This is a genomic window from Acidovorax delafieldii (assembly GCF_007993815.1).
Classification (GTDB): domain Bacteria; phylum Pseudomonadota; class Gammaproteobacteria; order Burkholderiales; family Burkholderiaceae_C; genus Acidovorax; species Acidovorax delafieldii.
Genome location: NZ_VJWE01000011.1, coordinates 789401 through 845368, shown reverse-complemented (window position 1 = coordinate 845368; position 55968 = coordinate 789401). Strand labels below are relative to the sequence as shown.

The following is a 55968-nucleotide window of genomic DNA, read 5'->3' as shown; positions in this document are numbered from 1 at the left end:
CGTTTGCCCTGCCGCAGAGCACCTTGGCCAGCGCCACGCTGCTGCACGTGCTGCGCAACGACCTGTCGCTCAACGGCCCCAAGTACGGCTGTGGCCTGGGGCAGTGTGGTGCATGTACGGTGCTGGTGGATGGTATTGCCGCGCGGGCCTGCGTGATCCCGGCGCAGGGCGTGGCAGGCCGCGAGGTGACCACGCTGGAAGGGCTGCCCGGGCGCTGCAGCCGCACCGAAGGACTTCACCCGGTGCAGCAGGCCTTTGTGGATGAGCAGGCCGCGCAGTGCGGCTACTGCCTCAACGGCATGGTGATGATGGCCGTGGCCTTGCTGGAGCGCAATCCTGACCCCGATGAAGCCGCCGTGCGCCGCGAGCTGTCGGGCAACCTGTGCCGCTGCGGCACGCATGTCGAAATCATCCGCGCCGTGCTGCGCGCGGCGGTGCTGATGCGCGAGGCCCAGGCATGAGCGCCACACCTGACAACGCCGCGCCACTGCGCGCCCACAGCCCGCTCACCCGCGCCGACTTCCATGCCGCCCAGGGCGTGCTGCTGGTGGTGCGCAACCCACCGCCCGCGCCACCGCCCGTCAAGGGCCAGCCCGCCCTGGTGGCGGGCAACCCGGCCGAGGGCGTGGAGATACTGATCGCCGTGTGGGACGACGGCAGCGTGACCGGACTCAACGGCCATGTGGACCTGGGCACCGGCATCCGCACCGCACTCGCGCAGATCGTGGCCGAAGAACTCGACGTGCCGCTGGCCCAGGTGAACATGGTGCTGGGCGACACCACACGCGCGCCCAACCAGGGCGCCACCATCGCGAGTGCATCCATCCAGATCCACGCCAAGCCCCTGCGCACGGCTGCCGCGCAGGCGCGCCACTGGCTGGTGGCGCAGGCCGCAGAGCGGCTGGGCGTGCCGGTGGAAGCCCTGCAGGTGCGCGCGGGTGTGGTGCAGGTCACTGCAGACCCGGCGCGCCAGCTGGCCTACGGCGCGCTGCTGGCGGGCGCGCACACCACGCTGGAGCTGGTGGATGCCACGACCACCAAGGCCGCCGCCGACTACACCGTGGTCGGCCAGTCCGTGCCGCGCGTGGACATCCCCGCCAAGGTCAGTGGCGAGCTGGTGTTTGTGCACGACATGCGCGTGCCCGGCATGCTGCACGGCCGCGTGGTGCGCCCGCCGTATGCGGGGGCGGACCATGGCGACTTCATCGGCAACACGCTCGAATCGGTGGACCAGCAGTCCATCGCGCATATTCCCGGCATCCGCGCCGTGGTGGTGATCCGTGACTTTGTAGGCATCGTCGCCGAGCGCGAGGAACAGGCCGAGCAGGCGCTGCGCGATCTGAAAGTGCGCTGGAAGGACTGGCCCGGCTTCCCGCGCCAGGACAGCGCCGAGGCGCTGGAACAAGCCATCCGCGCCAACCCCGCCACCCAGCGCCGCCTGGTGGACGAGGGCGATGTGGATGGCGCCCTGGCCGCGCTGTCTGCCGACGGCCAGCCCATGCCGCGCACCTATGTGTGGCCCTACCAGATGCATGGCTCCATCGGCCCATCGTGCGCGGTGGCCGAATGGCGCAGCGATGACAGCACGGGCCGCCCACGCATGGCGGTGTGGGCAGGCACGCAGAACCCCCATGTGCTGCGTGCCGACCTGGCCCGCCTGATGGGCCTGGCCGATGTGGACATCGACCTCATCCGCATGGAGGCAGCCGGTTGCTATGGCCGCAACGGTGCAGACGACGTGGCCGCCGATGCCGCACTGCTCTCACGCGCCGTGGGCGCCCCGGTGCGCGTGCAGCTCACGCGCGAGCAGGAACATTTGTGGGAGCCCAAGGGCACGGCGCAGCTCATGCAGGTGCGCGGCGGTCTCAAGGCCGATGGCACCGTGGCGGCGTACGACTTCGAAACTTCCTACCCCTCCAACGGTGCGCCCACGCTGGCCCTGCTGCTCACCCGCACCATCGAGCCCGTGGCCCAGGCCTACGAGATGGGCGACCGCACGGCGCGCCCGCCCTACCAGTACGACAACCTGCGCGTGGCCGTCAACGACATGCCGCCCATCGTGCGCGCATCGTGGCTGCGCGGCGTGTCGGCCCTGCCCAATTCCTTCGCGCACGAATCCTATGTGGACGAACTGGCGACGGCGGCGGGTGTGGACCCGGTCGCTTTCCGCCTGCAGTTGCTGAACGACCCGCGCGCCGCCGAGCTGGTGCAGGCCACGGCCGAAAAGGCGGGCTGGATTCGCCGCACCGGCCCGCAGCAGCGCCCCTTGGAGGGTGACAACAAAGGTGAGTGGGTCCAAGGCCAGGGCTTTGCCTACGCCCGCTATATCCACAGCAAATGGCCCGGCTTTGGCGCCGCCTGGGCTGCCTGGGTGGCCGATGTGGAGGTCAACAAAAGGACCGGCGAGGTGCACGTGCGCCGCGTGGTCGTGGGGCACGACGCGGGCCTGATGGTCAACCCCGCCGGTGTGGAGCAGCAGGTGCACGGCAACGTGCTGCAGACCACCAGCCGCGCGCTCAAGGAGCAGGTGACGTTCGAGCCCGTCAAGCAGGCCGTGGACAACAGCGAATGGGGCAGTTACCCCATCCTGAGCTTCCGCGAGGTGCCGGTCATCGAGGTCATGCACATGCCCCGGCAGGACGAGGCGCCGCTGGGCTCCGGCGAGTCGTCGTCCGTGCCGGGCACTGCGGCGATTGCCAACGCGATCTTTGATGCGACGGGTGTGCGCTTTCGCGCGCCGCCGTTCACGCCCGAGGTGGTGCGCGCAGGGCTCAACCGCTTGCCCGGCGGCACAGGTCAAGCGGCTGCGGGCAGCACCCCATCTCCCGAGCAAGCCGAGGTGCTGCCCACGCTGGAACTTCCTGCACCCGCCGTACCTGCCAGCGCCACGTGGCCCCGCACACGCAGCCCCTGGGCACGCGCCTTGGCTCTGGTCGCCGGTGGCATCGCCATGGGCGCCGCACTGCTGGGCTGGCGCCCCTCCATCGCGCCCGTGGTGCAGACGGCGGGTGCCTCGGTCTACAACGCCGCCACCATCGAGCGGGGCCGCCTGCTGGCCGCTGCGGGCGACTGCGTGGTGTGCCACACAGCACCGGGCGGCACGCCCAACACGGGCGGCCGCGCCATGGACACGCCATTCGGCAAGGTCTACACCACCAACCTCACGCCCGACGCCGAGACCGGCATCGGCCAGTGGTCCTTCAGCGCCTTCCAGCGCGCCATGCGCGAAGGCATCTCGCGTGACGGCAAGCACCTGTACCCCGCGTTCCCCTACACATCGTTCGCCAAGATGAGCGACGACGACCTGACCGCGCTGTACGCCTACCTCATGGCCCAGCCCGCCGTGCGGGCCGAGGTGCCGAAGACCGAGTTGACCTTCCCGTTCAGCGTGCGCCCGCTCATGGCGGGCTGGAACACGCTGTTCCACGACGCCACCCCGTTCAAGCCAGACCCGACCCGCCCGCCCGAATGGAATCGGGGCGCCTACCTGGTGCAGGGCGTGGGCCACTGCGGCGCCTGCCATACGCCGCGCAATGCGCTTGGGGCCGAGTTGGGCGGGGCTGCGTTCCTCTCGGGCGCCATGGTGGATGGCTGGGAGGCACCTGCGCTCACCGGCCTGTCGAAGGCGCCCGTGCCCTGGACGGCCGATGCGTTGTATGGCTACCTGCGCCACGGCCACAGCCCGCAGCACGGCAGCGCCTCCGGCCCCATGGCGCCCGTGGTGCGCGAGCTGGCCCACTTGCCGGACGAAGACATCCGCGCCATGGCGGGCTACCTGGCCTCGTTCACCGCTACGGACGCGGCTACCCAGCCATCCACCCAGCCTGTGCCTGACCCGCAGCAGCGCGCCCAAACCGCCGTGGCCCAGGCCGCCGCGCTGGCCCCGCAGCCCGGCCAGGCCCAGCGCCTGTTCGACGGCGCCTGCGCCGCCTGCCACCACGACGGCGACGGCCCGCGCCTGCTGGGCGTGAACGTGCCCCTGGCGCTCAACAGCAACCTGCACAGCGACCGGCCCGACAACCTGCTGCAGGTCATCGTGCACGGCATCCACGAGCCCGCCGCGCGGGACATCGGCTTCATGCCCGGCTTCGGCTACGCGCTCAGCGACGCACAGATCACCGAGCTGGCGGGCTATATGCGCCAGCGCTACGCCCCCGGACGCCCGGCGTGGCGTGACGTGCCCGAGGCGCTGGCCCGTGTGCGGGCGGGGCCTGCGCATCCTTAGAGCAGGTTTTTTTGAGCTTTCTGGGGCTCTGGCGCCTGTGGGGTAAGTGCAGGCAGTTATCAAAATTGGAGCAATCGCAGGCTCCGTGTTCGGCCCGACAATCGGGCTGCACCACCGCCCAGACACCATGACACCTGCCGCTCCCCTGCAATCGCACAGCGCCATACTTACCCCGCACCGGCGCGTGCAGCGCATAGGCGGCGCCGCAACGCTGGCCCTGTGTTGCCTGGCCCTCACGGCCTGCGGGCCGGATGTGCAGGGGTCGCCCAAGCCGCCCCCGGCGTTTGGCCCGGTGCAGAGCAGCTGGTTCGGCTGCCCATCCCTGCAAGGGGTGTACGCCTGGCCGCCGGTCGAGCCCGCTGGCGTGCGGGGCAGCCTGCCGTTTTTTACCGGCTCGGCCGAGATGCAGGTCTGGGTGCAGCAGCAGCGCGGCGAAACCACGCTGCGCACGCGCACCGCCAACCGCGCACGCAACGTGCGTACCTCGCTCACCCGGCAGTGGAGTCTGGTCACCTACAGCGGTACGCATGCTCGCTGTAGCTCCGGCATGCTCGACTTGGCTCCGCAGACCGTGTCGCCGGACAAGGAGCCTGGGGCCCCGGGCGTGCTGCAGGGGTTCAGGCTGGCGCTGCTCAAGGATGGCGGGCTGGCCGTGGGCAAGCGCACCCTCAGCACGGGCAACAAGGGCTCGTACTTCTCGTGGGGCGGGCAGTCCTACGGCAGCTACGATGCGCCCGATGTGGAGACCTGGACCTGGCTCAAGCTGGCCCGCACCGCTGCGGGGGACACCGAGCCGCCGGTCATCGACGCCTACGTGCCTGGGGCCACCTCTCCATAAGCCCCTTGGTTGCAGAGCGGCGCGCGAAAAAAGCCCGCGAACTTCCCCGTTTATCGCGCCACCGCCTGCGCCGCCTCCTCGGCACAGTGGCATCGGGGCTTGGTCCATGGTGGGGCAGGCCCGGTCGCCCGCCTCTTTTTGTCGTGGCTGGCGCCCATGTCATCGGCCAGCCCCTGCGGCGGCCGCCCACTGTTGCCGTTCAAGGAGAAGACCATGCCCGCTAGCGAAATTGAAATCCACGCGATCGTGCTGCGACTGCTGCGCGAAGGCTATACGGCCCTGACCGCCGCCCAACGCCGGGTGGTGGACACGCTGATGGCGGTGTGCTGACGCCTGCCTGCGGCTGTTCGAGGGCCCCACGGGGCTTTTTGCGATCCGTTTGAAGCCTTTTGGGCCGGATGCGCTAGTGCTGATTGCCTGAATAGCTATCAAAAATGTAGTAACTGCAGCTCGGCCTGCATCGCCTGCGCAATCAGGCGCATGTCGCGGTCGCTGACGGCCAACAGCCCAAAGCGGAACTTGCTGCCCCAGCGCTGGCGGTCGTCCACAAACTCCAGCGCGTCCAGCAGCGGCGCAATCGCCGCCTCACGCGCAGGCACATAGGCCACATCCCGCCGCGACGGCACAAACCCGCCGCCCATGTCAAACGCATACGGCGCGCCCGGCAACACGATGCCGATGGAGACAAACGCCTGCAGCCGGTCCTTGCCCCCCATGGTCACCGTCGGCGCGTAGTACGCCACGCGGTCGCCGGGGTGTATGCGCTGCAGCGGCGCCACCTTGCCATGGCACACCTGCATGTAGCCCGCGCCCGGCGTGGCGCAGCCCCGGCGAGCGTGCTGGGCGCAGGCCACGGCGATCCAGTTGCGGCGCGTGGCGGCCGCAGAGGTCGCTGCCGGCACAGGCATGTCGCTGCGCGCAGGCGCGGCATCCGGCCAAAGAGGGTGTTGCAGCACGGCGTCGGTCATGAGAAAGCTCCTGGTCAAAGAAGCCACCGATGGTGCGGGCGTGCTGCTGACACCGCAGTGTCAGTACCTTTGCAGCATCCCTGTCGGCGCCGCACGACCCCTCAGACCAACTGCCCCCACTGCCACAGTGCAAACCCGCCCAGCAGCAGGGCCGACGCCCGGTTGATGCGCTGGCGCCAGGCGATCGTAAAGCGCTGCCGCTGGTAGGCAATCGCGCCGGTCAGCAGCAGCCACCAGGCGGCAGAGCCCACCAGCACGCCCGCCACCATCCACAGCGGCGATGGCAGGCTGGGCCGGCCGCCGCCCAGCGAGCCAAACACCGCAATGAACGACACGATGGTGGCCGGGTTAGCCAGCGTCAGCGCAAACGTGCCGGCCGCCAGGCCCAGCAGCCCCCGCGCATCGCGGGCTGGTGCGGCGGTGTGGGCCACCGGCGCGTGCCAGGTGCGCCAGGCCAGCACCAGCAGCAGCGCGCCGCCGCCCAGCGCCAGCGGCGTCTTGGCCTGGGTCAGCCCATCGATGAGCCAGTGCACGCTGAAGGCACCCACGGCGCCATACACCGCATCGGCCGCAGCCGCGCCCAGGCCCGTGGCCAGCCCGGCTGCCAGGCCCCGCTCCAGGGTGCGTTGCATGGTCAGCAGGCCAATGGGGCCCACAGGGGCCGCGATGAGCACGCCGATGACGGCGGCTTGCAGAAACACGGTGATTGAGGTCAAGTCCATGCACCGATGCTAGGGCGGAGGCGGGCGGTGGAGAATGCAGAAAATTCGGCGAATCCAGAAATTGGTTTCGGTTTTTTCTGTGCCAATCGATAAAGGCTTTTATGGAAGTCGATGACAAAGCCTGGCGCCTGATCAGCGCGCTGCAGGCCGATGGCCGCGCCTCGCTCAAGGAACTGGCCGAGGCCGTGGGTCTGTCGGTGCCCGCCACGCTGGAGCGCCTGCGCCGCCTGCAGGAGGCGGGCGTGGTGCGCGGCGTGCATGCTGACATCGATCCCGCCAAGGTCGGCTACGGCGTGCGCGCCGTGGTGGGCATCAACGTGCCGCAGCCCGGCAAGAAGGCGCTGATCGACAAGCTGCGCCAGTCGCCCCAGGTGCTCGAATGCCACCATGTGAGCGGCAACGACTCGTATGTGATGCAGGTCGTGGCGCGCGACCTGCCCGATCTGGAGCGCTTTCTGGGCGACATCAACGGCTATGGTGAAACGCGCACGTCCATCGTGTTCTCCACGCCCATCCCGCTGCGTGGCCTGGCCCGCCCGGAGGCGGGCTGACTCACACGCTCAGAACGTGATCTTCACCGACGCTGCACTGCGCTGGGCGTCGCCATGGAACACCGCTTCATTGTTGTTTCCATCCGGGTCCCACACAAAGGCGGCGTAGTAGCCGGGGTGGTAAGAGCCTTTTCCAAGTCTTTTTGAAGTCGCACAAGTACCTTGCCGGGATGGGATGCAAGGCGCGGGGCGCGGCCGATAGCCCGTGCTATCGGCAAGCGCCGCAACGCCGCAGACCGCCCGGCAAGGCACTTGCCCGAAGGGTTGGAGTGAAATCGGGCGATTGGACGCCCCAGCTGCTTGCATGGGCACGAGCCCATGCGGCGCATCCGGAGCATCCACTCATCCCGATTGCACTCCAATGCGATCTCCAAAAAGACTTTGAACAGGCTCTTCGCTCGCCCGGCGCGCCGTTGTCGGTGCCGCCGTGGGCCAGCGCAGCTTGGTAGAACGCATCCACCATCGCCCGGTCCTGCGCCTGAAAGGCCAGGTGGTGGCGGCCGGTGAGATGGCCCTGCGCTGCAGGGCTGTCGGCCGACGACACAAACAGCTCGTCCGCCCAGAAGTAGCCCTCGTCCGCCCCGCCCATGGGCACCTGCAGGGCCTGCAGCACCGCCGTGTAGAAGGCCTGGCTGGCCGCCAGGTCGCGCACGACCAGTTGCACATGGTCAAACAGCCTGCCCCGGTGGATTTCTTGCGCTTCCATGCTGTGCTCCTTTCGTAGACCGTCGGTGCGTTGTGGCTTCAATCCAGCGCGTGCAGACCCACGCGGTTGCCATCCAGGTCGTGGATGTGCGCAAAGAAGCCCATGCCCGGCGGCAGCGCCTGGCGCGGCAGGGCCACGCGGCCGCCCTGGGCCACCGCGCGGTCCAGCGCGGCGTCCAGCGAGGGCGATGCGTCCAGGTACACCAGCGTGCCGCTGCCCGACACCTGGGGCGCCGTGGGGCCCATCATCAGCGCGCCGCCTGCACCATCGGCTTCGGGGTCGTAGGCAAACACGGCGCCTTCGCTCGGGCCCATGTTCTCGCGGCGCATGGGCTGGCCCAGCACGGCCTCGTAAAAGGCCTGGGCGCGGTCCAGCTGGGTGGTGGGGATCTCAAACCAGGCGATGGCGTTTTTCATGGGGGCTCCTTGTGTGTGAAAGAAAGAATGAAAGTAAGAAGCCCCGATGGTGAGCGGGGGCTGCTGACAGCGGAGTGTCAGCAGCCTGTCACCCCGCATCACATTGCCGGAGCGGGCGCAGACGCCGCCACCTGCGCCCGAAACGCACGCGGCGACAGCCCCGCATCGCGCGTGAAGGCGCGGGTGAAGTACGCCGGGTCGGCATAGCCCAGCGTGTAGGCAATGGTGGCCACGCCCAGATGCGTGTAGGCCAGGTTGCGCCGCGCCTCGCGCATCAGGCGCGCCTCAATCAGCCGCTGGGCCGACACGCCCGTGGCAGCACGCGCCACGCGGCTCAGGTGCGTGGGCGACACGGCCAGCGCCCGCGCGTAGTCGGCCACCTGCCAGTGCTCCAGAAAATGCGCCTCGATCAGCGCCTCCAGCCGCTGCACCAGGCTGGACTCTGGCGCGTGGGTGTCGTCCGGGCTGTGGTCTTCCATCGCGCGCGCCACCCAGCCCAGCAGCGTGGCGCTCAGGCCCCGCAGCACCAGCGCACGCGCCTTGGCACGGCCCGAGAACTCCTGCCAGACCTGGCCCATGGCCTGGTGCAGCTGTGGCGGCGCAGGCGCCACGGCGGGTCGCGCCAGGTCGCGGCGCACATCGCCCACGCGCACAAAAATCTCGTCCATCAATTCATCCGCCAGCGTGGCCACCCAGCCCTGCGTGTGCTGCGTGAAGCGGAATGCGTGCACATGCCCCTGCGGCACGTTGATGAGCGCGCCTGCAAACAGCGCAATCCGCTCGCCATCCAGGTGCGCCACGCCCCCGCCCGAGGTGATCAGCAGCACCTGGTGCAGCCGCGTGTGCCGGTGCGGTGCCAGCTCCCAGTCGTGCAGCGCCGATCGCTCGGCAATCGTCTCGCAGTGCAGCACATCGGGCAGGTGCTGCGACTCGCCGAACAGGCTGTACGAGTGGATGGTTCCGATGTTCGAAAAGTGCATGTTCTGGCTCCATCCGTCCATTCAACGCGGCGACTGTGCCACGTATCTTTGGGTGGTCGTTTTGACCCATGTCATCAACCCAACAGAGCGGCTCACACAACTCAGCGAAGCGGCCCTGGCCAGGCGTCCCGCCGCAGACAGTACAAGCAGTACGGCAAGGCGGGACAACAACGCCAGGGGAGTTTTGTGAGCCGCTCGCCACAAAGGAGACACCATGAAAACCCAGGTTTGCATCATCGGCGGAGGCCCCTCGGGCCTCATGCTCTCGCAGCTCTTGCACCTCAAGGGCATCGACACCATCGTGCTGGAGCGCCAAAGCCGCGAATACGTGCTGGGCCGCATCCGCGCCGGCGTGCTGGAGCATGGCTTTGCCGCACTCATGCGCGAGGCCCAGTGCGGCGAGCGCATGGACAAGGAAGGCGAGATCCACGACGGCTTCATCATTGCCCACGACGGCCAAATGGACCGGGTCGATTTGCACAAGTACAGCGGCGGCAGCTCCGTAGTGGTCTACGGCCAGACCGAACTGACACGCGACCTGTACGAAGCGCGCGACCGCATGAAGGGCGTCGTCATTCACAACGCCGAAGACGTGCAGCCGCACGACCTGAAAAGCGCCAACCCGTATGTGACCTACCGCAGTGGCGACGAGGTGGTGCGCATCGACTGCGACTTCGTCATCGGCGCCGACGGCTTCCACGGCGTGAGCCGCAAGTCCATCCCGCGCGACGTGCTCAAGGAGTATGAAAAGGTCTACCCCTTCGGCTGGCTGGGCGTGCTCTCGCGCACCAAGCCCGTCTCGCCCGAGCTGATCTACGCCAAGCACGAACGCGGCTTTGCGCTGTGCTCGCTGCGCTCGCAGGTGCTGAGCCGCTACTACATCCAGGTGCCGCTGACGGACACCGTGGAAGACTGGTCCGACGAAGCCTTCTGGGCTGAACTCAAGCGCCGCCTGCCTGTCGAAGTGGCCGACAAGCTGATTACGGGCGCATCTATCGAAAAGTCCATCGCCCCCCTGCGCTCATTTGTGGCCGAGCCCATGCGCTACGGCAACCTGTTCCTGGCGGGCGACGCCGCCCACATCGTGCCGCCCACCGGCGCACGGGGCCTGAACAGCGCGGCATCCGACATCTACTACCTGTACCACGCCATGGTCGCGCACTACAAGGATGGCGACAGCACCGGCCTCGACAAGTACTCCGAAAAGGCCCTGGCCCGCGTGTGGAAGGCCCAGCGCTTCTCTTGGTGGATGACGACCATGCTGCACACCTTCCCGGATTCGATTGCCTACGACCAGAAGCTTCAGGACACGGACCTGGCGTACCTGTTCTCGTCCGAGAAGGCGCTGGGGTCGTTGGCGGAGAACTATGTGGGGTTGCCGTTCTAGTCACCCAGCAATAGCACTGACACCCAATCAAAGGCCTGCATGGGGTTCTCTCATGCAGGCTTCTTCTTTTGTGTGTGCCCGGTAGGCGTTGCGTGCAACCGGCGCTCCGTCTGCTCACGCGGCGCGCCCTACGGCCTGCGCACTGCGGCCCCCTTGCGCGACCCAATGACAAAGCCGCTTTCCATGCAACCGCCCTGCACAGCAATCTCCATCTGCTACGCAAAATTTAGGCGGAACTGATGCTTACGCCCGCATACCAGGCCCGATAGCATCACACCAAGTTTTCAGATCATGTGCCCCGTGCTGTCGATGTGTGATTCGACGATGGCTTGAACACGATGAAGCTGCTGACGCAGCGTTTTGAGGCAGTGCACTTGACGTTAGTGGGTGCCCATCAACAACCAGGAAAGCCATCAACAATGGATTGGGTCCCCATAGTCTTTATCACCTTCAAGGTGCTCGTGTTTGGCACCTGCATGTTCTACGCCATCAAGTGGCACCACGACCAAGGGAAGAAGGCGAAAGAAGAGGCCAACCGATCGCAGGCGCCGGCTGAACGCAAGCCGGGCGTGGCGGAGTAGCTTCCCTCAGGAAACATCGCGGTGGGTGTCATCACTGGGGTTCAGCATGCGGACTACAAAATCGCGGAACACCCGCATCACAGGCTGCTCGGTGCGTCCGGCCAGCGTAACCACACCGAGCACGGCGCCCTGATCCAGGTGGGGGACTACCGACAGTTGCACCAGGTCACCCCTCGACATCTCCTGGCGCGCCGCTGCCAGAATGCCCAGGTAAATCGCGTCCGATTGCTGCACGGTTTGCAGCAGGCTGGAAATCTCTTCACACTGCAACGTGGTCATCTCGGCGGGGTCGGCTCTGGGGCCATAGCGGGCTACAAGGATCCGCGCTATCTCCTCTGACAAGGGGATCGAGGCCACGGGGTAAGACAGCAGGGCTTCGAAGGGCACGCCGTTGGGGTACTGCGCCAGCAAGGGATGTCCGGCACGGCAAACCATGCCAGCAGGCATGTCAAAGGTCGGCCCAATGCTCAGGTCCGCAGCAGGCACGATGCGGCGTATATCCACGACGAGGGCATCAAGCGAGCGATCGCGCAGCTGCCGCAATTGCACCTCTGTCGGGCCGCGCGTCACCGACACTTTCACTCCGGGGTGATGCGTCGCCATGTACACGAGCCACGGCGTCATCAGCAAGGCACCCGGGCCGGACCCCAATCCGAGCCGCAGGCTCCCCAGTCCGCCTTGTTGAAGCAGGGCGGCGCCCCGTTTCAATTCGGCGGCCTCTTTGACGATGCCCCGCGCCCGCTCCAGCACTGACTGGCCCAGCGGGGTCAGTTCATTGCGTTTTCCGATGCGATCCAGCAGCGGCCCGCCCAGTTCTTCTTCGAGGGACTGGATGCTGCGGCTGAGAGCGGATTGGGTGATGTGCAGTTTCTCGGCCGCACGGCTGAAAGAGCCCATATCGGACAGCGCCAGAAAGTGTTCCAGATGCCTGAGGTTCACCTATTCATTTTACGAATGCAAATTGAGAAAAGAAGTCATTGGACGCAACAAAAATCGTTTTTTACGATGCAGCTGGCACTTGAATCCACAACACCAATTTCATGGAGATTCGGATGAACTTCAAAACCTTTGTGGGCGCACTGATCATGGCCGCCAGCGCCATGGGCACAGCCTGGGCGCAGAGCTGGCCCAGCAAACCCATCAGTCTCATCGTGCCTTACCCGGCCGGCGGACCCTCTGACTTTTTTGCCCGCAAGTTGCAGCCCGAGGCATCCGCCCGGCTGGGGCAGACCATGGTCATCGAAAACGTCGGTGGCGCTGGCGGCTCCATTGGCCTGGCCCGGGTGGTCAACGCGCCCGCCGACGGCTACATGCTGGCCCTGGGCAGTCCGATGGAACTGGTCCTGGCGCCCATGGCCATTCAGGGCGTGAAATACAAGGCCGAGGACTTCACGCTGGTGGCCCAGTTCGCCAACACGACCACCATACTGGCGGTGCGCAATTCACTCAACGTGAAGAACCTGGACGAACTGCTGGCTCTGGCGCGCAAGAAAAGCGGCAACCCGTTGAGCTACGGCAGCGTGGGCCCTGGTTCGCTGTACCACCTCATCGGCGAGAGGTTTTCGCAGCTGACCAAAGTCGAGATGCTGCATGTGCCCTACAAGGGCATTGCGCCCCTGCTCACGGACCTGATGGGTGGCCAGATCGACATGGCTTTCCTGCCCATGGCGGGCTCGATTCCGCAAACCATCATGGACGGGAAAATCCAGGGCCTGGCCGTGACTGCCAAAGCGCCGCACCCGTTGTTCAAACAGTTCCCGGCCATGGCGACCATGAAAGGGCTGGAATCCATGGAATTCAACATCTGGAGCGGTGTGCAGGTACACAAGAGCACCCCTGAGAATGTGATCAACACGCTGAACAAGGCCTTCTATGCGGCGGCGGAAATTCCGGAAACCCGCAAGGCTTTCGAAGCCAGTGGCAATGTCGTGATCAGTGCGCGCAGCCCCGCAGAGCTGGCAAAAATCTACCACGCCGAGATTGAACTCTATCGCGGCATCGCACGCAGCATCAACCTGCAGCCGCAGTGATGACAGAGAGGCCCTTCATGAACGCCCCACGCGAAGCTTTTGCGCACCACATCATCGAGGCCCTACAGGCGCAGGCCGCCGAGTTCATTGCGGTGCGCCGCGATATTCACAAGCATCCCGAGATGGGCTACCAGGAGTACCGCACGAGCGACCTCGTGGGCGAGCAGCTCGAAAAATGGGGCTACCAGGTCACCCGGGGCCTGGGTGGCACCGGCGTGGTCGGGCAGCTGCGGCGAGGCAATGGCAGCAAAACCCTGGGCTTGCGCGCCGACATGGACGCGTTGCCCATCGAGGAAAACACGGGCCTGCCGTACGCCAGCTGCAACGTGGGCATCATGCACGCCTGCGGGCATGACGGTCACACCGCCATGCTGCTGGCCGCAGCGAAGCACATTGCACAGAACGTAGAGTTTTCGGGCACGCTCAACCTGATCTTCCAGCCTGCCGAAGAGAGTCTGGGCGGTGCCAGGAAGATGATGGAGGACGGCCTTTTCACCCGGTTTCCGTGCGATGCGGTGTTTGCCATCCACAACATGCCGGGCCACCCGCAGGGCCATCTGGTGCTGCGCGACGGCCCGACCATGGCGTCGTCCGACTACGTCACCATCACGCTGGACGGCAAGGGCGGCCACGGTGCCATGCCGCATCTGGCGGCCGACCCTGTGGTGGCCGGCTCGGCCATCGTGCTGGGTCTGCAAGCTATCGTGGCGCGCAATGTGGACCCGCAAGAGACGGCAGTCATCACGGTGGGTGCATTCAACGCGGGCGTGGCCAACAACGTCATCCCCCAAAAAGCCACGCTCAGCCTGAGCGTGCGCTCACTGAATCCGCAAGTGCGCGAACTGCTCGAAAAGCGCATCACCGAACTCGCCCAGGCCCAGGCCCAGAGCTATGGGGTGCGGGCGCAGGTCGAATACAAGCGCGGGTATCCGGTGCTGGTCAACCATCTGTGCGAAACCGACTTTGCGCGGGAGGTGGCTGAAGAGCTCGCAGGCGCTCATCGCGTAACCCGCCAGGGCAAGGCATTGACCGGCAGCGAAGACTTCGCCTTCTTCCTCGCAGAAGTGCCGGGCTGCTACTTGTTCATCGGCAATGGAGAAGGCGAGGGGAGTCACGGCGCCTGCATGGTGCACAACCCAGGCTATGACTTCAACGACGAGAATGTCGCGGTCGGTGCCGCCTACTGGTCTTTGCTGGTCCAGCGTTTCCTGCAGCCGTGATGTTGAAGCGTGCCACCTTGGGACGCAGGCGCAGCGGCTCCATGCTTCCCGCTGTCGCCGGTTCCGGCGCGTAGCGGCGTGGGTGTGGGCATGGTCGGCTTCGCACCCATTTCTCTCGCATCTGTCACAGCGCCTTCACGCCAAACGTCTGGTGAGCAGGAGGTCGATACCGGCCTCCGCCCAACATTCAATGTGAAGGAACTGCTGTATGAATCGCGCTATTTGGTTCAACGTATCGCCCGAGGGGGCCAAGGCCATCGGGACGCTGCACCACTTTGTCACCCAAGGCACAGTTCTGCCCAGCTTGCTGACGCACCTGGTCTTTCTGCGCGTGTCGCAGATCAACGGGTGCGCGCACTGCATCGACATCCACACGCGCGACCTGCTGGCCGAAGGCATGTCGGTGGAGAAGGTGGTGCTGGTCCCTGTGTGGCATGAGGCGGCGTATTTGTTCTCTGCGCAGGAGCGCGCTGCGCTGGCCTGGGCCGAGGAGGTGACCCGCGTGAGCGAGACCCATGCCTCTGATGAGGCCTATGCGGCCGCGCTGGCCGTGTTTGGCGAGAAGGACCTGGTGGACCTAACGCTCACGATTGCCACCATGAACGCCATCAACCGCATGGGCGTCAGCTTTCGCATGAAGCCTCGCGCCAAGGCGTAAAAAGAAAAAGGGAAGCCCGGCTTGCGCCGGACTTCCCGCTTTTCAAGCGCTGATCACTTGCAGCTGAAACTGCTTGCGCTCTCCACATCCCCCGTGCCGTTGTAGCGGGCCACCTTGGGGTACACGCACAGTGGCCGGGTGCGGTTGGCGGACCAGCTGGCGGGCAGCTCGGCGTTGACCACATTGGCGCCCGCGCCGCGCACTTTCGCCGTCACGCTGTCGGGTGCCTTGCCTTGTTCCACCCAGGCGACCAGCGGGGCCAGCATGTCGAACTGGTCGGTGGCGGGGCCGCCGGAGCAGTGGTTCATGCCGGGCACCAGGAACAGGCGGGCAAAGGCGTCGGCCTTGCCGCTGTGGTTGGCCTGCAGGCGGTCCATCCAGTTGGCGGTGTCCATGGGTGAGAACACGCCGTCGGCCACGCCGTGGAAGACGATCATCTTGGCGCCCCGGTTCTTCAGGGCGCTCAGGTCAGCTTCGTTGGGCGGAGTCATGTACGACCAGGGCGACTCGGCGTATTGCGCCGTGGTGGCGAACATCTTGGGGTAGTCCGTCTCCATGCTGAAGTTCAGCGCGTACTGCATGCCGGGGATGGCGGTGAACGCTGCCACGGTGGATGGGGGCGAGGTGAAGATGAAGGCCACCGCACCGGCGTCACGCGTGGCGGGCGAGCCAAAGTGCCACGACGCAAAGTTGGCGCCCGCAACGCCGGGGTCGAACCAGGTGCCGGTGTACAGCGCTTCGCCCTTGCTGTTCTTGGGGCCTGCAAAGATGCTGGCCAGCACGCCCTTTTGCTCGCCGGTGATGCAGCTGCCGTCGCGTGCGCCGGTGCAGGTGGGCACGTCGGTCTGCAGGTTGAAGGCGGCCTGGCAGGCGGCCACGTCGTTGACCTGGCCGTCGGCCACGCCGTCCAGCGCGTCGCACTTGGCGACGATCTTGCTGCTGATGAGCTTGAACTCGGCCGGGCTCACGGCGGTGGTCAGGTCGGGCAGGCCGGTGGTGGCGTCCTTGGTGGACACCTTGGCGTATTGCTGGGCCTTCCACAGCTGCGTGGTGGCGGCCTTGGGCAGGTGAAAGCCGGGGTTGCCCGCCAGGATGCCGTCGTATTGGTCGGCATAGCGCGATGCGCCCACCATGGCGTGGCGGCCGCCGTTGGAGCAGCCGGCCAGGTACGAGCGGTCGGGCGCCTTGCCGTAGGCGCTCTTGATGAGGTTCTTGGCCATGGGGGTGAGGGTGCCCACGGCCTGGTAGCCGTAGTCCAGCCGGGCCTGCGGGTCCACGCCAAAGAAGGGCGTGGGTGCGCTGTGGCCTGCGTCAGAGCTGAGCACCGCAAAGCCCTGCACCAGGGCGGGCGCCACGGGGGCGCCGCCGCTCACCGAGCCCAGCGCGGTGACCACGCTGCCGTCCAGGCCGCCGTTGGCCTGGTGCAGAAAGCGGCCGTTCCACTCCACGGGCAGGCGCATTTCAAAGCCGATGGCGTAGGCGGCGCCGTCCACGGGGCCGGTGCGCTCTTTCATCTTGCCTTTGACGAGGCAGTGCGCGGGCGCCTGCGTGACCACGCCCTGCAGCGTGAGCGGGCCGGCGGGCACCTGCTCGGCCGAGGTGATGCGCGTGTCGGGCAGCGCGAGGCTGCTGGCCAGCGTGGCGCACGACTGCAGGGTGGCCGGTGTGGCCGCGGAGAGCTGGGGCAGGGCAGCATCGGACGAGCCGCCGCAGCCCATGAGCAAGGCAGCGGCTGCGGCCGAGAGCGCCAGGGGGTGGTGGGCACGCATCCGGTTTCTTCTCATCTTCAAGCGCATGGTGTTGTCTCCAGTGGTTTTTTTGAGGCGCAAGGAACCCCGCAACGTGGCCTCAACACGCTGTGGGTGGGAGATGGATGAAGCTTGTGTTTTGCTACTGAATCAGGAGCTGCTAGTGCATATGAATCATGCGCTTGCGGCCTCCTGGGGTCTGAATTCAAATGCCTGGGCAATGCGCTGGCGCAGGATGGTGGTGCGCAGATCGAACTCGGGCAGCACCCACTGGGCGAAGGCCTGGGCGGGTGGGGTCCAGCGGTCTGTAGCGGCGGTTGACTGCTCGGTGCGGTGGGGGCGGGCGGCGCCGATCTGGGCCCAGGCCCATTCCAGCAGCACCAGTGCCACGGCGCGCAGGTAGTCGTCGGCCACCCAGTAGGGCAGTTCGGGGTCGGACTGGGCGGCAATCGCCAGGGTTTGTGTGATCTCCACCAGGGCATGGCGGCGCGCGCTGGCGGCGGCGCTGGGGGCTGCGCCGGGCAGTGTGGTCAGCAGCGTTGCCAGGCCTTGGCCGCCATCGGCCAGCACCTTGCGCACCAGCAGGTCGATGGCCTGGATCTCGTTGGTGCCCTCGTAGATCATGGCCACGCGCGCGTCGCGCACGATCTGCTCGATGCCCCATTCACGCACATAGCCGTGGCCGCCGAACACCTGCAGGCAGGCACTCGCGCCGTGGAAGGCCTGGTCGGTGAGCGCGGCCTTGAGCACCGGCGTGACCAGCGCGCACCAGCGCTGCGCGGCGGCGCGTTCACCCGCGTCGGTGCTGTGCTTGGCCACATCGAGCTGCAGGGCCGTGTGGTAGGCCAGCACGCGGCCGCCGTCGATCCAGGCGCGCTGTGTGTGCAGGATGCGGCGGATGGCGGGGTGGTCTTGAATGAGGCTGGTGTCCTTGGCGCCGGGCGCGCGCATCTGGCGGCGCTCTGCGGCGTAGGCGCTGGCCTTTTGCCACGCGGCTTCCAGCAGGCCAATGCCTTGCAGGCCCACGTGCAGGCGGGCAGCGTTCATCATCACGAACATGGCGTTCAGGCCCTTGTTCGGCTCGCCCACCAGCCAGCCGGTGGCGTCGTCAAAGCGCATCACGCAGGTGGGGCTGCCGTGCAAGCCCATCTTTTCTTCGATGCGCTCGCAGACCACGGCGTTGTGGCTTCCATCCTGAAGAATCTTGGGCACCAGGAACAGCGACAGGCCCTTGGGCCCCGCAGGTGCATCGGGCAGGCGCGCCAGCACCAGGTGCACGATGTTGTCCGTCAGGTCGTGTTCGCCGCCAGAGATAAAAATCTTGCTGCCGTTCACCCGCGCGCTGCCGTCGGGCTGGGGCACACCGCGTGTGCGCACCATTCCCAGGTCGCTGCCCGCATGGGCTTCGGTCAGGCACATGGTGGCCAGCCATTCGCCGGTGGCGACCTTCTCCAGGTACTGCGCCTTCAGGGCATTGCTGGCGTGGTGCTTGATGCATTCGTACGCGCCGTGCAGCAGGCCGGGCGCCATGGTCCAGCCGTGGTTGGCACCGGCCAGCCATTCAAACAGCACACACTCCAGCACCGCAGGCAGGCCCTGGCCGCCATCGTCGGGCGCGCAAGACAGCGACGGCCAGCCCGCCTGCCAGAAGGCCTGGTACGCATCGCGAAAACCTGCGGGGGTGTGCACGCGTCCACCGTCAAAGCGGCAGCCTTCTTCGTCGCCGCTGCGCTGCAGCGGGGCGATGGCGCTGTCCACAAACTTGGCCGCCTCGTCGAGCACCTGGGCCGCCAGGTCGCCGTCGGTATCCGCAAACGGCGCCAGGCCCTGCCAGCGCGTGGGCGCCTTCAGCACGGTGGTCAGCAGGTGCTGGATGTCGGCAAGGGTCTGGCGGGCTTGCATGGTTTGCTCTCTTATTAGTAGCTGTTTGCGCTTGATGGTTGGGCGCTAGCGGCTGTTTCTTCTATTTTTTGCCATGCGGCGGCCCGGACTGGGGTGCCAGTCCGGACCTGCGGCGCAGGGGAAATCAGGACTCTGCGGTAAAGCCGATCTTCTTGATCAGCGGGCCCCAGCTGTCGTACTCGGCCTTTTGCCAGCGGGCCTGTTCTTCAGGGGTGGAGCCATGGGGCATCAGGCCCACGATGGCCAGGCTGTCGATGACCGACTTTTCCTTCAGCGCAGCGTTGATGGCGGCGTTGGCAGCGGCAATCACCGGCTTGGGCGTGGCGGCCGGGGCGTAGAAGCCAAACCATTCTTCGGTGGTCAGCTCAGGGAAGCCCTGTTCGGCAAACGTGGGCACATCCGGCACGTAGATGGAGCGCTTGGGGCCCGAGGTGGCCAGGATGCGCAGCTTGCCGGCCTTGTAATTGGCGATGAAGTCACCGTGCGGCGTGACCATGGCAGCCACCTGGCCGCCCACCACGTCCGTCACGCCAGGGATGGAGCCACGGTAGGGCACATGGCGCAGGTCCACACCGCTGTTGATGCCCAGCAGCGCACCCAGGAAGTGGGGCGTGGAGCCCGCGCCGGGCGAGCCGTAGCTGGCGTCCTTGGGGTTGGCCTTGGCCCAGGCCAGGAAGTCCTTCACGTTCTTCACGCTGGCGGGCACCATGGGGCCCACGGCCAGGCCGTGGTGCATGATGGCTGCGATCGACACGGGCGCGAAGTCCTTGTCGGTGTAGTTCATCTTGCTGTAGATGTGCGGGTAGTTGGCCAGGGCCGACACCTGTGCCACGGCCAGCACCGAGCCGTCTGCGGGCGCAGCTTTGAGCGTCTCCAGCGCAATGCGGCCGCCCGCGCCGGGCTTGTTTTCCACCACGCCAGGGTTCTTGCTGAACGCGCTGCCAGCCCACTTCTCGGCCACGCGGCGCGCCACGGTGTCGCCCGAGCTGCCGGCGGGGAAGCCGAAGTACACCTTCACCTGGTCCACCTGGGCATGGGCGGCAAAGGGGTGGAAGGCGCCCAGCGCGGCGCTGGCGCCAAGGGCCTGAACGAATTGACGGCGGGTGGTGGTCATGCTGATGTCTCCTGGTGTGTGTCTGACGGAAATCTCGGGGGTCAAGCTGGAGCGCTTTCGCGCCCTCTTGTTATTTACTGATGTGTGGCGCTGATCGTTTACCGGGGCGCCATGCGCAGGGCGCCATCCAGGCGAATGACTTCGCCGTTCAGGTGGCCGTTGGTCACGATATGGCAAGCCAGCTCGGCAAACTCTTCGGGTTTGCCCAGGCGTGGCGGGAAGGGGATGCTGGCCGCCAGCGACTGTTGCACGGCTTCGGGCAGCTCCTTCATCAGCGGCGTGGCAAACAGGCCGGGCGCCACGGTGCACACGCGGATGGCGTGCTGCGCCAGGTCGCGCGCCATGGGCAGTGTCATGCCGGCCAGACCTGCCTTGGAGGCGCTGTAGGCCTGCTGGCCCACCTGGCCATCAAAGGCGGCGACGGATGCGGTGAACATCATCACACCGCGCTCGCCGTTGTCCAGCACGGGCAGCTTGCTGCAGGCGGCGGCAAACAGGCGGCTCACGTTGTAGCTGCCGATGAGGTTGATGTTGATCACGCGCACGAAGTCTTCCAGCGGCGCGGCGCTGCCGTCGCGTTGCACCACGCGCTTGGCGCTGCCAATGCCGGCCACGTTCATGAGGATGCGGGCGGGGCCGTGGGCGGCGGCAGCCTTCTCCAGCGCGGCGGTCACGCTGGCGGCGTCGGTGATGTCGCAGGGGCAGGCAACGCCGCCAATGTCGGCGGCGACCTTTTCGGCCAGCTCGGCATTGCGGTCGAGCACGGCCACCTTGGCGCCCAGGCGGGCCAGTTCGCGTGCGGTGGCCTCGCCGAGGCCCGATGCGCCGCCGGTCACGAGGGCGGCTTGTCCTTGAATCTGCATGGTGGGTCTGTCCTGTTCGGGGTGGGGTTCAGGCGCCGGGCTTCAGGATGCCCGGTGCCGTGTCGTCGTGCAAGGCCGTGACGAGCGCATCGCGGTGCTTGAGCACGGCACGCTGGTTGACGGAGCCCTTGTCGGTGATTTCGCCCTTGTCGATGGAGGGCGGCTCTGCCATCAGCAGCGCACGGGCCACGCGGCTGGCGCTGCCGGTGGCTTCGCGGGCCAGCCCGTCCAGCACCGCCTCGATGCGCTGGCGCACGGCGGGGTGGGCCACCACGTCGGCCCAGGGGGCGTCCGGGCCCAGGCCCGCCACTTCGCGGCAGGCGGGGGAGGGGAACAGCAGGGCGCCGACTTCTTTCATGTTCAGGCCGGTGAGCACCACGTCCTGGATGTAGGGCGCGCCCGCCACGATGATCTTGGCGCGCATGGGGCCCACGCTCACGAAGGTGCCGGTGGAGAGCTTGAAGTCTTCGGCAATGCGGCCGTCAAACGCCAGGCCCCGGTGGATGTTGTTCTCGTCGATCCACTTCACGGCGTCGCCGGTGCACAGGTAGCCTTCGTCGTCAAACGCGTCGCGCGTGGCGGCGTCGGAGCGCCAGTAGCCGGGCGTGACGTTGGGGCCGCGGTAGCGCACCTCGGTCTTGCCGTCCACCTCCACCAGTTTGAGCACCATGCCGGGCACGGGCGCGCCGATGTGGCCGGAGCGCACGTCGGGGCTGTTGCAGAACATGGCCGAGGGGGCGGATTCCGTCATCCCCAGGCCCGTGCACATCACGATGCGCTCGCCAATGGCGGCTTCCTGCGTGGCGTGCAGGCTGTCCCACACGGGCTGGGCCAGGCCGGCGCCCGAGTAGAAGAACAGGCGCACGCGCGACAGCAGGTTGGCGCGCAGTTGCGCGTCGGTCTTCATGGCCTCGGCAATCATTTCAAAGCCGGTGGGCACGTTGAAGTACACCGTGGGTGCGATCTCGCGCAGGTTGCGCAGGGTCTCGCCAATCAGTGCGGCCGTCGGCTTGCCGTCGTCGATGTACAGCGTGCCGCCATGCATCATCGTGAGGCCGAAGTTGTGGTTGCTGCCGAAGGTGTGGTTCCACGGCAGCCAGTCCACCAGCACGGGCGGGGCCTCGGCCAGCACCGGCAGCGACAGCGAGATCTGCTGCAGGTTGGCGCACCACATGCGCTGGGTGTTGATGACCGGCTTGGGCATCTTGGTGGAGCCGCTGGTGAACAGGAACTTCACGATGGTGCCGGGGCCGGTGGAGTGCATGGCCGCGTCCACCGCCGGGGTGGCGGTGGTGTGGCGCAGGCTCTGGAAGGTGCCCGCCTTGCGGCCCTCCAGCGCGCCCTGGGCCAGGATCACTTCGACATCGGCCGCCACGGTGGCTGCGATGGCCTTGCCGTAGCGTGCGCCGTCGGCGGCAAACACCAAGCCGGGGGTGAGGGTGTCGATGACGTGGCGCAGCTTGTCGTAGTCCTGGCTCACGGTGGCGTAGGCGGGCGACACGGGGCAGTAGGGCACACCGGCGTAGATGCAGCCCAGTGCCAGCAGGGCGTGCTCGACAGTGTTCTCGCTCAGCACCACCACCGGGCGCTCTGCGTTCAGGCCCCGATCCAGCAGGGCCTGGCCGATGCTGCGCGCGGCATCCAGCGCCTGGGCGTAGCTCACATGCTGCCAGTCACCCGTCTTGCCACCGGGCAGCTGCTCGCGGCGTGCCAGAAAGCTGTGGTCGGGCGTGGTCTCCGCCCAGTGCACCAGGTAGTCCGTCACGCGGCGGGCAAAGGCGCCCAGGGGCAGGTCCGCCTGCAGGTAACGCACGCCCGGTGCACCGTCACGCAGGCTGACGCGGGTCACGCCGAAGGTCACGGGGCGGTAGCGGGCCGGGGCGAGGGGGGTGGAGAGGTCGCTCATAGGGGGTTCCAGCAGGGGCAAGGGGTGACTGGGGGCGGGCTCAGTCCTTGCGGACCTTGGCGGCGCGGCCTTCCAGGAAGTCGGCGAGGCGGGACTTGGCTTCAGGGGCGCTCTGGGCGATGGCGGCCATCATGGCTTCGGTGAAGAAGCCCTGGTCGGCGGGCTGCTCGGCAATGCGGGGCAGGGCGTGCATCAGCGCGTAGTTGGTCAGCGGCGCGTTCTGCGCCACGCGCACGGCCAGTTCGAAGGCCTTGTCAAAGGCCTGGCCTTCGGGCACGAGGTACTGGGCAAAGCCGACCTTCTCGCCGTCCTGCGCGTTGTAGACGCGGCCGGTGAGCATCATGTCCGTCATGCGTGCGGCGCCGATGAGCTTGGGGATGCGCACCGCGCCGCCGCCGCCCACGAAGATGCCGCGCGAGCCTTCGGGCAGCGCGTAGAAGGTGGACTCGTCGGCCACGCGGATGTGGCAGGCGCTGGCCAGCTCCAGCCCGCCGCCCACCACGGCGCCATGCAGCGCAGCGATGACCGGCACGGGGCCGTACTGCACACGCTCCAGCGCGGCGTGCCACATGCGCGAGTGGTGCAGGCCCTGGCCGGCGTCGCGCTCTTTGAGCTCCGACAGGTCCAGGCCGGCGCAGAAATGGGGGCCGTCGCCATCGATGACGGCCGCGCGCACGGTGCTGGGCATTTTCTCGAACAGGTCGCGCAGCGCGAGGATCAGGCCGTCGTTCAGCGCGTTGCGCTTGGCCGCGCGGGTCAGGCGGATCACGGCCACTTCCTGGTGGTCGCCGCGCAGCTCGAAATGGATGTCTGGATGGGTCATAGAGGCTTTCGTGTTGGTTGAATTGTGGTTATAGTTCATAACCAATTCAAGCAAGCCAAGCCCGTTTTTTATTGGTGTTTACCCTTGATCTGCGTCACGCGCCGTGGCGCATGCTGGGGGTTTGACGCTGCACCGGCGGGCGCCAACCCAGGAGACACGCATGGACCACGCCAATCTGATCGCCATCGACATCCACACCCACGCCGAGGTGAGCTGCTGGAACCCGTTTGACAACTACGGCGAGGAGTACGACCGCGCCGCCGACAAATACTTCAAGAACGGCCGCCGCCCCACCATTGCCGAGACGGTGGCCTACTACCGCGAGCAGAAGATTGGCCTGGTGATGTTCACCGTGGACGCCGAGTCCAAGATGGGCCGCCGCCGCATCCCCAACGAAGAGATCGCCGAGGCCGCCAAGGCCAATAGCGACATGATGACGGCCTTCGCCAGCATCGACCCCCACAAGGGCAAGATGGGCGCGCGCGAGGCCCGCCGCCTGATCGAGGAGTTCGGCATCAAGGGTTTCAAGTTCCATCCCACGGTGCAGGCCTACCACCCCTACGACAAGATGGCCTGGCCTATCTATGAGGTGATCGCCGAGTACGGCATGCCCGCCATCTTTCACACCGGTCACAGCGGCATCGGCAGCGGCATGCGCTGCGGCGGCGGCCTGCGGCTGGAGTACAGCAACCCCATGCACCTGGACGACGTGGCGATTGACTTCCCCGACATGCAGATCGTGATGGCCCACCCCAGCTTTCCGTGGCAGGACGAGGCGCTGTCGGTCGCCACGCACAAGCCCAATGTCTGGATCGACCTGTCGGGCTGGAGCCCCAAGTATTTTCCGAAGCAGCTGGTGCAGTACGCCAACACGCTGTTGAAGGACCGCGTGCTGTTCGGCAGCGACTACCCGCTGATCACCCCCGAGCGCTGGATGAAGGACTTCCAGGAAGCTGGATTTAAGCCCGAGGTGATGCCCGGCATCCTGAAGGGCAATGCGGTGCGCTTGCTGGGGCTGGACAAGGGCCCGGCAGCGCCGGCCGCCTGATACGCATCCAGGCCTCTTGTGGCCGGCTGAGCGGCCGCTGGATCAGTCGTAGACTTTTTGCAGCAGCCGGATCAGCGTCTTGCGCTCGGCCGCCGTCAGGCGGTTGGTGGCGTCTTCTTCCAGTTGCGCGGCCGTCTGTTCGGCCTGCGCCGTCAGTTCCACCCCGGCGGGCGTCAGGTGCACGCCCATGGCGCGCCCATCGCTCGGGTGTGGGCGCCGCTCGATCAGGCCGCGCCGTTCCAGCGCCGCAATCAAGCCCACCATGTTGGGCGGCAGCACGCTGAGCGTGGCGCACAGCTGGCGCGAGGTGATGCCCGGGTTGTGCGCCACCAGCGACAGCACCGAGAAATCCACCACCTTCAGGTCGTACACGGCCATGCGTTCCATGAACACGGCAATGATGGACAGCGCCGCGCGCCGCGTGTTGTAGCCCACCAGCGTGCGCAAAAAGCCGGTGTCCACGGGCTCGTTGGCGGGGGCTGCGGTGTCTGTGGGGGCGGGGACCGACGGGGATTTCTTGGGGGAGCGGACGCTGGACATGGGGGGAGATTGTGCCGGGCGCCCGGGCCCCTGCGGCCGGTGCGCAGCGCCCGCTGGGTGTTGTGCACCCTCTTTTTGATCAAAATCAGCCGCAGGCGCTAGTGATACATGCGCCAGGTGCTATCAATTTGATATCTGCCTCGGTCAAGGTGCTGATGTGCCTCAAGGGCCGCCAGCGCTACTTACACCGGGCTGCGCAGTACGCGGCGGTATTGCACGGCCTCGGCGACATGGCTGACCTCGGTGGTGGGCGCGCCCGCCAGGTCGGCGATGGTGCGCGCCACCTTCAGCGCCCGGTGCGTGCTGCGTGCCGACCAGCCCAGGCGCGCGGCAGCGGTGTTGAGGAACTTGGCGGCCGCTTCGTCCAGGTGCAGGTGGGCGTCGATGGCCTGCCCCTGCAGCGCCTGGTTGGTGCTGCCCTGGCGCGCCAGCGCCTTGGCGCGGGCCTGCTCCACCCGGGCGCGGATGCTGGCGGTGGACTCGCCCGCAGCCGCCTGCACCAGCTGCTCGGCGGGCAGGGCGGGCACCTCCACATGCAGGTCGATGCGGTCCAGCAGCGGGCCGCTGAGCTTGGCCTGGTAGCGGTGCACCTGGTCGGGCGTGCAGCGGCAGGCGCGCTGCGTGGAGCCCAGAAAGCCGCAGGGGCACGGATTCATCGCCGCGATCATCTGGAACCGGGCCGGAAACTCCGCGCGTTGCGCTGCCCGGGCGATGGTGATGTGGCCAGTCTCCAGCGGCTCGCGCAGAGCCTCCAGCGCAGCGCGGGGGAATTCCGGGAGTTCATCGAGGAAGAGCACGCCCTGGTGGGCCAGCGAGATCTCGCCCGGCCGGGGTGGCGAGCCACCGCCCACCAGCGCCACCGCGCTGGCCGTGTGATGGGGCTGGCCGGTCGGGCGCACGCCGAAAGCCTCGGGCCGAAAGCGCCCTGCCAGGCTGGCAATGGCAGCGCTCTCCAGCGCTTCGTCCACCGTCATTGCGGGCAGCAGCCCGGCAAAACGCTGCGCCAGCATCGACTTGCCCGAGCCAGGTGGCCCGGCCATCAGCAGGCTGTGGCCGCCAGCCGCTGCAATCTCCAGCGCGCGCTTGGCGCCCGCCTGGCCCTTCACGTCGGCCATGTCGGGCCCGGTGGTGCTGGCGGTGAGCGCGGTGGCCTGCAGGCGGGTCCAGCCGTCGTTGGCCACATCGGCATCGCCACCGGCCGTGCTGCCGGGTGGCAGGAACGCCCGCACCACATCGAGCAGGTGCCGCGCACGCACCACGCGCGCGGCGGGCACCAGGGCGGCCTCTTCGGCGCTGCCGGGCGGCAGCACCAGCTGTGCGTCAATCTGCTGGGTCTGCAGGGCCAGGCTGGTGGCCAGCGCGCCGCGCACGGGGCGCAGCTCGCCGGACAGCGACAGCTCGCCTGCAAACTCGTAGCCTGCCAGTCGGCTGGCGTCCACCTGACCGCTGGCGGCGAGGATGCCCAGCGCAATCGGCAGATCGAAGCGGCCCGAATCCTTGGGCAGGTCGGCGGGGGCCAGGTTGACGGTGATGCGCTTGTTCGACGGGAACTCCAGGCCCGCGTTCTGCAGCGCGGAGCGCACGCGCTCGCGGGCTTCTTTCACCTCCACCTCGGCCAGCCCGACCAGCGTGAAGCTGGGCAAACCGTTGGCCAGATGCACTTCGACGGTGACTGCAGGCGCCTGCAGCCCCAGAAGGGCGCGGCTTTGCACCAAAGCAAGACTCATGAAGCGATTTCTCCCCAGATGGGTGCGTTTTGTGGTTTTTTAGCGCGGCCCGTTGGGTGTCTGCACCAGTTGGGTGCAACATGCCGGACGCGGTCACCGCCACTGTACTGGGGATTGTTGTAACGCAACGCAACCGTGCAGCGCGCCGTGCACCTTGGTGTGGCACGGTCCGTGCTTAAAGCGCTTGTCCCTACTTTGTCCAACCGGAGGAAACATGACCCGCGCCATCATCAAGACCCTGGGCGTTGCCCTTGTTGCAACCCTTCCCATGCTGGCCAGCGCCCAGCTCACCGCCAACGTCAGCCTGACCACGAACTACAAGTTCCGTGGCCAGGACCAGGACACGTCCAAGGTCAAGGCCGTCAAGCCCGCACTGCAAGGCGGCTTTGACTACACCTTCGGCGAAACCGGCTTCTACGTGGGCAACTGGAACTCCAGCGTCAACTGGCTGTCCGGCAACTCGCTCGAATCCGACATCTACGGCGGCTACAAGTTCAAGGCCGGTGACGTGGACCTGGACGTGGGCCTGCTGACCTACATCTACCCCGGCAACAGCGCGGGCAACACCACCGAAGTCTATGGCGCTGCCACCTTCGGCCCCGTGACGGCCAAGTACTCGCACACCCTGTCCAAGGATTACTTTGCCTACGCAGGTCCTGGCATGAAGGGCCGCAACACCGGCTACCTGAACCTGGCGTTTGCCCAGGAAGTGGCCCCCAGCACCACGCTGAAGGCGTCGGTCGGCTTCACCCGCTTTGGTGGTGACATCACGGCCCCCAACTTCATGGACTACAGCCTGGGCGGTTCGTACGACTTCGGCGGCGGCGTGTCCCTCGGCGCTGCCGTGGTTGGCGCCACCAAGAAGGCCTTCTACGGCCCGGTCAACAAGTCGCGCGTGATCGTCACGCTCACCAAAACCCTGTAAGTCTCAATGGGCGCCGGTGGCGCCCATTCCGGAGGAACTGAAAATGAAAATGGTGACAGCCATCATCAAGCCCTTCAAGCTCGACGAAGTGCGCGAAGCGCTCTCCGACATCGGCGTGCAAGGCATCACGGTGACCGAAGTCAAGGGCTTTGGCCGCCAAAAGGGCCACACCGAGCTGTACCGCGGTGCAGAGTACGTGGTGGACTTTCTTCCCAAGGTCAAGATCGAGGCCGCCGTGGCCGACGACCTGGTGGACCGCGTGATCGAGTCCATCGAGACCGCAGCGCGCACCGGCAAGATCGGTGACGGCAAGATTTTCGTGACCCACCTGGAGCAGGTGGTGCGCATCCGCACTGGCGAAACCGGCAAGGAAGCCCTGTAAGGGCGAGGCCGCATCCCATCCAAGAAGAGAAACGCCATGAAAAAACTGCTTGCTTCCTTCATTCTGGGGCTGAGTCTGCTATCCGGCGGATCGGCTGTCCTCGCCCAGGCGCCCGCCACGGCAGAGGCCTCGGCACCCGCTGCGGCTGCACCAGCGGCTGAAGCCCCTGCTGCCTCTGCCGCAGCGGCTGCACCGGCTGCTGCTGCCGCCGCTGCGCCTGCAGCGCCCGCCGCAGAAGCGCCTGCTCCTGTCCCCAACAAGGGTGACACCGCGTGGATGATGACTTCCACCATCCTCGTGATCCTGATGGTCTTGCCTGGCCTGGCGCTGTTCTACGGCGGCCTGGTGCGCAGCAAGAACATGCTGTCGGTGCTGATGCAGGTGATGGTCACGTTCTCGCTGATCGTGGTGCTGTGGTTCATCTACGGCTACAGCCTGGCCTTCACCGAAGGCGGTGCCTTCATCGGTGGTTTCGACCGGCTGTTCATGAAGGGCATCTGGGACAACGCCGCAGGCACGTTTGCCAACGCTGCCACGTTCAGCAAGGGTGTCGTGATTCCGGAAGTGGTGTTTGCCGCCTTCCAGGCCACGTTCGCCGGCATCACCTGCGCCCTGATCGTCGGTGCGTTCGCAGAGCGCATCAAGTTCAGCGCCGTCATGCTGTTCATGGTCCTGTGGTTCACGTTCAGCTACCTGCCGATCGCCCACATGGTGTGGTTCTGGATGGGTCCTGATGCCTACGCCTCCAAGGAAGTGGCCGACGCCATGACCAGCAAGGCCGGCCAGATCTGGCAGTGGGGTGCTCTGGACTTCGCTGGCGGTACCGTGGTGCACATCAACGCCGCTGTGGCGGGCCTGGTGGGTGCGTTCATGGTGGGCAAGCGCATTGGTTACGGCAAGGAAGCCATGGCGCCTCACAGCCTGACGCTGACCATGGTCGGTGCCTCGCTGCTGTGGGTGGGCTGGTTCGGCTTCAACGCCGGCTCTGCCCTGGAAGCCAACGGTTTTGCAGCCCTGGCCTTCATCAACACGCTGGTGGCTACCGCTGCTGCCGTGCTGGCATGGTGCATGGGTGAAGCGCTGATGCGCGGCAAGGCTTCGATGCTGGGTGCAGCGTCGGGTGCTGTGGCGGGCCTGGTGGCCATTACGCCGGCTGCCGGCAACGTCGGTATCGGCGGTGCGCTGGTCATCGGTCTGGTGGGTGGTTTTGCCTGCCTGTGGGGTGTCAACGGCCTCAAGAAGCTGCTGGGTGCAGACGACTCGCTCGATGTGTTCGGCGTGCACGGCATCGGCGGTATCGTGGGTGCGCTGCTGACCGGCGTGTTCAACTCCCCCAGCCTGGGTGGCCCCGGCTTCGTGGCGGACTGGGTGACGGCGACCGGTGTGACGGCTGCTGACTACTCCATCGCTGCCCAGGTGTGGACACAGGCCAAGGCCGTGCTGCTGACCATCGTGTGGTCAGGCGTGGTGTCCTTCGTGGCCTACAAGGTGGTTGACCTGACGGTGGGCCTGCGTGTCTCGGAAGAAGACGAACGCGAAGGTCTGGACATCACCTCGCACGGCGAAACGGCGTACAACCGCTGATCGCTCTGCGCCCTACGCGCCGCGGTGTCTGGTGGCACCGTGACGTCGCAATAAGAACAAGCGAGTTACTCCTCTGGTTACTTCAGCCCGCCGACCACCGGCGGGCTTTTTTCGTACCGGTGGGTGACGCGTGTGGGACTGGCGCGCCAGGGGGCCAAAGGCCCCATGGCATCCGCCAGTCCTTTGCACGTCCGCTGTTCAAAAAATTCACGCCCCCTGCATGCCGTGCGGCGGACCGCTGCCGCTACGATGCACGGATGGACTTTTCCCTCGCCCCGATCACTGAGCGCGTGCGCGCTGCCGCCGCCGACCAGACCCCGTTGCGCATCCGTGGCGGGGGCACCAAGGACTTCCATGGCCTGGCGCTGCACGGCGAGGTGCTGGACACCCGGGTGCTGCGTGGCATCGTGAGCTACGAGCCCAGCGAGCTGGTCGTCACCGTGCGGGCCGGCACCCCGCTGGCCGAGCTGGAGGCCGCGCTCGCCGAGCAGGGCCAGTGCCTGCCTTTTGAACCCCCGCATTTCGCCAAGCCCCCTTCGGGCGCTGCCACCGTGGGCGGCATGGTGGCGGCCGGCCTGTCGGGTCCGGCGCGCGCCAGCGTGGGGGCGGTGCGTGACTATCTATTGGGCGTGACCCTGCTCAACGGCAAGGCCGAGCTGCTCACCTTCGGCGGCCAGGTCATGAAGAACGTGGCGGGCTATGACGTGGCGCGCCTCATGGCCGGTGCCTGGGGCACGCTGGGCCTGCTGACCGAAGTGAGCCTCAAGGTGCTGCCCGTGGCGCCCGGCGAGGCCACGCTCCGGTTCGAGGGCATCAACCAGGTCGATGCGTTGCGCAAGCTGCACGCCTGGGGCGGCCAGCCGCTACCCCTCAACGCCAGCTGTTGGGTGCAGGACGAAGGCGCAGGCACCCTGTATGTGCGCCTGCGCGGCGCCGTGGCGGCGGTGGAGGCCGCGTGCAAAACCATGGGTGGCACGCGCATGGACAACGCCACCGTGGCCGCTGACTGGACCGCCTGCCGCGAGCAGACCCTGCCGTGGTTCACCGACCGGGCCACGCGCCCCGACCACGCCCTGTGGCGCCTGTCGGTGCCCGCCACCGCGCCGGTGCTGGCTTTGCCCGGCGGCGTGCAGCCCCTGGTGGAATGGCATGGGGCGTTGCGCTGGGTGCAGGCCCCCGAGTCCGCCGGCGACGCGCTGCGCGAAGCCGCCCGGGCAGTGGGTGGGGGTGCTTCTCTTTTTGTAGCTGCCGAGGCAAATAAATCCGGCGCTAGCGGTGCTTTTGACTTGCAATCCAAGGCGCTGGAGCAAATCCACGCCCGCCTCAAGCACAGCTTTGACCCTGCCGGCATCTTCAACCCCGGCCGCATGGCGCGGGCCTGGTAGGCAAGCCAACCCCCCCTCACAGCCACCACCGCCACCCTGGCCATGCGACGCCTTTTTCACCTCACCGGACACCACCGCACGGTTGCGAGCAACCAGGTGCTGGGCCTGCTGCTGGCGTTCAACGCCGGGGCGGTGAATGCCGGGGGGTTTCTGGTGGTGCACCTCTACACCTCGCACATGACGGGTTTCCTGTCGTCGCTGGCCGACAACCTGGTGCTGGGGCAGATGAAGCTGGTGCTGGGCGCCGTGGGCGCGCTCTGGGCCTTCATGTCGGGGGCGGGCACCACGGCCATCATGGTCAACTGGGCGCGCCAGCGCAGGCTGCGCAGCACCTACGCGCTGCCGCTGCTGCTGGAGTCCGTGCTCATGCTGCTGTTTGGCCTGGTGGGCGCCATCACCCTCAGCTGGCCCACGCCTTTTGCGGTGCCACTCACGGTGCTGCTGCTGTCCTTCATCATGGGCCTGCAGAACGCCACGGTGACCAAGATGTCCTCGTCCCAGATCCGCACCACCCACATGACGGGCGTGGTGACCGACCTGGGCATCGAGATGGGCAAGATGCTCTACTGGAATCGCACGGGCACTGCGCCCGAATCGCAGGTGCGTGCCAACCAGGCCCGGCTGCGGCTGTTTGCCGGGCTGGTGGGCATGTTTCTGGTGGGCGGCATTGCGGGGGCTGCGGGCTTTAAGCACGTGGGCTTTGTGTTTGTGGTGCCGCTGGCGCTGGTGCTGCTGGCCTTGTCGTTGCCACCGCTGTGGGCCGACCGCGCCAGGCTGCGCCGCCCCTTGCGCAAGCCCTCGGCGCCCGCCGCGCCGGGCGACCCCAGCCTGGCCCCGCCGGCGGGCCCACCGGCCGCGCGCTGACCAACCTCCGCCGAAATTTTTGTCTCTTCGCCCAGGCTGCACCCCATGCAAACCCAGCTCTCCCCCGAATACCGCGCCCGCGCCGATGGCCTGGAGGCCGAATCCATCCTGCGCAAATGTGTGCACTGCGGCTTTTGTACCGCCACCTGCCCCACCTACCAGCTGCTGGGTGACGAGCTGGATGGCCCGCGCGGCCGCATCTACCTCATCAAGCAGGTGCTCGAAGGCGCCGAGCCCACGCGCAAGACCCAGATGCACCTGGACCGGTGCCTCACCTGCCGCAACTGCGAAAGCACCTGCCCGAGCGGCGTGCAATACGGCCACCTGGTGGACATCGGTCGCAAGATCGTCGATGAAAAAGTGCCCCGCCCCGTGGGCGAAAAAGCCCTGCGTTGGGCGCTGAAGGAGGGCCTGCCTTCGCCGCTGTTCGCCCCTGCCATGAAGGCAGGGCAAATGGTGCGCGGCCTGCTGCCCAAGGCGCTGAAGGCCAAGGTGCCCGCACCGCAGGACGCCGGCGCCTGGCCCACGCGTGAACATGCGCGCAAGGTGCTCATGCTGGCGGGCTGCGTGCAACCGGCCATGATGCCGAACATCAACACGGCCACCGCCCGCGTGCTCGACGCGGTAGGCATCCAGACCGTGATCGCATCCAAGGCGGGCTGCTGCGGCGCCGTCAAATTCCACCTCAACGACCAGGCTGGCGGCATGGCAGAGATGCGCGCCAACATCGACGCCTGGTGGCCGCTGGTGGACGCAGGTGGGGTCGAGGCCATCGTCATGAACGCCTCGGGCTGCGGCGTCACCGTCAAGGAATACGGCCACATCCTGAAGGACGATGCGGCATACGCGACCAAGGCCGAGCGCATCAGCGCCCTCACGCGCGACCTGTCGGAGCTGCTGCCCGCCGTGCTGCCCGAGCTGGCCGCCAAGCTGCAGGGCCGTGTGAACCAGCCGGACACCCTGTACGCCTACCACCCTCCTTGCACGCTCCAGCACGGTCAGAAGCTGCGCGGCGGGGTGGAGGTGCACCTGAACCAGCTGGGCTTCAAGCTGCGCACCGCACGCAACGATGCCCACCTGTGCTGTGGCTCGGCAGGCACCTATTCGGTGCTCAACCCCGACCTGTCCTACCAGCTGCGCGACCGCAAGCTCGGCGTGCTCGGCGAGGCCTTCGGCAACCAGCCGCCCGACATGATCCTGTCGGCCAACATCGGCTGCATCACCCATCTGCAAAGCGGCACGGGGACGCCTGTGCGGCACTGGGTGGAGGTGCTGGACGAGGCGCTGCGCACGGGTTGAGGGCGCGTTGGGCGGGATGCCGAACCCTCCCGGCGTGCGCAGGAATCCGGCCCATTTGGTGCCTGTAGCCCCGAGGCTGGCATGATCGAGGGTTTTGTCGCCTCTCATTTGCCCCCGAACTGCACCGCCATGACCGACTCCGTGTCCGCACAAGAACAACCCCAAACCGCACCCGTAGCGCCTGCCGCTCCCCAGGCAGCGCCTGTGCCGACCGAGGCTGCTGCGGTCGCTGTGGCGGCCTCTGAACCTGCTGCGTTGGCCGAAGCCGGCGCGCCCCAGCGGCGCCAGGACGGCTCGCGTCGGAGTGGCCGCAACCGCCGCAAACCCGAAGGGCGCCAGGCGCCGCAGGGCCGTGCAAGCGCCGACGGTGCGGCAGACGCTGCAGCGCCCGCAGGTGGCCCGGGCGCAGGCACGCGCGCGCCGCAGCGCGTGCACCCCGCGCTGGAGCAGCTGGCAGGGCTCTACCCCCACCTGTTTGGCGCCGTGTTCCGTCCGCTCAAGCGCGGCATCTTCCAGGACATCCTGGCGGCCCACCCCGAACTGTTCGAGCGCGAGGCGCTCAAGGTGGCGCTGGGCCTGCACACCCGCTCCACGCGCTATCTGCAAAGCGTGGCGGCAGGCGATAAGCGCCACGACCTGCAGGGCCAGCCTGTGGAAGACATGGCCCCCGAGCATGTGCACCATGCGCTGCTGGAGGTCTACCGCCGCAAGAAGGCGCGTGCCACCGAAGACCTGCTGCCCAAGCTGCGCAACCGCATGATGGCTGCGTTCGAGGCCTCGGGCCTCACGCGCGAGGCATATACCCAACTGGTGTTGAGCCGCGACGAAGCCGCCAACGCCATCCTCGAAGAAGCCTTTGCCGAATGGTCGGCCCGCAACGCCAAGGATGAAGCCCTGCTGCGCGCCTTTGAGGCCAGCGGCCAGACCCTGGACGCCTTTGCCGATATGTACGGCATGGTGCCGCGCACGGTGGGGCAGCAGCTGGAGCGCGCCCGCCGGCGGGCGGCTGCTGCAGCGGCTGCGGTATCTGCTGCTCCCGCCGTGGAGCCTGGCGAATCCGCCGCCGCAGCCTGACCGGCCCGAGCTGAGCTGAGCTGAGCTGAGCTGAGCTGAGCTGAGCTGAGCTGAGCTGAGCTGAGCTGAGCTGAGCTGAGCGGGGGGCGGCGCAACGCTCCCTCTGCCCTCGCTGGTCATGGCGTGCTGGCAGCGGCTTCCGTCATCTTCTCGTCGGCCGAGATGGGGCCCTGCGGCGTGGCTCCGTCTGCGTCGGCGCGTGTCACGGCTTGTTGCAACGCTGCAGACAGGCTACTGACACTATGTTGTCAGCAGCCGGGCTGCACCATGCCGGGCCTGACGCAGAGAGGAGCTTGACCATGACAACAACCCCTACCATGACCCCGGTTGCCGCGTTTCATGTCACTGGACTGACGGTACGCACCCGCAACCGCGACGAGATGGACCCCGCCACCGCCCGCATTGGAGGTCTCTGGGACCGCTTTTTCAGCCAGAGCTGGGAGCGCAACCTGCCCGGCCGTGGTGAGGATGGCCGCATCTTCGGCGTCTACAGCGGCTACGAATCCGACGAACATGGCGCCTTTGATGTCACCGCTGGCGTGGCCGTGCCACCGCCCGTCACCTCGGTGCCAGGGGCTGTGCAGATCGCGGTGCAGGCGGGCGACTATCTGGTGTTCCACGGCCACGGCACAATGCCGCAGATGGTGATCGATGCCTGGGGCGAGGTCTGGCGCTACTTTGCGGCCCACCCGCAAGTGCCACGGCGCTTTGGCACCGATTTCGAGCTGTATGAAGGCCCGGACCGCGTGGCCATCCATATCGGCATCGCCCCCAGTGCGCCCCGCGCATGACCTGAACGAACCAGGAGCCTCCATGAACACATCTTCTGCCGCCCTGACGTTCTACACCCACCCCATGTCCCGAGGCCGTACCGCGCGCTGGATGCTGGAAGAGTGTGGTGTGCCCTACGACACCGTGCTGCTTGAATACGGCACCACCATGAAGGCTCCCGACTACCTGGCCATCAACCCCATGGGCAAGGTGCCTGCACTGCGGCACGGACAGGTGGTGGTTACCGAGGTGGCGGCCATCTGCGCCTACTTGGCCGACCTGTTCCCAGACAAATCGTTGGCGCCCCCTGTGGGCACGCCTGCACGCGCTGCGTATTACCGCTGGCTGTTCTTTTGCGCCGGCCCGCTGGAGAGCGCCGCCACTGCCAAGGCGCTGAACCTGCTGGCACCCGCCGAACGGGCGGCCATGGTGGGCTACGGCAGCTACGCCGATGTGATGAACACCCTGGAGCAAGCCGTGCGCCAGGGCCCGCATCTGTGCGGCGACCACTTCACGGCCTTGGACCTGTATGTGGGCGCGCACCTGATCTGGGGCATGCAGTTCGGCACCATCGAACGCCGCCCCGCGTTCGAGCAGTTTGTGCAGCCGTTCAGGCAGCGCTCCGCGTTTGTGCGCGCCTCCCAGATCGACGACGCGCTGGCGCAGCAGAGCAAAGGCCATGGCTGAGTTCTGCGTCCTGACACTGCCCATCTGGTCGGCTGCAGCTCGCCCCGGGGGGCACGTTCATGCGCCGCGCTGACCGCCTGTTCCAGATCGTCCAGCTCATCCGGGGGCGGCGCCTGTCCACCGCCGCCTTCCTGGCCGAGCGGCTTGAAGTCTCGGCCCGCACCATCTACCGCGACGTGGCGGACCTCCAGCACCAGGGCGTGCCCATTGAGGGCGAAGCCGGTGTGGGCTACCGCCTGGGCGCGGGCTTCGATCTGCCGCCGCTGATGTTCAGCCAGGGTGAAGCCAATGCGCTGGTAGCTGCCGCCCGTCTGGCCCAGACCTGGCTGGATGCCGGGCTGGCCCGAGAGGTGGAAGGCGCCCTGGGCAAGATCCTGTCCGTGCTGCCCCCCGCCGCGCGCGTGGCGGCCGAGGCCCAGGCCCTGTATGCCCCGCCCGTCGGTTTGGACCCGCGCGCCCAGGCCACCCTGCAAGCCCTGCGCGAGGCAGTGCACAGCCGCCACGTGGTGCAGGTGGACTACGCCGACGTCAACGGCCGCCCCAGCCTGCGCCGCCTGCGCCCGCTGGGCTGCTTTTACTGGGGCAAGGTCTGGACGCTGTCGGCCTGGTGCGAGCTGCGCAATGACTTTCGGGGTTTTCGCATCGACCGCATTTCTTCCATCACCGTGCTGGACGAGCAGTTCCGGCAGGAGCCCGGCAAGACCCTGGCGGACTTGCTGCGCAAGGTGGAGGGGGAGATGGAGGGGCGAGCGGTGGAGGGGGCGGCTGCGCCGGGGCCGCGCTAAATTTCTGAGGGAGTGATGAAGTGGCGGAAGACAGGGCTGGACTCACTGCGGATCTTCACGGTCTCAATGCGCCAACCGCAGCTACCTGAATGCACCAGCCTCCGGACAGGTTTGTTTTGGAGTCCTCATCACCCAGCAACTTGCACTACGCCAACGTCGTTCTGGCATGTTTGTGGTCATCTGTCCAGTTCGGTTACTGAGGTGACTGAAGTCCCCGCAAATCCAGCTTCCCAGAACCCTCCTGTTGAACACTCTCATGCGTGAAGCCGCGCCGCAAGGCCATCGAGTACGCATGTCGGTCGACATGTCTTACAAATGAATTCGATTAAAGCGACTCAAACAGACTGCTTTAATCATTTGGATTGGATATTGGGCTGACCGTACGGCCACCAACCCCACCTACGGCGCTGTCCCCTTTGCATTGAAAGGCAAGAGAAGTCCGCGCGACAAGTGCTCTGCTCACGCGCAATCACTAGCCTGTGTCAGCGCCCCTGCGATGCCCCTTGAAGAAGCTGGTCTGGGTTAGGTGTCCATCCGCCGCAGCATCAGCAGGCCGGTGATCGCCAGCAAGCACGCGAGGAGAGCCAGCTTAGTGGCACCGACTGTGGGAACCGCCGCAACCGGTGATGCTGCTGGGCCGCCCTGGTCCACGATGTCTGTCGTCGCGTCCCAGTCGTCATCGCCCAGCGCATTGTCTGCGAGCGTCAGCGTGTAGACCGCGCTGGCGGGGTTCGGCGCTGCCACGAACTTGTACCACGTCGAGGGCGCCCCCTTTTGCTGCGGGCCGTACTTCCAGTAGGCCGAGGCGGGCGGCAGCACCGAGGGGTACGTGATCGTTAAGGTCACCGAGCCCGTTCAGCCTCGCAGCGTAAAGGAGAACAGGCCGTGGGGGAACTGCAGCGGCACAGGGGTGCCGACGCCGCTCGCGTTGATGAACGCGGCGTCGCCGAGGAACGTGCACGCCAAGCCACCGCCGGTGATTTGGGCGGTTGCGGTGCCTGTTCCAGTCGCGGTCGGGCTGGAAAAGCGGGTCACGCTGGCGATCGTCAGGGTGAACGTCTGGCTCGCGCCGTTAGTGGCAGTGATTGCCAGGGTGTAGACGCCACCCAGGCCGTACGCGGCTGTCCCGGAGAGGGTCGCCGTGCCATTGCCGTTATCGACCAGCGTGATGCCCGGTGGCAGCGGGCTCGCCGTGCTGATTGCCGCGATCGGGGTACCGGACGTCGTGACGGTGAAGGTGCCAGCTGTTCCCACGGTGAACGTCGTCGCGTTGGCCGAGGTGATCGCGGGCGCCGGGTTCACGAGCAAGGTGAAGTTTTGGTTCGCATTCGGCAGCACGCCGCTATTTGCGGTGATGGTGAGCGGGTAGGTCCCGGCCATCCCCGCCGCTGGCGTGCCGGCGAGCATCGCTGTGCCATTGCCGTTATCGACCAGCGTGATGCCCGATGGCAGCGGGCTCGCCGTGCTGATTGCCGCGGTGGAGGTACCGGAGGTCGTGATGGTGAACGCGCCGGCCGTTCCCACGGTGAAAGTCGTCGCGTTGGCCGATGTGATCGCTGGCGCCTGATTCACGCTCAAGGTAAAGCTCTGGTCCGCATTGGGCGACACGCCGCTGCTTGCGGTGACGGTGAGCGGGTAGGTCCCGGCCGTTCCCGACGCTGGTGTGCCAGAGAGCGTCGCCGTGCCATTGCCGTTATCGACCAGCGTGATGCCCGCTGGCAGCGTGCTCGCCGTGGTGATGGCGGCGATCTGGGCGCTGGAGGTTGTGACGGAGAAGGTGCTGGCTGCTCCCACGGTGAACGTTGTCACGTTGGCAGAGGTGATGGTCGGCGGAGCGGCCACACTGCAGACGCTGGGCGTACCGACGCAGGTGTAGCCGACTTCGACCTGACCGATGCTGCTACAGCCGTCATTGTTGTTCGTATTGCCGTCGTCACAGCTCTCGTAGCCCGAGATCACACCATCGCCGGAGGTCGAAGCGCCACTTTGTCCCGTGGCGAGGCGATAGGTCCAAGTGACGGGGCTGGAAGGTGCGGCGAAGTCCCACTGCGCCGCAATTCCGTTGTCTGTGGACGGGTCGACGTCGAGCGTGTTGTCCAGGGCGCCGCCCAACTCCATCAGTGCCCCTGGACGGTAGTAGCGTCCAGAAAAATAGGCGTTCCAAGCGCGGTTGCCTTGGATCAGCACGTCGTATTGACCGGATTTTTCTACGCCCACGACCGTGGGATTGGTGGTCGGCTGCCAGAAGGCGGAGCCGAAGTCTCCACCGGCCAGGTAGGTGTCGATCCAGTGGTAGATGCGGACGTTTTGGGTATTGCCGGCTGGCGGCACCAACGTCAATCGCACTTCGAAATATACGTTGGGAACGACGTAGCGAACGGTCTGTAAGAGACGAAACCCACCTGCTGCAACGGTGGTGACGGCCTGGTACGGGTCCGCGGCGGTGCCTTGCCCGGTCACCGGGGTTTGCGAAACGGGAGTCCAGGCCGTGGCTGTCCAAGCAATGTCGAGTTGTGGCCCATACACCGTGGACGATCCTGCGGGACCGACTGCCATGAAAAAACCGTTGTTGACGCCCTGCGGGCCGGTGGGCGTGTCGCCGTAATATTGCCCAGCCGCGGCGCGGACGACCTGGATACCTCCAAGATTGCCCAAGTGAATGCGCAGCCCATCCACAGCCGTCTGGCCGCCCGCCGCGTTGATCACCATCTGGGTCGGATCAAGAGGAAGAAACTGAGCCCACGCGGCGGAGGTTCCGAGCCACATCACCAGACCGACCCAGTACGCGACGATGGTGTTCCATGGGCGCCGCCGCTGCAAGGGACCGTGGTGTGCGCTTCCGAGCCGATTGATATTCGTCATGCCAATGCCTCGACAGTTATAGGGGGCTGAAGCGGAATGACACATACTGTAACCAAATCTGCGCCAAATTCCTGAGGCAACTCGCTGATACCACGCCCTTGAACGCCGAATGTGTCCCGCTATCGCTCCTCGCATCCAGGCGGAGATTGGATGATCGGAAAATTATCGAGGCGCGCCGAGTGTGGTGCTGCGTCCGCAGAGGCGCCAAGAATCACTCCTTGCTGGGTAAGCTCTTTCAGAGGTTTCCCAAAAAGAAGCTCGCCGGAAGGCAGCCTGCCAGACAAATCCTGAAAAGTTCGATCAACCGGGTCACTCCAGAATTGGTTGCCCGTGAACTGACAGGGGCGGGGCCAACGGGACAACCAGAGCTTGGAGGCCTGGCCTCAACCCGATGTCGGGGAGTCCCTTCTAACTGGAAAGCCTCGAATGTCAGCACTCCGAGGATTTCCGCGAGCAATGTGAATCCCAAGGCGCCATACGACCTATTTTTCCGATTCAATGAGGGCGCCAAGGGGGCGCCCTCTTAGCCTGCCAGCGCCGCCTCAATATCCCCCGCCAGCTTCTTCGGCGCGTCCTGTGGTGCATAGCGGCGGATCACGCGGCCGTCCTTGCCGACGAGGAACTTGGTGAAGTTCCATTTGATGGCCTTGCTGCCCAGCAGGCCTGGGGCTTCGGCGGTGAGCCACTGGTACAGGGGCGAGGCGTTGGCGCCGTTCACGTCGATCTTGGCCATCATGGGAAAGCTCACGCCGTAGTTGAGCTGGCAGAAGCTGGCGATCTCGTCGTTGCTGCCGGGGTCCTGGGCGCCGAACTGATTGCAGGGGAAGCCCAGCACGACGAGGCCTTTGTCTGCGTATTCCTTGTGCAGTTCTTCCAGCCCGCCGAACTGGGGCGTGAAGCCGCAGGCGCTGGCGGTGTTCACGATGAGCAATACCTTGCCGCGGTATTGCGACAGGGGCACGGCCTGGCCGTTCATCTGCAGGGCTTCAAAGTCGTAGATGCTGGTGGACATGCGGGTTCTCCGGGTGGGGATGACGGGCCATCGTAGCCCCAGCGGCCCAAGCCTGTGCGCAGGCGGGTCAATCCATCAATGAGGGCCCGCAGCACCCGGTCGGCGGAACTGCAGCGCCGCCAGCAGCGAAGCCAGCAGGATCAGCGCCCCGCCCAGCACGGTGCGCGTGTTCAGCGTGGCCGCGCCTAGCAAGGCCGACGACACGCTGGCGAACATCACCTCCGACAGCATGACCAGCGCGGTGGTGCCCGCCGCCAGGCGGGCGGCGCCAAATTGCAGCGCCCAGTTGCCCAGCATCAGCACCCCGGCCAGCAGCAGGCCGGTGACGACCCAGGTGGCATTGACGGCAGGGAAGGGTTCCACCACGCCCACTTGCAGGCCAATGCTGGCCACGGCCAGCGCCATGAGCATGCAGCCGCCAAACATCGAGAACATGCGCGCGGGCCCCGGCACGGTGTGCAGGCGGCGCAGCGTGACGTTGGTCAGCGCGAACATGAAACCGCCCAGCAACGCCAGAGCGTCGGCCAGCGACAGGTTCTGCAGCAGGCGCGATGCAGGCGCGCCCTCGGGCAGCAGCACCAGCACCACGCCGCAGAAAGCCAGCGCCAGGCGCAGCAGCGCCGCAGGGGTAGGGCGCTCGCCCAGCACCTTCCAGGCCAGCAGCACGGCCCAGGCGGGCATCAGATAGAACAGCAGGATCACGCGCACCACGTCGCCAATGGTCACGGCCCAGTTGAAGGCCACGTTGTTCAGCCCCGAGGCCAGCGCCAGCAGCCACAGCTGCGGATGCGCGCGCACCTGCTGCAGGATGCCGGGGCGCCACGCCAGCAGGGCCAGTAGCACCACCGCATACATGCAGGCCGTGGCCCACAAGGGGTGCAGCCCCGCCTGGTGCATGTGCTGGAACGGCCACCACGCCAGGCCCCAGACAAAGGCGTTGAATAAGAGTGCGGCGAAGGGGAGGGGAGAGTGCATTGAAGGGAAAAACAGGCGATAGCGCTAGTGGAATATGCGCTGAAAGCTATAAATTATGTAGCGGGTGGTTCCATGCTGCATAGCCAGCTAAAACTGGCACGCTTCAAGGCCAGTGCACCCGTGGAACTGGCTTTGCCAGGCCACTGGGTGCGTCACCCTCCCGCGCAGCGAGAGAGGGGGAAGACGCGTAGCGGCTCAGGGGGAGCCTTCAATAGCTCCAGGCCACCGGGTGCGTCCCCCTCCGGGGGAAGCGGCGAAGCCGCACAGGGGGGCTTCGCAATCAGGAGTCAATGGTGCGTATCGTGCCGCGCGATGTCCAACAGGTGGTTCACTTCGTCGCGGTGGTTCACGCAGTTGCGCTGGTGCCAGCGGCGGATGACCCACATGATGCCCGCCACCACCAGCCCGAAGGTGGTGATGGCACCAAACACCGACAGGCCCAGCTTGAGCGACAGGCTGTAGAACGCCCCCAGGCCCAGGATGCAGGCCTGCTCGTTGAAGTTCTGCACGGCAATCGACCGGCCTGCGCCCATGAGGTTGTGGCCCCGGTGCTGCAGCAGGGCGTTCATGGGCACTACCAGATAGCCGCCCAGGCCACCCAGCACGATGAGGAACGGAATGGCCAGCCAGATGTTGCTGATGAACACCATCAGGATCAGCAGCAAGCCCATCGCAATCCCCAGCGGGATCACGCGGGTGGCCATGTCCAGGCGCATGCGCATCGATGCCACCACGGCACCCACGGCGGTGCCGATGGCCACCACGCCGGTCAGGGCCGAGGCCTGGGTGGTGTTGTAGCCCAGGGCCACGGCGGCCCAGGCCAGCACGATGAACTTGAGGTTGCCACCGGCGCCCCAGAACAGGGTGGTGGTAGCCAGCGAGATCTGGCCCAGCTTGTCGCGCCACAGGCGGCTGTTGCAGGCCCAGAAGTCAGGCAGCAGGTTGAGCGCGTTGGCCACCACGCTGCGCGACGGGTCGGCGCGCAGGGGGCGCATCTCCACCCCGGTGTGCGGGATGCGGGTGTTGAACCAGGCAGCCAGCGCATAGACAGCGATCAGCGCTGCAATGGCGGCCTCGGCGGGGGTGTCCACGCCGGTGTCGATCACGGGAAAGTCAAAGCCCAGCAGCATGCCCGACAGCTGCTGCCCCACCAGCTGGCCGCCCAGCAGCACGCCCAGGATGATCGATGCAATGGTCAGGCCCTCGATCCAGCCGTTGGCCTTGACGAGCTGGGACGCGGGCAGCAGTTCGGTCAGGATGCCGTACTTGGCGGGCGAGTAGGCCGCAGCACCCAGCCCCACCACGGCGTAGGCCATGAGCGGGTGCGAGCCAAACAGCATCATCAGGCAACCCGCCACCTTGATGGCGTTGCTGACAAACATGACCTTGCCCTTGGGCAGCGCATCGGCAAAGGCGCCGACGAAGGGCGCCAGCACCACATAGAACAATGCGAACATGGGCACCAGGGCCGCGCGCTGCCACTCGGGGGCGCCTCCGGTGCGCAGGAGTTCCACAGCGGCTACGAAGAGTGCGTTGTCGGCCAGCGAGCTGAAAAACTGCGCCGACATGATGGTGTAAAAACCGCGCTTCATCGAATGGCTGGTGAGAGCATCAGTTGGGCTGATGCCCTGGTAAATGTGAAGAATCGTAGCGAGGGACAGGCGGTTATATCACGCGGATAAACGGCCACAGTGCCAGAATCCGGCGCTGGTCCCCCGGTAAATCCCTCGCTCCATCAGGTCTGTCCCATGCCCCGTCCCATTGCTGCCACCATCCACACCACGGCCCTGCACCACAACCTCGCGCGCGTGCGCCAGTCGGTGCCTGACGCCAAGGTGTGGGCGGTGGTCAAGGCCAATGCCTATGGCCATGGCATCGAGCGGGTGTACGAGGGCCTGCGCGGCGCCGACGGTTTTGCGCTGCTGGACCTGGCCGAGGCCGAGCGCGTGCGCCACCTGGGCTGGCGCGGGCCCATCCTGCTGCTCGAAGGCGTGTTCGAGCCGCGCGACCTGGAGCTGTGCTCGCGCCTGGGCCTGTGGCATGCGGTGCATTGCGACGAGCAGATCGACATGCTGGCCGCGCACAAGACCCAGGTGCCGCACCGGGTGTTCCTCAAGATGAATTCGGGCATGAACCGCCTGGGCTTCACGCCCGAGCGCTACCGCGCCGCGTGGGCCCGGCTCAATGCGCTGCCGCAGGTGGACGAGATTTCGTTCATGACCCACTTCAGCGACGCCGACGGCCCCCGTGGCATTGCGCACCAGATGGCGGCCTTCAACGCCGCCGCGCAGGACCTGCCTGGCGAGCGCAGCCTGAGCAACAGTGCCGCCACGCTGCGCCACGCGCAGGATGCGGGCGTGCGCGCCGACTGGGTGCGCGCGGGCATCGTGGTCTATGGCAGCGCGCCGGACTTCCCCGAGCACCATGCCGGCCACTGGGGGTTGCAACCCACCATGACGCTGTCCACGCGCCTCATCGCCACCCAGCAACTGCAGGCGGGCGACACCGTGGGCTATGGCTCGCGCTTCACGGCCGACGGCCCGCTCACCATTGGCATCGCCGCCTGTGGCTACGCCGACGGCTACCCCCGCCACTGCGACACCGGCACGCCGGTGCTGGTGAACGGCGTGCGCACGCGCCTGGTGGGGCGGGTGAGCATGGACATGGTGACCGTGGACCTCACGCCCCTGCAGCAGGCGGGTGTGGAGGTGGGCTTTGGCAGCGAGGTCACGCTCTGGGGCCGCGCCAGCAATGGCGTGGTGTTGCCCATCGACGAGGTGGCGCAGGCGGCAGGCACCGTGGGCTACGAGCTGATGTGCGCCCTGGCGCAGCGCGTGCCGGTGGTGGTGGACGCCGGGGCCTGAAGCCCCCTTCATTGGCGTGCGGCAGGGCGCGGTTCGCGCACAAGTTCACGCCGCAGGGCCCGCCGGTGTGGGGCGCGGCCTGAAACTGGTGTGAAATGGCGCCGTCTGTTTGCCACCACGCGCAGCGCGCTCCTTCCATGGCCACACCCCGCAGCAACTCCTCTGGCTCCAAGAAAAAAAGCAGCTCCACCTGGCGCTCGGTGCGCATGCCGCACCACGGCGCGGTGGCGCGCAGCCTGCAGCAGCGCTACAGCCTGCGCTGGCATGGGCTGCTGATCGGCAGCTTCACGCTGCTGCTGATGTGGGCCACCTCGCACGTGCAAATGGTGCTGGGCGTGGATTCGCTGGCGCTGCGGTACCTGGTCACGCTGTCGGTGGGCTATGTCGGTTATCTGCTGGTGCTGCGCGCCTGGGCGGCACGGCTGGTGCGTCGGGACGGGTCGGCGGGCGACGGCAGCAGTGTGGAATTGCCCGACATCTCCTGGCCCAGTGGCAATGGCCCCTCCGGGGGCGGCCAGGTGCCCTTGCCGCGCACCGGCGGTGGCAACTTTGGCGGCGGTGGCGCATCGGGGGACTTTGGGGGCGGGTGGACGCAGGGCCTGTCCAGCGGGGGCTCCGGCAGCGACTCCAGCGTGCTGGGCGATATTGCCGGGGGCGCGGCCGATGCGCTGGGCAGCGCCGACGAGGGCGCCGTGGTGGTCGTGCCCGTGGTGGCCATCTTTCTCATCGGTGCGGCGCTGATCCTGGGCGCGGGCTCGCTCGCCATGCTGTTCTTTGGCTGGGATGTGCTGCTCACGGTGGCGGTGGAGATTGCCTTCTCGGTGGCCACGGCCCGCGCCGCCGTGGGGGTGGAGCGCGAGGGCTGGCTCAGCGCCGCCGTGCGGCTGACCTGGAAGCCGCTGCTGGGCGCGCTGGTCTGCGCCGTGCTGCTGGGCGCCACCATCGACCACTTCCTGCCCCATGTGCATTCGCTGCCCGAGGCGCTGCGCGTGATCCAGGGGCGCTGATTTGCTCTTTATTTGATAGCTGCCAGGGTATATTGCACTAGCGCTTGGGGCAAAAATCCCTTCAAAAGCGTTGGAAACCCCCTGTGGGGCCCTTAACGGGAGGACCGGCCCTTGCCATGGCCACAGTCCTCGCCAGTCTCCAGGGGCGGCAGCGCATCCAGGTTGGCCCGCACCTGCGCCAGCAGGGCCAGCAACTGCGCCTGGGTGTCGTCGTCGCAGCCCGCCAGCACCTGGGCCGACAGGGTCTGCCGCGCGGCCTGCAGCGCCTGGTAAAGCGCCTGGCCCTCGGCGCTCAGCGTGAGGCACAGGCTGCGCCGGTCTTCGGCGTGCGGCTGGCGTTCCAGCCACCCCTTGTCCTGCAACAGGCCCAGCATGCGCGCCACCTGGGCCTTGTCGGCGCCGCTGTGGCGCACCAGCTCTTTCTGCGTGGCGCCGGGGTGGCGGCCAATGAAGTTCAGCGCGCGCACTTCATTGAAGGTCAGGTCCGGATGCACGGAGGTCATCGCGCGCACCATGCGCGCCCGGTAGGCGTGCATCAGGTCGTGCAGGGCTTCAAACACATCGGGGCGGGCACGTGGGGGCATGGCGTGGCTATCGGTTGACAAAGTCAACTGAATGGCGGATGATTTGGTTGATTAAATCAACATTTTACGCCATGAACGCTTCCTTGCCCCTGGCCGCCGCGGCCCCCTCCCTCGCCATCGAGCGCATTCGCCACCCTTTGCAGGGCCGCCATCTCCAGGTGGTGCGCCGCACCCAGGTCAGCCCCGGCTTTGTGCGGCTGACCCTGGCTGGCCCCGAGCTGGCGGGCTTTGTGAGCGCCGGGTTCGACGACCACCTCAAGCTCATCCTTCCCTCGCCCGGGCAAGACCGCCCCACCTTGCCCACCCTGCAGGACGGCCGCCCCGTGTTTGACGGCCCACGCCCCGTGCTGCGCGACTACACCCCCGCGCGTTTTGACGCCGCAGCGGGCGAGCTGGACATCGAGGTCGCCCTGCACGACGCCGGCCCCGCCACCGACTGGGCCGCCAGCGCCACCGTGGGCCAGTGGGTGGGCATTGCCGGGCCGCGCGGCAGCATGGTGGTGCCCACCGGGTTTGACTGGCACTGGCTGCTGGGCGACGAAACCGCGCTGCCTGCCATCGCCCGCCGCCTGGCCGAGCTGCCCGCCCGTGCGGTGGCCACCGTGCGTATCCAGCTGAGCAACCCGGCCGACCAGCGCACGCTGGCGAGCGCGGCGCAGGTGGATCTCCAATGGGTGAGCGCGCTGCCTGCCGCTGTGGAGGCGCTGTCGCTGCCGCCCGGCGCGGGCTTTGTCTGGGCTGCGGGCGAACACAGCGACATGGCCGCCGTGCGCCGCGCCGTGCTGGCCAAGCCGGGCGTGGACCCGAAACGCATGCGCATCTCCGCCTACTGGAAGCGCGGCGCTGCGGACCACCACGAGGACCTGGCGAGCGCTGCGTAGTCGGCCCTTGCTTGCTACATCACTCTCGACTTTCCTCTCAGCGCAGCAGCGTCAGCGCCGCCGCCTTTTGCACCGCCTGCGTCACGTGCTGCAGCGCCTGCACATTCAGGCGCCAGCACTGCCAGTACAGCGGCACATCAACGGGCTTGTTCGCAATCAGCTCGACCAGGGCACCGGTTGCCAGGTCGTCCTCCACCAGCGGGTCGGGGGTCATGCCCCAGCCCAGGCTGGCGCGCGTGGCTTTGACGAAGGCATGCGCCTCGGGCAGCCAGTGCACGGGCGGTGCGAGCTTGCGGCGCGTGATGCGGCTCACAAAACGCGCCTGCAGCGCATCCTTGCGGTTGAACACCAGCATGGGTGCCTGCGCCAGTGTGGTGGCGTTCACGCCCTGCGCAAAGTGGCGCTCCATGAACGCAGGGCTTGCGAGCGCGCGGTAGCGCAGCGTGCCCAGCGGCAGCACCTGGCAGCCCTGCACGGGCTGCGGGTCGGCCGTCACGGCGGCCATCACGCGGCCCTCGCGCAGCAGGTTGGCCGAGTGGTCCTGGTCTTCCACATGGATGTCGAAAGTGATGGCCTGCCCCTCGGCCGCCTGCGCCATGGCCTGGGGGAACCAGGTGGCCAGCGAGTCGGCATTCACGCCAATCGCCAGCCGCGTGGTGCTGTGCTGCCCGCCGCCAATGGTGGCCAGCGCGTCGGCCTCGCTCAGCGCCACCTCACGCGCATGGCGGTACAGCGCCTGCCCGGCCTCGGTGGGCGTGCAGGGCGTGGCGCGGCGTACCAGCACCTGGCCCACGCGCTCTTCCAGCAGCTTGATGCGCTGCGACACCGCCGAGCGCGTGACATGCAGCACGGCCGCCGCCCGCTCGAAGCTGCCTTCATCGATCACCGTGGCAAAGGCGTTGAGCTGGGCGGAGTCGAGTTGCATGGGTGGTTAGCCATTCTGACGGATCGTTAAAAAGTATAGCTGGCGTCAACGCAGGCCCTTGGCCAGAATCCCTGCCCATGGTCTCCACTGCCTTCGTTCACGGTTTCACTTCCACTGCCATGCTCATCATGGCCATTGGCGCGCAAAACGCATTTGTGCTGCGCCAGGGTCTGCGGCGCGAGCATGTGATGCCCGTGGTGATGGTGTGTGCGCTGTCGGACGCGCTACTGCTGCAGGTGGGCGTGTGGGGCATGGGCGGCGTGCTACTGGCCCGGCCCGAATGGGCGCAGCTCATGCGCTGGGCGGGCGCGTTGTTTTTGCTGGTCTACGCCGCGCAGACCGCCGCCCGCGCCTTGCGCCCCGGCCAGTTGCTGGTGGCTACCAGCGGCCCGGGCACCAGCCTGCGCAGCACGCTGGCCACGGTGGTGGCGCTCACCTGGCTCAACCCGCATGTGTACCTGGACACCGTGGTGCTGCTGGGCACCATGGCCACGCCATACCCGGCCTGGGGGCGTGCGCTGTTTGCGGCGGGTGGCTCGCTGGCCAGCGCGCTGTGGTTCTTGCTGATCGGCCTGGGCGCCCGCTGGCTGGCCCCGTTGTTTGCCACACCCGGTGCCTGGCGGGTGCTGGATGGGGTGACGGCCACCACCATGCTGGTGCTGGCAGGGGTGATGGCTCTAAGCTAAGAAGAATAAGTTCGTTTTCTAAAAGCGCCGCTTGGGGGATAGTCTGGCCATTCAGCATTTTTTGGCGTTTATGCCTATCCTCCCGTCCATGCGCTTCAAACACCTTCTCCTGGCCGCCGCCGTTGTTGCGGCCCTGCCCCTGGCCGCACAGTCCGCCACATTCCGCTGGTCCCGCTCGGTGGACATTTCCACCTGGGACATCCACACCCAGAACGTGGGTGTGAACAACACCATGCACGGCGCGGTGTACGACACGCTGGTCGAATACAACAGCAAGACCTTCAAGCCCGAGCCGTCGCTCGCCACCGAGTGGAAGCTCATCAAGCCCACGCAGCTGCGCCTGACCTTGCGCAAGGGCGTGAAGTTCAGCGACGGCAGTGAGTTCACGGCCGACGACGCCAAGTTCTCGCTGGAGCGCGCCAAGGCCAAAAGCTCCAACTTCGCCGTCTACACCCAGGGCATTGACCGTGTGGAAAAAGTCGATGCATACACCATCGACATCCACTCCGACCTGCCCAACCCGGTGCTAGTGAACCAGCTGACCGAGCTGCGCATCATGAGCAAGGCCTGGGCCGAAAAGAACAAGTCGGTCGAGCCCAAGGACATCAAGACCAAGGACGAGAACTTTGCCCACCGCAATGCGCTGGGCACCGGCCCCTACCAGCTCAAGCAGTGGACGCCCGACCAGCGCGTGGTGCTGGAGCCCAACCCCCACTGGTGGGGCAAGGGCAAGTACCCCACCAACTTGACCGAGATCGTCTACACCCCCATCAAGGCCGACGCCACGCGCACAGCGGCGCTGCTGTCGGGTGAGGTGGATTTTGTGATCGACCCGAGCCTGCAGGACCTGGCGCGCATCAAGCAGACGCCCAACCTGCAGGTGCTCGAAGGGCCCGAGTACCGCACCATCTTCCTGGGGCTGGACCAGTTCCGCGACGAGCTGCCCGGCTCGGACGTGAAGGGCAAGAACCCGCTGAAGGACCTGCGCGTGCGCAAGGCGCTGTACCAGGCCATCGACATCCAGTCCATCCAGCGCGTGGTGCTGCGTGGCCTGGCCCAGCCCACGGGCACACTCATCGCCAACCAGGTCAACGGCTGGACCAAGAAGGCCGACGTGCGCTACCCCTACGACCCCAAGGCCGCGCAAAAGCTGCTGGCCGATGCGGGCTACCCCAACGGGTTTGAGGTGGACTTTGCCTGCAGCGCGGGCCGCTACATCAACGACGAGCAGCTGTGCCAGGCCATCACCTCACACTGGGCCAAGGTGGGCGTGAAGGCCAAGCTGCGCTCGCTGCCGTTTGCCACCTACTTTCCGATGATCCAGCGCAACGAAGCCAGCATCTACCTGCTGGGCTGGGGTGTGCCCACGTTCGATGCGTTCTACAGCCTGCAGTCGCTGGTGCGTACGACGGGCGCGGGTGGGGACGGCAACTTCAACCTGGGCCGGTTCTCCGACCCGCAGATGGATGCGCTGATCGAGCGCGTGAAGAAGGAAACGGACACCGCCACGCGCAACGGCCTGATCGAGCAGGCGCTGATCAAGGAGCATGAGTTGGTGTCGCACATCCCGCTGTACAACCAGGTGATTCCGTGGGCGGGCACCAAGAAGGTGGACATCATCCACCGCGCCGACAACCGCATCGACTGGCGGTATCTGAAGGTGAACTGATCCCGGTAGCCAGCAAAAAGCCCCGGTGCTTCGAGCCAGAAGCACCGGGGCTTTTTTGCGTCCGCAGGTGGCGTATCAGGCCAGCGCGCGCTGCACGGCGGGGCGCTGCAGCATGCGCTGCGTGTGTGCAAACACCTTCGGGAACTGGGCGATGTCCACGCCATCGCTCTTCAGCCAAGTGCCGATAGTGAACAGGTAGCCGTCGGCCACGGTGTACTGCTCGCCCATCACCCAGGGGCCCTGGTCCGCCTGCGGCAGGTAGTGGGTTTCGATGAGGTGAAAGCACTCGGTCATGTTCTGCGGCACCTTGCGCTGCATCGCCGCCTGGGCTTCGGGCTCGTCGGCCCAGCGGCTGGCGCGGGGGCGGTGCGCATGGGCGATGTGCACGGTGGACGCGAGGTAGCTGTGGAATTCTTGCAGGCGCGCAAAGCCATGCGCGTCGGCGGGCGCCAGGCGCGCCTCTGGAAAGCTCTGCGCCACGTAGGCCAGCAGGGCAGGGGTCTCCGTCAGCGTGCCGTGCGGCGTGGCCAGCGCGGGCACGCGGCCCTTGGGGTTCACCGCCAGGTACTCGGGCGTGCGTTGCTGGCCGGCGGCGAAGTCCACGCGCACCAGGTCGTAGGGGGCGCCCGCTTCTTCCAGAGCGATGCGAACGGCCTGCGCGCAGGTGCCGGGGGTGTAGTACAGCGTGAGTTGGGTCATGGTTGGTTTGCTATAAATTAAATAGCTGCTGGCGCATATTCCACTAGCGCCTGCAGTCGATTTTGCTTGAAATGAATCAGTACAGGCCCCGCGTGCGCGCCATCAGCCGCGTGAGGCCCAGCAGGGCGTCTGTGTGCGGCGTGGGCGTGTGGGTGATCTGCCCCAGCTCGCGCACCGCGCCCACCAGGGCGTCGATCTCCATGGGCTTGCCCGCCTCCACATCCTGCAGCATCGAGGTCTTGAATGCACCCAGCTTGCGCGTGACGGCGTGGCGGTCCTCGGGCTGCTGGTCGATGGGCAGGCCCAACTGGTCGCCGATGGCCTTTGCTTCCAGCATCACCGCGCTGACAAAGCCGCGCACCAGCTCGTCGTCCAGGATGCGGTCGGTGGTGGCGCCGGTGAGGGCGCTGATGGGGTTCATGGTGAGGTTGCCCCAGAGCTTGAACCAGATGTCCTTCTGGATGCAGTCGCTCACTTCCACATCGATGCCGCCGCGCTGCAGCGTGTCGGCCAGTGCTTGCAGGCGCGGGCTGCGGCTGCCGTCCGGTTCGCCCACGATGAGGCGGTTGCCAAAGTGCTGGCGGACGAAACCCGGAGCCTCCAGCGAGCAGCTGGTGTGCACCACACTGCCCACCACGTTGCGCGCCGGGACGGCCTGGGCAATCACGCCCCCCCGCGTCCACGGATTCAAGGGCATGCCCCTGCGCCGCACCGCCAAAGCCGTCGAGGAACCACCACGGCACGCCGTTCATGGCGGTGAGCACGATGGTGTCGGGCCCGATCAGCGGCGCCATGGCACGCGCCACGTCGGGCAGGCCCGGGGCCTTGACGGCCACCACCACCAGGTCCTGCACGCCGAGTGCGGCCGGGTCGCTGTGGGCCGTGACGGGCACCTGCGCCAGCGAGCCGTCGGCGCGCCGCATGCGCAGCCCCTCGGCCTGCAGGGCGCGCAGCGTGTCACCCCGCGCCACCATGCTGACGGTGTGGCCCGCTTGCGCCAGGGCCACGCCCAGCCAGCCGCCGATCGCGCCTGCGCCGTAGATACATGCTTTCATGGATGTCTGTCCTTGAGTCTGAAAGAAGAAAAGTTCAGTAGCCTGCGGGCCGGGTGGGGGCGGCGTCGGTCGCGCTGCGGTAGCGTGCCAGCAGCTCCTGCGCAGCACTCACCAGCAGCATGGTGTCCACGCCTACGGCCACAAACAGCGCGCCCGCTGCCAGCCACTGGCGCGCCTGTGATTCGGTGGTGGCCAGGATGCCCGGCGCCTTGCCTGCGCGCAGGATGCGCGCGATGCCGTCGTGGATGGCGGCCTGCACGTCAGGGTGCCCCGGGTTGCCCGGGTGGCCCATCGAGGCCGACAGGTCGGCCGGGCCGATGAACACGCCGTCCACGCCGGGCGTGGCGGCAATCGCGTCGAGGTTCGCCATTGCTTCTACCGTCTCGGCCTGTACCAGCAGGCAGATCTGCTGGTTGGCCTCGTGCACATACTGCGGGTACGCCTGCCAGCGCGACGAACGGGCCAGCGCGCTGCCCATGCCGCGCACGCCCTCGGGCGCATAGCGCGTGGCGCGCACCAGTTGCTGGGCCTGCTCGGGCGTATCGACCATGGGAACTAATAAGGTCTGTGCGCCGATGTCCAGGTACTGCTTGATCAATGCCGTGTCACCCACCGGCACCCGGGCGATGGGGTGGGGCGCCTGCACGCCTGGCGGCAGGGCGCTGGTGGCACTGGCGATGGCCTGCAGCTGGTGCAGGATGGAGCGCAGGTCGTTGGGCGCATGTTCGCCATCGACCAGCAGCCAGTCGTAGCCGGTGCCTGCGAGGATTTCGGCGCTGTAGGCGTTGGCCAGCCCGAGCCAGAGGCCGATTTGCGCCTGGCCTTGGGCCATGGCCTGTTTGAAGCGGTTGGTGGGTGTCTGCAATGTCAACTCCGTGCGGTGCCAAGCCCGCCATCGTACGGGCTGCGGCGGATCGATGTGGGCATGGCCGCTATAGTCGGCTGCCCCTGCATCGGGGCGCCTCACCGACACCTGCCATGGCCAAAGAAAAAACTACGTTCACCTGCACCGAGTGCGGCGGCACCAGCCCGCGCTGGCTGGGCAAATGCTCGTCATGCGGCGCCTGGAACACGCTGATCGAGCAGGTGGCCGAGGCCGGGCCGGGCAAGAACCGCCTGAGCACGCCGCAAGGCTACGCGGGCCTGGCCAACGCGCAGCCCGTCCTGCCGCTGGCCGCCATCGAGGCCCAGGACGTGGCCCGCACCCCCAGCGGCATCGACGAGCTGGACCGTGTGCTGGGCGGCGGCATTGTGGAAGGGGGCGTGGTGCTCATCGGGGGCGATCCGGGCATCGGCAAATCGACCCTGCTGCTGCAGGCCATGGACGCGCTGCAGCGCGCGGGCCTGCCCACGCTGTATGTGACGGGTGAGGAGAGCGGAGCGCAGGTGGCGCTGCGTTCGCGGCGCCTGGGCATCGACGGCAGCCAGGTGCAGCTGCTGGCCGAGATCCAGCTCGAAAAGATTCTGGCGACCGTGGAGGCCACGCAGCCCGCCGTGGTGGTCATCGACTCCATCCAGACCACCTACTCCGACCAGCTCACCAGCGCGCCGGGCTCCGTCGCCCAGGTGCGGGAATGCGCAGCGCACCTCACGCGCATGGCCAAGGGCACGGGCATTGCTGTCATTCTGGTGGGCCACGTCACCAAGGAGGGCGCCCTTGCGGGGCCGCGTGTGCTGGAACACATGGTGGACACGGTGCTGTACTTCGAAGGCGACACGCACAGCCAGTTCCGCCTGGTGCGGGCCATCAAGAACCGCTTCGGCGCGGTCAACGAGATCGGCGTGTTCGCCATGACTGAGAAGGGCCTCAAGGGCGTGAGCAACCCGAGCGCCATCTTCTTGAGCCAGCATTCCGAGCCCGTGCCCGGCAGCTGCGTGATGGTGACGTTGGAGGGCACACGCCCGCTGCTGGTGGAGATCCAGGCCCTGGTGGACAGTGGCGGCCCCAGCCCCCGGCGCCTGTCGGTGGGCCTGGACAAGGACCGCCTGGCCATGCTGCTGGCCGTGCTGCACCGCCATGCGGGGGTGGCCTGCATGGACCAGGACGTGTTTGTGAATGCGGTGGGCGGTGTGCGCATCAGCGAACCGGCCGCCGACCTGGCGGTGATGTTGTCCATCACCTCCAGCCTGCGGGGCAAGGCGCTGCCGCGCGGCTTTCTGGCGTTTGGCGAAGTGGGGCTGGCCGGTGAGGTGCGGCCTGCGCCCCGGGGGCAGGAGCGCCTGAAGGAAGCCGCCAAGCTGGGTTTCAGCGTGGCCGTGGTGCCCAAGGCCAATGCGCCCAAAAAACCCATCGAAGGGCTCACCATCCACGCCGTCGAGCGGGTGGAAGAGGCCATGAACGTGGTGCGCGGTCTGTAAGCAATGCCCACAGCGCCATGTCCGTGGCGCCATAAGACAATCTCGACCTATGAACTTGCGCAATATCCTGGTGCCCCTGGGGGCGGTGGCCCTGATCGGGTTTGGTTTTTATGCCTACGGCTGGGCCGGGGTGGCTGCCGTGGCCGGTGGAATGCTCATGTGGGGCCTGCTGCACTTCACGCGGCTGATGAGCGTGATGCAAAAGGCCGCCAAGCGCCCCATCGGGTATGTGGGCAGCGCCGTGATGCTCAACGCCCGGCTGACGAAGGGCGTGAACCTCATGCACGTGGTGGCCATGACCCAGGCGCTGGGAGAGCGCGTTTCGGCCGAAAACGTGCAGCCCGAGGTCTACCGCTGGACCGACGGCACCCGCTCGTACGTGACCTGCGAGTTCCAGCAGGGCAAGCTGGTGGTGTGGACCCTGGTCCGCCCCCAGGACAACCCTGCCGCTGATGGAGAAGGCGCGCCGCCCGCCGCCCCGTAAAATCCTGGTTTTGCGACCCACAGCAACCAAAGGACACCCATGAGCCCCGTAGTTCCCTCGATGGCCGACCGTGACGGCAAGATCTGGATGGACGGCCAGATGGTCGATTGGCGCGACGCCAAGATCCACGTGCTGACCCACACCCTGCATTACGGCTGCGGCGCCTTCGAAGGCGTGCGCGCCTACAACACCGCCAATGGCACGGCGATCTTCCGCCTGGAAGAGCACACCGACCGCCTCTTCAACAGCGCCAAGATCCTGCGCATGAAGATCCCGTTCACCAAGGAAGAGGTGAATGAGGCCCAGAAAGCCGTGGTGCGCGAAAACAAGCTCGAATCCTGCTATCTGCGTCCATTGACCTGGATCGGCTCGCAAAAGCTGGGTGTTTCGCCCAAGGGCAACCAGATTCATCTGATGGTCGCTGCCTGGGCCTGGGGTGCCTATCTGGGCGAGGAAGGCCTCAAGCGCGGCATCCGCGTCAAGACCAGCAGCTACACCCGCCACCACGTCAACATCACCATGACGCAGGCGAAGGCGGTGAGCAACTACACCAACTCCATCCTCGCCAATATGGAAGCCACGGACGACGGCTACGACGAAGCCCTGCTGCTGGACAGCTCGGGTTTTGTGTCTGAAGGCGCGGGCGAAAACATCTTTGTGATCAAGAACGGCGTGATCTACACGCCCGACCTGTCGGCCGGTGCCCTGAACGGCATCACCCGCAACACCGTGTTCCACATCGCCAAGGACCTGGGCCTGGAGATCGTGCAAAAGCGCATCACGCGCGACGAGGTGTACATCGCCGATGAGGCCTTCTTCACCGGCACGGCCGCTGAAGTCACGCCCATCCGCGAACTCGACCGCATCGAGCTGGGCAGCGGATCGCGCGGCCCGATCACCGAAAAAATCCAAAGCGCCTTCTTCGACATCGTCGGTGGCCGCAATCCGAAATACGCCCACTGGCTGAGCAAGGTCTGAAGAACATGTCGCAAGCAACCGTTGAACTCCTGGCCAAAGACCTGAACGCCCAAGGCGGCGTTTTCTGTCCCAGCCCCAAGGCCGACATGAAGCTGTGGAACAGCCACCCCAAGGTGTACCTGGACGTGGCCCGCACGGGTGAAGCCAAGTGCCCTTACTGTGGCACGGTGTACCGCCTGAAGGCCGGTGAGCACGTACACGCTGGTCACTGATTGATGCC

Annotated in this window: 53 protein-coding genes and 2 pseudogenes (2 of these 55 only partly in view); 30 read left to right on the top strand and 25 right to left on the bottom strand. The window is 66.8% G+C overall.

Features of this window, described 5'->3' with window-relative positions:
* The 3 genes from ATF69_RS06610 to ATF69_RS06600 all read left to right on the top strand — a co-directional run.
* Nucleotides 1-461 carry the 3' portion of a (2Fe-2S)-binding protein gene (locus ATF69_RS06610; protein WP_146870264.1) on the top strand. 46 nt of this gene lie to the left of the window's left edge, so only the last 461 of its 507 coding nucleotides appear in the window; its start codon lies off the left edge, out of view; it ends in the stop codon at nt 459-461.
* A complete protein-coding gene (locus ATF69_RS06605) occupies nt 458-4225 on the top strand; it encodes a molybdopterin cofactor-binding domain-containing protein (RefSeq protein ID WP_146870263.1) in 3768 nt (1255 codons plus the stop codon). The genes ATF69_RS06610 and ATF69_RS06605 overlap by 4 nt, the downstream gene beginning before the upstream one ends.
* 127 nt (nt 4226-4352) lie before the next feature.
* Nucleotides 4353-5063: a hypothetical protein gene (locus ATF69_RS06600; protein ID WP_244303666.1), complete on the top strand. Its 711-nt coding sequence runs from the start codon at nt 4353-4355 to the stop codon at nt 5061-5063.
* A 428-nt stretch (nt 5064-5491) separates the two neighbouring features.
* Here ATF69_RS06600 and ATF69_RS06595 read toward each other — a convergent pair whose 3' ends face one another.
* A complete protein-coding gene (locus ATF69_RS06595; RefSeq protein WP_208758697.1) occupies nt 5492-6031 on the bottom strand; it encodes an EVE domain-containing protein in 540 nt (179 codons plus the stop codon).
* 101 nt (nt 6032-6132) lie between these two features.
* The gene (locus ATF69_RS06590) at nt 6133-6753 is read right to left on the bottom strand and encodes a LysE family transporter (RefSeq protein WP_146870261.1); all 621 of its coding nucleotides are present in this window, start codon (nt 6751-6753) and stop codon (nt 6133-6135) included.
* Nucleotides 6754-6854: 101 nt separating this feature from the next.
* On the opposite strand from ATF69_RS06590, the gene ATF69_RS06585 reads away from it, so the two are divergent.
* Entirely contained in the window at nt 6855-7304 is a 450-nt protein-coding gene (locus tag ATF69_RS06585; RefSeq protein WP_015012065.1) for an Lrp/AsnC family transcriptional regulator, read from the top strand.
* A 9-nt stretch (nt 7305-7313) separates the two neighbouring features.
* Here ATF69_RS06585 and ATF69_RS23230 read toward each other — a convergent pair.
* The 4 genes and pseudogenes from ATF69_RS23230 to ATF69_RS06565 all read right to left on the bottom strand — a co-directional run.
* Nucleotides 7314-7427 (bottom strand): annotated as a pseudogene (locus tag ATF69_RS23230) (VOC family protein); the annotation flags it as partial.
* Between the two features lie 85 nt (nt 7428-7512).
* Complete coding sequence (locus ATF69_RS23225) at nt 7513-8010, bottom strand: VOC family protein (protein WP_244303665.1); 498 nt, start codon at nt 8008-8010, stop codon at nt 7513-7515.
* Nucleotides 8011-8048: 38 nt separating this feature from the next.
* Nucleotides 8049-8426, bottom strand: a complete 378-nt coding sequence (locus tag ATF69_RS06570) for a VOC family protein (RefSeq protein WP_146870260.1) — start codon at nt 8424-8426, stop codon at nt 8049-8051.
* A 98-nt stretch (nt 8427-8524) separates the two neighbouring features.
* Nucleotides 8525-9406, bottom strand: a complete 882-nt coding sequence (locus tag ATF69_RS06565; RefSeq protein ID WP_146870259.1) for a helix-turn-helix domain-containing protein — start codon at nt 9404-9406, stop codon at nt 8525-8527.
* A 214-nt stretch (nt 9407-9620) separates the two neighbouring features.
* On the opposite strand from ATF69_RS06565, the gene pobA reads away from it, so the two are divergent.
* On the top strand, nt 9621-10793 hold the full coding sequence (gene pobA / locus ATF69_RS06560; protein WP_146870258.1) for a 4-hydroxybenzoate 3-monooxygenase: 1173 nt from the start codon (nt 9621-9623) through the stop codon (nt 10791-10793).
* Between the two features lie 338 nt (nt 10794-11131).
* Nucleotides 11132-11374 carry a hypothetical protein gene (locus ATF69_RS06555; protein ID WP_146870257.1) on the top strand — a complete coding sequence of 81 codons (243 nt, stop codon included), beginning with the start codon at nt 11132-11134 and terminating at the stop codon, nt 11372-11374.
* Nucleotides 11375-11380: 6 nt separating this feature from the next.
* Here the strand turns inward: ATF69_RS06555 and ATF69_RS06550 are convergent, their stop codons facing one another.
* Nucleotides 11381-12313, bottom strand: a complete 933-nt coding sequence (locus tag ATF69_RS06550; protein ID WP_056057197.1) for a LysR family transcriptional regulator — start codon at nt 12311-12313, stop codon at nt 11381-11383.
* 113 nt (nt 12314-12426) lie between these two features.
* Here ATF69_RS06550 and ATF69_RS06545 point away from each other — a divergent pair, with 113 nt between their 5' ends.
* The 3 genes from ATF69_RS06545 (at nt 12427) to ATF69_RS06535 (ending at nt 15282) form a co-directional block, all read left to right on the top strand.
* Nucleotides 12427-13404: a Bug family tripartite tricarboxylate transporter substrate binding protein gene (locus ATF69_RS06545; protein WP_146870256.1), complete on the top strand. Its 978-nt coding sequence runs from the start codon at nt 12427-12429 to the stop codon at nt 13402-13404.
* 17 nt (nt 13405-13421) lie between these two features.
* Nucleotides 13422-14624 carry a M20 aminoacylase family protein gene (locus ATF69_RS06540; RefSeq protein WP_146870255.1) on the top strand — a complete coding sequence of 401 codons (1203 nt, stop codon included), beginning with the start codon at nt 13422-13424 and terminating at the stop codon, nt 14622-14624.
* A gap of 208 nt (nt 14625-14832) precedes the next feature.
* Entirely contained in the window at nt 14833-15282 is a 450-nt protein-coding gene (locus ATF69_RS06535) for a carboxymuconolactone decarboxylase family protein (RefSeq protein ID WP_146870254.1), read from the top strand.
* A 53-nt stretch (nt 15283-15335) separates the two neighbouring features.
* Here ATF69_RS06535 and ATF69_RS06530 read toward each other — a convergent pair whose 3' ends face one another.
* The 6 genes from ATF69_RS06530 to ATF69_RS06505 form a co-directional block, all read right to left on the bottom strand.
* Nucleotides 15336-17051, bottom strand: a complete 1716-nt coding sequence (locus ATF69_RS06530; RefSeq protein WP_146870253.1) for a tannase/feruloyl esterase family alpha/beta hydrolase — start codon at nt 17049-17051, stop codon at nt 15336-15338.
* 153 nt (nt 17052-17204) lie between these two features.
* Nucleotides 17205-18932: an acyl-CoA dehydrogenase family protein gene (locus tag ATF69_RS06525; protein WP_146870252.1), complete on the bottom strand. Its 1728-nt coding sequence runs from the start codon at nt 18930-18932 to the stop codon at nt 17205-17207.
* Between the two features lie 124 nt (nt 18933-19056).
* Nucleotides 19057-20046: a Bug family tripartite tricarboxylate transporter substrate binding protein gene (locus tag ATF69_RS06520; protein WP_056057208.1), complete on the bottom strand. Its 990-nt coding sequence runs from the start codon at nt 20044-20046 to the stop codon at nt 19057-19059.
* Nucleotides 20047-20144: 98 nt separating this feature from the next.
* Complete coding sequence (locus ATF69_RS06515; protein WP_099731539.1) at nt 20145-20909, bottom strand: SDR family NAD(P)-dependent oxidoreductase; 765 nt, start codon at nt 20907-20909, stop codon at nt 20145-20147.
* 28 nt (nt 20910-20937) lie between these two features.
* Nucleotides 20938-22815: a feruloyl-CoA synthase gene (locus ATF69_RS06510; RefSeq protein WP_056742220.1), complete on the bottom strand. Its 1878-nt coding sequence runs from the start codon at nt 22813-22815 to the stop codon at nt 20938-20940.
* Between the two features lie 40 nt (nt 22816-22855).
* Nucleotides 22856-23638, bottom strand: coding sequence for a crotonase/enoyl-CoA hydratase family protein (locus ATF69_RS06505; RefSeq protein WP_056057212.1), 783 nt, complete (start codon nt 23636-23638; stop codon nt 22856-22858).
* Between the two features lie 160 nt (nt 23639-23798).
* Between ATF69_RS06505 and ATF69_RS06500 the strand changes: the two genes are divergently transcribed.
* Nucleotides 23799-24686 (top strand): amidohydrolase family protein, encoded by an 888-nt coding sequence (locus ATF69_RS06500; protein ID WP_121941677.1) that lies wholly within the window; start codon nt 23799-23801, stop codon nt 24684-24686.
* A gap of 42 nt (nt 24687-24728) precedes the next feature.
* On the opposite strand, the gene ATF69_RS06495 is transcribed toward ATF69_RS06500, so the two are convergent.
* Nucleotides 24729-25226 carry a MarR family winged helix-turn-helix transcriptional regulator gene (locus ATF69_RS06495; RefSeq protein WP_056057218.1) on the bottom strand — a complete coding sequence of 166 codons (498 nt, stop codon included), beginning with the start codon at nt 25224-25226 and terminating at the stop codon, nt 24729-24731.
* Between the two features lie 182 nt (nt 25227-25408).
* Nucleotides 25409-26953, bottom strand: a complete 1545-nt coding sequence (locus tag ATF69_RS06490; protein WP_146870251.1) for a YifB family Mg chelatase-like AAA ATPase — start codon at nt 26951-26953, stop codon at nt 25409-25411.
* A 214-nt stretch (nt 26954-27167) separates the two neighbouring features.
* On the opposite strand from ATF69_RS06490, the gene ATF69_RS06485 reads away from it, so the two are divergent.
* From ATF69_RS06485 to ATF69_RS06440, 10 genes are all read left to right on the top strand, one after another.
* Nucleotides 27168-27878: a TorF family putative porin gene (locus ATF69_RS06485; protein WP_056057222.1), complete on the top strand. Its 711-nt coding sequence runs from the start codon at nt 27168-27170 to the stop codon at nt 27876-27878.
* 43 nt (nt 27879-27921) lie between these two features.
* On the top strand, nt 27922-28260 hold the full coding sequence (gene glnK / locus ATF69_RS06480; RefSeq protein ID WP_015012094.1) for a P-II family nitrogen regulator: 339 nt from the start codon (nt 27922-27924) through the stop codon (nt 28258-28260).
* 36 nt (nt 28261-28296) lie between these two features.
* Complete coding sequence (amt, locus tag ATF69_RS06475) at nt 28297-29844, top strand: ammonium transporter (RefSeq protein ID WP_146870250.1); 1548 nt, start codon at nt 28297-28299, stop codon at nt 29842-29844.
* A 257-nt stretch (nt 29845-30101) separates the two neighbouring features.
* Complete coding sequence (gene glcE / locus ATF69_RS06470) at nt 30102-31229, top strand: glycolate oxidase subunit GlcE (protein ID WP_146870249.1); 1128 nt, start codon at nt 30102-30104, stop codon at nt 31227-31229.
* Between the two features lie 42 nt (nt 31230-31271).
* Complete coding sequence (locus tag ATF69_RS06465) at nt 31272-32093, top strand: YoaK family protein (protein ID WP_146870248.1); 822 nt, start codon at nt 31272-31274, stop codon at nt 32091-32093.
* A gap of 45 nt (nt 32094-32138) precedes the next feature.
* Nucleotides 32139-33392, top strand: a complete 1254-nt coding sequence (glcF, locus tag ATF69_RS06460; RefSeq protein WP_146870247.1) for a glycolate oxidase subunit GlcF — start codon at nt 32139-32141, stop codon at nt 33390-33392.
* A 129-nt stretch (nt 33393-33521) separates the two neighbouring features.
* Nucleotides 33522-34466: a ProQ/FINO family protein gene (locus ATF69_RS06455; RefSeq protein WP_208758696.1), complete on the top strand. Its 945-nt coding sequence runs from the start codon at nt 33522-33524 to the stop codon at nt 34464-34466.
* A gap of 299 nt (nt 34467-34765) precedes the next feature.
* On the top strand, nt 34766-35257 hold the full coding sequence (locus tag ATF69_RS06450) for a GyrI-like domain-containing protein (protein WP_056742204.1): 492 nt from the start codon (nt 34766-34768) through the stop codon (nt 35255-35257).
* Nucleotides 35258-35279: 22 nt separating this feature from the next.
* Nucleotides 35280-35924 carry a glutathione S-transferase family protein gene (locus ATF69_RS06445; protein WP_056057236.1) on the top strand — a complete coding sequence of 215 codons (645 nt, stop codon included), beginning with the start codon at nt 35280-35282 and terminating at the stop codon, nt 35922-35924.
* Between the two features lie 59 nt (nt 35925-35983).
* Nucleotides 35984-36709, top strand: a complete 726-nt coding sequence (locus ATF69_RS06440) for a helix-turn-helix transcriptional regulator (RefSeq protein WP_121941683.1) — start codon at nt 35984-35986, stop codon at nt 36707-36709.
* A 522-nt stretch (nt 36710-37231) separates the two neighbouring features.
* On the opposite strand, the gene ATF69_RS06435 is transcribed toward ATF69_RS06440, so the two are convergent.
* From ATF69_RS06435 to lplT, 5 genes are all read right to left on the bottom strand, one after another.
* On the bottom strand, nt 37232-37555 hold the full coding sequence (locus tag ATF69_RS06435; RefSeq protein ID WP_146870245.1) for a choice-of-anchor U domain-containing protein: 324 nt from the start codon (nt 37553-37555) through the stop codon (nt 37232-37234).
* 9 nt (nt 37556-37564) lie between these two features.
* Nucleotides 37565-39571 carry a putative Ig domain-containing protein gene (locus ATF69_RS06430; RefSeq protein ID WP_158641479.1) on the bottom strand — a complete coding sequence of 669 codons (2007 nt, stop codon included), beginning with the start codon at nt 39569-39571 and terminating at the stop codon, nt 37565-37567.
* 523 nt (nt 39572-40094) lie between these two features.
* Complete coding sequence (locus ATF69_RS06425) at nt 40095-40583, bottom strand: glutathione peroxidase (RefSeq protein ID WP_121941685.1); 489 nt, start codon at nt 40581-40583, stop codon at nt 40095-40097.
* A gap of 75 nt (nt 40584-40658) precedes the next feature.
* Nucleotides 40659-41558 carry a DMT family transporter gene (locus ATF69_RS06420; protein WP_099731528.1) on the bottom strand — a complete coding sequence of 300 codons (900 nt, stop codon included), beginning with the start codon at nt 41556-41558 and terminating at the stop codon, nt 40659-40661.
* A gap of 287 nt (nt 41559-41845) precedes the next feature.
* Nucleotides 41846-43150 (bottom strand): lysophospholipid transporter LplT, encoded by a 1305-nt coding sequence (gene lplT, locus ATF69_RS06415; RefSeq protein WP_056057261.1) that lies wholly within the window; start codon nt 43148-43150, stop codon nt 41846-41848.
* A 156-nt stretch (nt 43151-43306) separates the two neighbouring features.
* On the opposite strand from lplT, the gene alr reads away from it, so the two are divergent.
* Both alr and ATF69_RS06405 read left to right on the top strand, forming a co-directional pair.
* A complete protein-coding gene (gene alr, locus ATF69_RS06410) occupies nt 43307-44422 on the top strand; it encodes an alanine racemase (RefSeq protein ID WP_146870243.1) in 1116 nt (371 codons plus the stop codon).
* Nucleotides 44423-44559: 137 nt separating this feature from the next.
* Nucleotides 44560-45429 carry a hypothetical protein gene (locus ATF69_RS06405; RefSeq protein ID WP_146870242.1) on the top strand — a complete coding sequence of 290 codons (870 nt, stop codon included), beginning with the start codon at nt 44560-44562 and terminating at the stop codon, nt 45427-45429.
* A gap of 92 nt (nt 45430-45521) precedes the next feature.
* Here the strand turns inward: ATF69_RS06405 and ATF69_RS23385 are convergent, their stop codons facing one another.
* A complete protein-coding gene (locus tag ATF69_RS23385) occupies nt 45522-46013 on the bottom strand; it encodes a MarR family transcriptional regulator (RefSeq protein ID WP_146870241.1) in 492 nt (163 codons plus the stop codon).
* A gap of 71 nt (nt 46014-46084) precedes the next feature.
* On the opposite strand from ATF69_RS23385, the gene ATF69_RS06395 reads away from it, so the two are divergent.
* Complete coding sequence (locus tag ATF69_RS06395) at nt 46085-46894, top strand: siderophore-interacting protein (protein ID WP_146870240.1); 810 nt, start codon at nt 46085-46087, stop codon at nt 46892-46894.
* Nucleotides 46895-46931: 37 nt separating this feature from the next.
* On the opposite strand, the gene ATF69_RS06390 is transcribed toward ATF69_RS06395, so the two are convergent.
* A complete protein-coding gene (locus ATF69_RS06390; protein ID WP_146870239.1) occupies nt 46932-47819 on the bottom strand; it encodes a LysR family transcriptional regulator ArgP in 888 nt (295 codons plus the stop codon).
* Between the two features lie 77 nt (nt 47820-47896).
* On the opposite strand from ATF69_RS06390, the gene ATF69_RS06385 reads away from it, so the two are divergent.
* Together ATF69_RS06385 and ATF69_RS06380 are read left to right on the top strand one after the other, a co-directional pair.
* Complete coding sequence (locus ATF69_RS06385) at nt 47897-48505, top strand: LysE/ArgO family amino acid transporter (protein ID WP_146870238.1); 609 nt, start codon at nt 47897-47899, stop codon at nt 48503-48505.
* A gap of 88 nt (nt 48506-48593) precedes the next feature.
* Nucleotides 48594-50174, top strand: a complete 1581-nt coding sequence (locus tag ATF69_RS06380) for an ABC transporter substrate-binding protein (RefSeq protein ID WP_108498040.1) — start codon at nt 48594-48596, stop codon at nt 50172-50174.
* Between the two features lie 75 nt (nt 50175-50249).
* Here ATF69_RS06380 and ATF69_RS06375 read toward each other — a convergent pair whose 3' ends face one another.
* The 3 genes and pseudogenes from ATF69_RS06375 to hpaI form a co-directional block, all read right to left on the bottom strand.
* Nucleotides 50250-50873, bottom strand: a complete 624-nt coding sequence (locus ATF69_RS06375) for a glutathione S-transferase family protein (protein ID WP_146870237.1) — start codon at nt 50871-50873, stop codon at nt 50250-50252.
* 76 nt (nt 50874-50949) lie between these two features.
* Nucleotides 50950-51928, bottom strand: a pseudogene (locus ATF69_RS06370) (2-dehydropantoate 2-reductase).
* Nucleotides 51929-51962: 34 nt separating this feature from the next.
* Nucleotides 51963-52793, bottom strand: a complete 831-nt coding sequence (gene hpaI, locus ATF69_RS06365) for a 4-hydroxy-2-oxoheptanedioate aldolase (protein ID WP_146870236.1) — start codon at nt 52791-52793, stop codon at nt 51963-51965.
* Nucleotides 52794-52906: 113 nt separating this feature from the next.
* Between hpaI and radA the strand changes: the two genes are divergently transcribed.
* The 5 genes in view from radA to ATF69_RS06340 are tightly spaced (at most 49 nt apart) and all read left to right on the top strand, a layout consistent with a single transcriptional unit that may run on beyond the window.
* The gene (gene radA, locus ATF69_RS06360; RefSeq protein ID WP_146870235.1) at nt 52907-54286 is read left to right on the top strand and encodes a DNA repair protein RadA; all 1380 of its coding nucleotides are present in this window, start codon (nt 52907-52909) and stop codon (nt 54284-54286) included.
* A gap of 49 nt (nt 54287-54335) precedes the next feature.
* Nucleotides 54336-54770: a glycerate kinase gene (locus ATF69_RS06355; protein WP_146870234.1), complete on the top strand. Its 435-nt coding sequence runs from the start codon at nt 54336-54338 to the stop codon at nt 54768-54770.
* Between the two features lie 39 nt (nt 54771-54809).
* Nucleotides 54810-55748, top strand: a complete 939-nt coding sequence (locus tag ATF69_RS06350; RefSeq protein ID WP_056057294.1) for a branched-chain amino acid transaminase — start codon at nt 54810-54812, stop codon at nt 55746-55748.
* Between the two features lie 5 nt (nt 55749-55753).
* Nucleotides 55754-55960 carry a zinc-finger domain-containing protein gene (locus tag ATF69_RS06345; protein ID WP_056057299.1) on the top strand — a complete coding sequence of 69 codons (207 nt, stop codon included), beginning with the start codon at nt 55754-55756 and terminating at the stop codon, nt 55958-55960.
* A gap of 3 nt (nt 55961-55963) precedes the next feature.
* Nucleotides 55964-55968, top strand: the 5' portion of a protein-coding gene (locus ATF69_RS06340; RefSeq protein WP_146870233.1) for a glycosyltransferase family 2 protein. It continues 811 nt past the right edge of the window; 5 of the gene's 816 nt are visible here — the first part of the coding sequence; its start codon is at nt 55964-55966; the stop codon falls past the right edge of the window.

Coding starts and splice junctions, on each gene's coding strand:
- ATF69_RS06605 (WP_146870263.1), top strand. CDS start 458: ATGAGCGCCACACCTGACAACGCCGCGCCACTGCGCGCCCACAGCCCG.
- ATF69_RS06600 (WP_244303666.1), top strand. CDS start 4,353: ATGACACCTGCCGCTCCCCTGCAATCGCACAGCGCCATACTTACCCCG.
- ATF69_RS06595 (WP_208758697.1), bottom strand. CDS start 6,031: ATGACCGACGCCGTGCTGCAACACCCTCTTTGGCCGGATGCCGCGCCT.
- ATF69_RS06590 (WP_146870261.1), bottom strand. CDS start 6,753: ATGGACTTGACCTCAATCACCGTGTTTCTGCAAGCCGCCGTCATCGGC.
- ATF69_RS06585 (WP_015012065.1), top strand. CDS start 6,855: ATGGAAGTCGATGACAAAGCCTGGCGCCTGATCAGCGCGCTGCAGGCC.
- ATF69_RS23225 (WP_244303665.1), bottom strand. CDS start 8,010: ATGGAAGCGCAAGAAATCCACCGGGGCAGGCTGTTTGACCATGTGCAA.
- ATF69_RS06570 (WP_146870260.1), bottom strand. CDS start 8,426: ATGAAAAACGCCATCGCCTGGTTTGAGATCCCCACCACCCAGCTGGAC.
- ATF69_RS06565 (WP_146870259.1), bottom strand. CDS start 9,406: ATGCACTTTTCGAACATCGGAACCATCCACTCGTACAGCCTGTTCGGC.
- pobA (WP_146870258.1), top strand. CDS start 9,621: ATGAAAACCCAGGTTTGCATCATCGGCGGAGGCCCCTCGGGCCTCATG.
- ATF69_RS06555 (WP_146870257.1), top strand. CDS start 11,132: ATGAAGCTGCTGACGCAGCGTTTTGAGGCAGTGCACTTGACGTTAGTG.
- ATF69_RS06545 (WP_146870256.1), top strand. CDS start 12,427: ATGAACTTCAAAACCTTTGTGGGCGCACTGATCATGGCCGCCAGCGCC.
- ATF69_RS06540 (WP_146870255.1), top strand. CDS start 13,422: ATGAACGCCCCACGCGAAGCTTTTGCGCACCACATCATCGAGGCCCTA.
- ATF69_RS06535 (WP_146870254.1), top strand. CDS start 14,833: ATGAATCGCGCTATTTGGTTCAACGTATCGCCCGAGGGGGCCAAGGCC.
- ATF69_RS06530 (WP_146870253.1), bottom strand. CDS start 17,051: ATGCGTGCCCACCACCCCCTGGCGCTCTCGGCCGCAGCCGCTGCCTTG.
- ATF69_RS06525 (WP_146870252.1), bottom strand. CDS start 18,932: ATGCAAGCCCGCCAGACCCTTGCCGACATCCAGCACCTGCTGACCACC.
- ATF69_RS06520 (WP_056057208.1), bottom strand. CDS start 20,046: ATGACCACCACCCGCCGTCAATTCGTTCAGGCCCTTGGCGCCAGCGCC.
- ATF69_RS06515 (WP_099731539.1), bottom strand. CDS start 20,909: ATGCAGATTCAAGGACAAGCCGCCCTCGTGACCGGCGGCGCATCGGGC.
- ATF69_RS06510 (WP_056742220.1), bottom strand. CDS start 22,815: ATGAGCGACCTCTCCACCCCCCTCGCCCCGGCCCGCTACCGCCCCGTG.
- ATF69_RS06505 (WP_056057212.1), bottom strand. CDS start 23,638: ATGACCCATCCAGACATCCATTTCGAGCTGCGCGGCGACCACCAGGAA.
- ATF69_RS06500 (WP_121941677.1), top strand. CDS start 23,799: ATGGACCACGCCAATCTGATCGCCATCGACATCCACACCCACGCCGAG.
- ATF69_RS06495 (WP_056057218.1), bottom strand. CDS start 25,226: ATGTCCAGCGTCCGCTCCCCCAAGAAATCCCCGTCGGTCCCCGCCCCC.
- ATF69_RS06490 (WP_146870251.1), bottom strand. CDS start 26,953: ATGAGTCTTGCTTTGGTGCAAAGCCGCGCCCTTCTGGGGCTGCAGGCG.
- ATF69_RS06485 (WP_056057222.1), top strand. CDS start 27,168: ATGACCCGCGCCATCATCAAGACCCTGGGCGTTGCCCTTGTTGCAACC.
- glnK (WP_015012094.1), top strand. CDS start 27,922: ATGAAAATGGTGACAGCCATCATCAAGCCCTTCAAGCTCGACGAAGTG.
- amt (WP_146870250.1), top strand. CDS start 28,297: ATGAAAAAACTGCTTGCTTCCTTCATTCTGGGGCTGAGTCTGCTATCC.
- glcE (WP_146870249.1), top strand. CDS start 30,102: ATGGACTTTTCCCTCGCCCCGATCACTGAGCGCGTGCGCGCTGCCGCC.
- ATF69_RS06465 (WP_146870248.1), top strand. CDS start 31,272: ATGCGACGCCTTTTTCACCTCACCGGACACCACCGCACGGTTGCGAGC.
- glcF (WP_146870247.1), top strand. CDS start 32,139: ATGCAAACCCAGCTCTCCCCCGAATACCGCGCCCGCGCCGATGGCCTG.
- ATF69_RS06455 (WP_208758696.1), top strand. CDS start 33,522: ATGACCGACTCCGTGTCCGCACAAGAACAACCCCAAACCGCACCCGTA.
- ATF69_RS06450 (WP_056742204.1), top strand. CDS start 34,766: ATGACAACAACCCCTACCATGACCCCGGTTGCCGCGTTTCATGTCACT.
- ATF69_RS06445 (WP_056057236.1), top strand. CDS start 35,280: ATGAACACATCTTCTGCCGCCCTGACGTTCTACACCCACCCCATGTCC.
- ATF69_RS06440 (WP_121941683.1), top strand. CDS start 35,984: ATGCGCCGCGCTGACCGCCTGTTCCAGATCGTCCAGCTCATCCGGGGG.
- ATF69_RS06430 (WP_158641479.1), bottom strand. CDS start 39,571: ATGACGAATATCAATCGGCTCGGAAGCGCACACCACGGTCCCTTGCAG.
- ATF69_RS06425 (WP_121941685.1), bottom strand. CDS start 40,583: ATGTCCACCAGCATCTACGACTTTGAAGCCCTGCAGATGAACGGCCAG.
- ATF69_RS06420 (WP_099731528.1), bottom strand. CDS start 41,558: ATGCACTCTCCCCTCCCCTTCGCCGCACTCTTATTCAACGCCTTTGTC.
- lplT (WP_056057261.1), bottom strand. CDS start 43,150: ATGAAGCGCGGTTTTTACACCATCATGTCGGCGCAGTTTTTCAGCTCG.
- alr (WP_146870243.1), top strand. CDS start 43,307: ATGCCCCGTCCCATTGCTGCCACCATCCACACCACGGCCCTGCACCAC.
- ATF69_RS06405 (WP_146870242.1), top strand. CDS start 44,560: ATGGCCACACCCCGCAGCAACTCCTCTGGCTCCAAGAAAAAAAGCAGC.
- ATF69_RS23385 (WP_146870241.1), bottom strand. CDS start 46,013: ATGCCCCCACGTGCCCGCCCCGATGTGTTTGAAGCCCTGCACGACCTG.
- ATF69_RS06395 (WP_146870240.1), top strand. CDS start 46,085: ATGAACGCTTCCTTGCCCCTGGCCGCCGCGGCCCCCTCCCTCGCCATC.
- ATF69_RS06390 (WP_146870239.1), bottom strand. CDS start 47,819: ATGCAACTCGACTCCGCCCAGCTCAACGCCTTTGCCACGGTGATCGAT.
- ATF69_RS06385 (WP_146870238.1), top strand. CDS start 47,897: ATGGTCTCCACTGCCTTCGTTCACGGTTTCACTTCCACTGCCATGCTC.
- ATF69_RS06380 (WP_108498040.1), top strand. CDS start 48,594: ATGCGCTTCAAACACCTTCTCCTGGCCGCCGCCGTTGTTGCGGCCCTG.
- ATF69_RS06375 (WP_146870237.1), bottom strand. CDS start 50,873: ATGACCCAACTCACGCTGTACTACACCCCCGGCACCTGCGCGCAGGCC.
- radA (WP_146870235.1), top strand. CDS start 52,907: ATGGCCAAAGAAAAAACTACGTTCACCTGCACCGAGTGCGGCGGCACC.
- ATF69_RS06355 (WP_146870234.1), top strand. CDS start 54,336: ATGAACTTGCGCAATATCCTGGTGCCCCTGGGGGCGGTGGCCCTGATC.
- ATF69_RS06350 (WP_056057294.1), top strand. CDS start 54,810: ATGAGCCCCGTAGTTCCCTCGATGGCCGACCGTGACGGCAAGATCTGG.
- ATF69_RS06345 (WP_056057299.1), top strand. CDS start 55,754: ATGTCGCAAGCAACCGTTGAACTCCTGGCCAAAGACCTGAACGCCCAA.